Annotated in this window: 62 protein-coding genes, 4 tRNA genes and 2 pseudogenes (2 of these 68 cut by a window edge); 47 read left to right on the top strand and 21 right to left on the bottom strand. The window is 43.1% G+C overall.

What is annotated here, in order from left to right:
* From jag to noc, 5 genes are all read left to right on the top strand, one after another.
* Positions 1-221, top strand: the 3' portion of a protein-coding gene (jag, locus tag bslm_RS20235; RefSeq protein ID WP_003243764.1) for an RNA-binding cell elongation regulator Jag/EloR. The gene continues 406 nt to the left of window position 1, outside the view; the window shows 221 of its 627 coding nt (coding positions 407-627); its start codon lies off the left edge, out of view; its stop codon occupies positions 219-221.
* 310 nt (positions 222-531) lie between these two features.
* Positions 532-1911, top strand: a complete 1380-nt coding sequence (gene mnmE, locus bslm_RS20230) for a tRNA uridine-5-carboxymethylaminomethyl(34) synthesis GTPase MnmE (RefSeq protein WP_046381482.1) — start codon at positions 532-534, stop codon at positions 1909-1911.
* 20 nt (positions 1912-1931) lie between these two features.
* On the top strand, positions 1932-3818 hold the full coding sequence (mnmG, locus tag bslm_RS20225) for a tRNA uridine-5-carboxymethylaminomethyl(34) synthesis enzyme MnmG (RefSeq protein WP_003226825.1): 1887 nt from the start codon (positions 1932-1934) through the stop codon (positions 3816-3818).
* 13 nt (positions 3819-3831) lie between these two features.
* Positions 3832-4551 carry a 16S rRNA (guanine(527)-N(7))-methyltransferase RsmG gene (gene rsmG, locus bslm_RS20220; protein ID WP_015250777.1) on the top strand — a complete coding sequence of 240 codons (720 nt, stop codon included), beginning with the start codon at positions 3832-3834 and terminating at the stop codon, positions 4549-4551.
* 121 nt (positions 4552-4672) lie between these two features.
* A complete protein-coding gene (noc, locus tag bslm_RS20215; protein WP_015250778.1) occupies positions 4673-5524 on the top strand; it encodes a nucleoid occlusion protein in 852 nt (283 codons plus the stop codon).
* Positions 5525-5574: 50 nt separating this feature from the next.
* On the opposite strand, the gene bslm_RS20210 is transcribed toward noc, so the two are convergent.
* Positions 5575-6015, bottom strand: coding sequence for a PH domain-containing protein (locus tag bslm_RS20210; protein ID WP_015250779.1), 441 nt, complete (start codon positions 6013-6015; stop codon positions 5575-5577).
* Positions 6016-6262: 247 nt separating this feature from the next.
* Here bslm_RS20210 and soj point away from each other — a divergent pair, with 247 nt between their 5' ends.
* Together soj and spo0J are read left to right on the top strand one after the other, a co-directional pair.
* Positions 6263-7024, top strand: coding sequence for a sporulation initiation inhibitor protein Soj (gene soj / locus bslm_RS20205; RefSeq protein ID WP_003219244.1), 762 nt, complete (start codon positions 6263-6265; stop codon positions 7022-7024).
* Positions 7017-7865 (top strand): stage 0 sporulation protein Spo0J, encoded by an 849-nt coding sequence (gene spo0J / locus bslm_RS20200; RefSeq protein WP_003226832.1) that lies wholly within the window; start codon positions 7017-7019, stop codon positions 7863-7865. Before soj ends, spo0J begins: the two co-directional genes overlap by 8 nt.
* Positions 7866-7903: 38 nt before the next feature.
* On the opposite strand, the gene yyaC is transcribed toward spo0J, so the two are convergent.
* Entirely contained in the window at positions 7904-8521 is a 618-nt protein-coding gene (yyaC, locus tag bslm_RS20195; RefSeq protein ID WP_003243890.1) for a spore protease YyaC, read from the bottom strand.
* Positions 8522-8981: 460 nt separating this feature from the next.
* Between yyaC and bslm_RS20190 the strand changes: the two genes are divergently transcribed.
* From bslm_RS20190 to bslm_RS20140, 11 genes are all read left to right on the top strand, one after another.
* Positions 8982-9998: a YkvI family membrane protein gene (locus bslm_RS20190; RefSeq protein WP_010886647.1), complete on the top strand. Its 1017-nt coding sequence runs from the start codon at positions 8982-8984 to the stop codon at positions 9996-9998.
* A 93-nt stretch (positions 9999-10091) separates the two neighbouring features.
* Positions 10092-10298: a DUF951 domain-containing protein gene (locus bslm_RS20185; protein ID WP_003226838.1), complete on the top strand. Its 207-nt coding sequence runs from the start codon at positions 10092-10094 to the stop codon at positions 10296-10298.
* Positions 10299-10348: 50 nt separating this feature from the next.
* Entirely contained in the window at positions 10349-12352 is a 2004-nt protein-coding gene (locus bslm_RS20180; protein ID WP_046381481.1) for a molybdopterin-dependent oxidoreductase, read from the top strand.
* A gap of 126 nt (positions 12353-12478) precedes the next feature.
* Positions 12479-13579, top strand: a complete 1101-nt coding sequence (ychF, locus tag bslm_RS20175; RefSeq protein WP_003242727.1) for a redox-regulated ATPase YchF — start codon at positions 12479-12481, stop codon at positions 13577-13579.
* Positions 13580-13689: 110 nt separating this feature from the next.
* Positions 13690-13977, top strand: coding sequence for a 30S ribosomal protein S6 (rpsF, locus tag bslm_RS20170; RefSeq protein ID WP_003244064.1), 288 nt, complete (start codon positions 13690-13692; stop codon positions 13975-13977).
* Positions 13978-14017: 40 nt separating this feature from the next.
* Positions 14018-14536, top strand: coding sequence for a single-stranded DNA-binding protein SsbA (ssbA, locus tag bslm_RS20165; protein WP_003219228.1), 519 nt, complete (start codon positions 14018-14020; stop codon positions 14534-14536).
* Between the two features lie 43 nt (positions 14537-14579).
* Positions 14580-14819: a 30S ribosomal protein S18 gene (rpsR, locus tag bslm_RS20160; RefSeq protein WP_003219224.1), complete on the top strand. Its 240-nt coding sequence runs from the start codon at positions 14580-14582 to the stop codon at positions 14817-14819.
* A 64-nt stretch (positions 14820-14883) separates the two neighbouring features.
* A complete protein-coding gene (gene xth / locus bslm_RS20155; protein ID WP_038429969.1) occupies positions 14884-15642 on the top strand; it encodes an exodeoxyribonuclease III in 759 nt (252 codons plus the stop codon).
* A gap of 58 nt (positions 15643-15700) precedes the next feature.
* Positions 15701-16636 carry a transcriptional regulator CcpB gene (gene ccpB / locus bslm_RS20150; protein ID WP_038429968.1) on the top strand — a complete coding sequence of 312 codons (936 nt, stop codon included), beginning with the start codon at positions 15701-15703 and terminating at the stop codon, positions 16634-16636.
* Between the two features lie 55 nt (positions 16637-16691).
* Positions 16692-17072 (top strand): VOC family protein, encoded by a 381-nt coding sequence (locus bslm_RS20145; protein WP_003244460.1) that lies wholly within the window; start codon positions 16692-16694, stop codon positions 17070-17072.
* Between the two features lie 17 nt (positions 17073-17089).
* Complete coding sequence (locus bslm_RS20140) at positions 17090-17644, top strand: sugar O-acetyltransferase (protein WP_033884396.1); 555 nt, start codon at positions 17090-17092, stop codon at positions 17642-17644.
* A gap of 33 nt (positions 17645-17677) precedes the next feature.
* Here bslm_RS20140 and bslm_RS20135 read toward each other — a convergent pair whose 3' ends face one another.
* Entirely contained in the window at positions 17678-19033 is a 1356-nt protein-coding gene (locus tag bslm_RS20135) for an MFS transporter (RefSeq protein WP_029318525.1), read from the bottom strand.
* A gap of 225 nt (positions 19034-19258) precedes the next feature.
* Between bslm_RS20135 and bslm_RS20130 the strand changes: the two genes are divergently transcribed.
* Positions 19259-20158, top strand: a complete 900-nt coding sequence (locus bslm_RS20130; protein WP_038429965.1) for a CPBP family intramembrane glutamic endopeptidase — start codon at positions 19259-19261, stop codon at positions 20156-20158.
* On the opposite strand, the gene bslm_RS20125 is transcribed toward bslm_RS20130, so the two are convergent.
* The gene (locus tag bslm_RS20125; RefSeq protein WP_038429964.1) at positions 20155-22224 is read right to left on the bottom strand and encodes a thioredoxin domain-containing protein; all 2070 of its coding nucleotides are present in this window, start codon (positions 22222-22224) and stop codon (positions 20155-20157) included. The genes bslm_RS20130 and bslm_RS20125 overlap by 4 nt on opposite strands.
* Positions 22225-22476: 252 nt before the next feature.
* Here bslm_RS20125 and bslm_RS21905 point away from each other — a divergent pair, with 252 nt between their 5' ends.
* Positions 22477-22539: a tetracycline resistance efflux system leader peptide gene (locus tag bslm_RS21905; RefSeq protein WP_010886645.1), complete on the top strand. Its 63-nt coding sequence runs from the start codon at positions 22477-22479 to the stop codon at positions 22537-22539.
* A gap of 33 nt (positions 22540-22572) precedes the next feature.
* Positions 22573-23949, top strand: a complete 1377-nt coding sequence (tet(L), locus tag bslm_RS20120; RefSeq protein WP_032722818.1) for a tetracycline efflux MFS transporter Tet(L) — start codon at positions 22573-22575, stop codon at positions 23947-23949.
* Between the two features lie 105 nt (positions 23950-24054).
* Here the strand turns inward: tet(L) and bslm_RS21195 are convergent.
* The 3 genes and pseudogenes from bslm_RS21195 to bslm_RS20110 all read right to left on the bottom strand — a co-directional run.
* Positions 24055-24215, bottom strand: a pseudogene (locus bslm_RS21195) (DUF255 domain-containing protein); the annotation flags it as partial.
* Between the two features lie 245 nt (positions 24216-24460).
* Entirely contained in the window at positions 24461-25027 is a 567-nt protein-coding gene (locus bslm_RS20115) for a dihydrofolate reductase family protein (protein ID WP_038429963.1), read from the bottom strand.
* 159 nt (positions 25028-25186) lie between these two features.
* Complete coding sequence (locus bslm_RS20110; protein ID WP_038429962.1) at positions 25187-25543, bottom strand: MmcQ/YjbR family DNA-binding protein; 357 nt, start codon at positions 25541-25543, stop codon at positions 25187-25189.
* Positions 25544-25893: 350 nt separating this feature from the next.
* On the opposite strand from bslm_RS20110, the gene satA reads away from it, so the two are divergent.
* On the top strand, positions 25894-26415 hold the full coding sequence (gene satA, locus bslm_RS20105; protein WP_014481497.1) for a streptothricin N-acetyltransferase SatA: 522 nt from the start codon (positions 25894-25896) through the stop codon (positions 26413-26415).
* 67 nt (positions 26416-26482) lie between these two features.
* Here the strand turns inward: satA and bslm_RS20100 are convergent, their stop codons facing one another.
* Positions 26483-27085 carry a YczE/YyaS/YitT family protein gene (locus bslm_RS20100; protein WP_017695807.1) on the bottom strand — a complete coding sequence of 201 codons (603 nt, stop codon included), beginning with the start codon at positions 27083-27085 and terminating at the stop codon, positions 26483-26485.
* A gap of 1 nt (position 27086) precedes the next feature.
* Positions 27087-27527 carry a GNAT family N-acetyltransferase gene (locus tag bslm_RS20095; RefSeq protein ID WP_038429960.1) on the bottom strand — a complete coding sequence of 147 codons (441 nt, stop codon included), beginning with the start codon at positions 27525-27527 and terminating at the stop codon, positions 27087-27089.
* 121 nt (positions 27528-27648) lie between these two features.
* Here bslm_RS20095 and bslm_RS20090 point away from each other — a divergent pair, with 121 nt between their 5' ends.
* The 3 genes and pseudogenes from bslm_RS20090 to bslm_RS21750 all read left to right on the top strand — a co-directional run.
* A complete protein-coding gene (locus bslm_RS20090; RefSeq protein ID WP_003226875.1) occupies positions 27649-28101 on the top strand; it encodes a MarR family transcriptional regulator in 453 nt (150 codons plus the stop codon).
* 118 nt (positions 28102-28219) lie between these two features.
* Positions 28220-28882 carry an MBL fold metallo-hydrolase gene (locus tag bslm_RS20085; RefSeq protein ID WP_038429959.1) on the top strand — a complete coding sequence of 221 codons (663 nt, stop codon included), beginning with the start codon at positions 28220-28222 and terminating at the stop codon, positions 28880-28882.
* Positions 28883-28889: 7 nt separating this feature from the next.
* Positions 28890-29032 (top strand): annotated as a pseudogene (locus bslm_RS21750) (LysR family transcriptional regulator); the annotation flags it as partial.
* Between the two features lie 24 nt (positions 29033-29056).
* On the opposite strand, the gene bslm_RS20080 reads toward bslm_RS21750, so the two are convergent.
* Genes bslm_RS20080 through bslm_RS20070 form a run of 3 tightly spaced genes read right to left on the bottom strand, consistent with a single transcriptional unit; the run spans position 29057 to position 30950 of the window.
* Positions 29057-29536: a DUF2798 domain-containing protein gene (locus tag bslm_RS20080; protein WP_038429958.1), complete on the bottom strand. Its 480-nt coding sequence runs from the start codon at positions 29534-29536 to the stop codon at positions 29057-29059.
* Positions 29537-29566: 30 nt separating this feature from the next.
* A complete protein-coding gene (locus tag bslm_RS20075) occupies positions 29567-30058 on the bottom strand; it encodes a GNAT family N-acetyltransferase (RefSeq protein WP_046381480.1) in 492 nt (163 codons plus the stop codon).
* Positions 30059-30071: 13 nt separating this feature from the next.
* Positions 30072-30950, bottom strand: coding sequence for a LysR family transcriptional regulator (locus bslm_RS20070; RefSeq protein WP_038429957.1), 879 nt, complete (start codon positions 30948-30950; stop codon positions 30072-30074).
* A gap of 187 nt (positions 30951-31137) precedes the next feature.
* Here bslm_RS20070 and bslm_RS20065 point away from each other — a divergent pair, with 187 nt between their 5' ends.
* Positions 31138-32352, top strand: a complete 1215-nt coding sequence (locus bslm_RS20065; protein WP_038429956.1) for an MFS transporter — start codon at positions 31138-31140, stop codon at positions 32350-32352.
* A gap of 32 nt (positions 32353-32384) precedes the next feature.
* On the opposite strand, the gene bslm_RS20060 is transcribed toward bslm_RS20065, so the two are convergent.
* Positions 32385-33224 (bottom strand): pentapeptide repeat-containing protein, encoded by an 840-nt coding sequence (locus bslm_RS20060; protein WP_038429955.1) that lies wholly within the window; start codon positions 33222-33224, stop codon positions 32385-32387.
* 145 nt (positions 33225-33369) lie between these two features.
* Between bslm_RS20060 and bslm_RS20055 the strand changes: the two genes are divergently transcribed.
* Complete coding sequence (locus bslm_RS20055) at positions 33370-33759, top strand: YybH family protein (protein ID WP_038429954.1); 390 nt, start codon at positions 33370-33372, stop codon at positions 33757-33759.
* A 67-nt stretch (positions 33760-33826) separates the two neighbouring features.
* Positions 33827-34615, top strand: a complete 789-nt coding sequence (locus bslm_RS20050; RefSeq protein WP_038429953.1) for a hypothetical protein — start codon at positions 33827-33829, stop codon at positions 34613-34615.
* A 37-nt stretch (positions 34616-34652) separates the two neighbouring features.
* Here the strand turns inward: bslm_RS20050 and bslm_RS20045 are convergent, their stop codons facing one another.
* Both bslm_RS20045 and bslm_RS20040 read right to left on the bottom strand, forming a co-directional pair.
* Positions 34653-35390 (bottom strand): MerR family transcriptional regulator, encoded by a 738-nt coding sequence (locus bslm_RS20045; protein ID WP_038429951.1) that lies wholly within the window; start codon positions 35388-35390, stop codon positions 34653-34655.
* Positions 35391-35549: 159 nt separating this feature from the next.
* Positions 35550-36860, bottom strand: a complete 1311-nt coding sequence (locus bslm_RS20040) for an MFS transporter (RefSeq protein ID WP_014478548.1) — start codon at positions 36858-36860, stop codon at positions 35550-35552.
* Between the two features lie 100 nt (positions 36861-36960).
* Here bslm_RS20040 and bslm_RS21825 point away from each other — a divergent pair, with 100 nt between their 5' ends.
* Complete coding sequence (locus bslm_RS21825) at positions 36961-37281, top strand: hypothetical protein (protein ID WP_033884415.1); 321 nt, start codon at positions 36961-36963, stop codon at positions 37279-37281.
* An 11-nt stretch (positions 37282-37292) separates the two neighbouring features.
* Positions 37293-37739: a DUF6376 family protein gene (locus bslm_RS20030; protein ID WP_014478547.1), complete on the top strand. Its 447-nt coding sequence runs from the start codon at positions 37293-37295 to the stop codon at positions 37737-37739.
* A gap of 32 nt (positions 37740-37771) precedes the next feature.
* On the opposite strand, the gene bslm_RS20025 is transcribed toward bslm_RS20030, so the two are convergent.
* Complete coding sequence (locus tag bslm_RS20025; protein WP_046381479.1) at positions 37772-38701, bottom strand: manganese-dependent inorganic pyrophosphatase; 930 nt, start codon at positions 38699-38701, stop codon at positions 37772-37774.
* A 205-nt stretch (positions 38702-38906) separates the two neighbouring features.
* Between bslm_RS20025 and hypR the strand changes: the two genes are divergently transcribed.
* On the top strand, positions 38907-39284 hold the full coding sequence (gene hypR / locus bslm_RS20020; protein ID WP_014478546.1) for a transcriptional regulator HypR: 378 nt from the start codon (positions 38907-38909) through the stop codon (positions 39282-39284).
* Positions 39285-39315: 31 nt separating this feature from the next.
* Here hypR and cotF read toward each other — a convergent pair whose 3' ends face one another.
* Positions 39316-39798 (bottom strand): spore coat protein CotF, encoded by a 483-nt coding sequence (gene cotF, locus bslm_RS20015; protein WP_038429950.1) that lies wholly within the window; start codon positions 39796-39798, stop codon positions 39316-39318.
* 145 nt (positions 39799-39943) lie between these two features.
* Between cotF and bslm_RS21190 the strand changes: the two genes are divergently transcribed.
* From bslm_RS21190 to rplI, 4 genes are all read left to right on the top strand, one after another.
* Positions 39944-40093 carry a hypothetical protein gene (locus tag bslm_RS21190; protein ID WP_003226909.1) on the top strand — a complete coding sequence of 50 codons (150 nt, stop codon included), beginning with the start codon at positions 39944-39946 and terminating at the stop codon, positions 40091-40093.
* Positions 40094-40317: 224 nt separating this feature from the next.
* A complete protein-coding gene (locus bslm_RS20005) occupies positions 40318-41247 on the top strand; it encodes a YybS family protein (RefSeq protein WP_038429949.1) in 930 nt (309 codons plus the stop codon).
* Positions 41248-41283: 36 nt separating this feature from the next.
* Positions 41284-43263: a cyclic-di-AMP phosphodiesterase GdpP gene (gene gdpP / locus bslm_RS20000; protein ID WP_038429948.1), complete on the top strand. Its 1980-nt coding sequence runs from the start codon at positions 41284-41286 to the stop codon at positions 43261-43263.
* A complete protein-coding gene (gene rplI, locus bslm_RS19995; protein WP_003226915.1) occupies positions 43260-43709 on the top strand; it encodes a 50S ribosomal protein L9 in 450 nt (149 codons plus the stop codon). Before gdpP ends, rplI begins: the two co-directional genes overlap by 4 nt.
* A 36-nt stretch (positions 43710-43745) precedes the next feature.
* On the opposite strand, the gene bslm_RS19990 is transcribed toward rplI, so the two are convergent.
* The 3 genes from bslm_RS19990 to bslm_RS21185 all read right to left on the bottom strand — a co-directional run bounded on the left by bslm_RS19990 (position 43746) and on the right by bslm_RS21185 (position 47314).
* Positions 43746-45788: a glycosyltransferase family 39 protein gene (locus tag bslm_RS19990; RefSeq protein ID WP_046381478.1), complete on the bottom strand. Its 2043-nt coding sequence runs from the start codon at positions 45786-45788 to the stop codon at positions 43746-43748.
* Positions 45789-45892: 104 nt separating this feature from the next.
* A complete protein-coding gene (locus bslm_RS19985) occupies positions 45893-47101 on the bottom strand; it encodes a CynX/NimT family MFS transporter (RefSeq protein WP_003226917.1) in 1209 nt (402 codons plus the stop codon).
* Positions 47102-47173: 72 nt separating this feature from the next.
* Complete coding sequence (locus bslm_RS21185; RefSeq protein WP_003242786.1) at positions 47174-47314, bottom strand: YycC family protein; 141 nt, start codon at positions 47312-47314, stop codon at positions 47174-47176.
* Between the two features lie 120 nt (positions 47315-47434).
* Here bslm_RS21185 and bslm_RS19980 point away from each other — a divergent pair, with 120 nt between their 5' ends.
* Positions 47435-47638: a hypothetical protein gene (locus tag bslm_RS19980; protein WP_015250806.1), complete on the top strand. Its 204-nt coding sequence runs from the start codon at positions 47435-47437 to the stop codon at positions 47636-47638.
* Between the two features lie 47 nt (positions 47639-47685).
* Here bslm_RS19980 and bslm_RS19975 read toward each other — a convergent pair whose 3' ends face one another.
* Positions 47686-47886, bottom strand: a complete 201-nt coding sequence (locus tag bslm_RS19975) for a DUF2188 domain-containing protein (protein WP_003226922.1) — start codon at positions 47884-47886, stop codon at positions 47686-47688.
* Between the two features lie 169 nt (positions 47887-48055).
* On the opposite strand from bslm_RS19975, the gene dnaB reads away from it, so the two are divergent.
* From dnaB to walI, 11 genes are all read left to right on the top strand, one after another.
* Complete coding sequence (gene dnaB / locus bslm_RS19970; protein ID WP_003226923.1) at positions 48056-49420, top strand: replicative DNA helicase; 1365 nt, start codon at positions 48056-48058, stop codon at positions 49418-49420.
* Between the two features lie 119 nt (positions 49421-49539).
* Entirely contained in the window at positions 49540-49959 is a 420-nt protein-coding gene (locus tag bslm_RS19965) for a VOC family protein (RefSeq protein WP_046381477.1), read from the top strand.
* 205 nt (positions 49960-50164) lie between these two features.
* A complete protein-coding gene (gene purA, locus bslm_RS19960; RefSeq protein ID WP_003226929.1) occupies positions 50165-51457 on the top strand; it encodes an adenylosuccinate synthase in 1293 nt (430 codons plus the stop codon).
* 224 nt (positions 51458-51681) lie between these two features.
* Positions 51682-51757 (top strand) — tRNA-Lys (locus tag bslm_RS19955).
* Positions 51758-51766: 9 nt separating this feature from the next.
* A tRNA-Glu gene (locus bslm_RS19950) sits at positions 51767-51838 on the top strand.
* Between the two features lie 81 nt (positions 51839-51919).
* Positions 51920-51996 (top strand) — tRNA-Asp (locus tag bslm_RS19945).
* Between the two features lie 35 nt (positions 51997-52031).
* Positions 52032-52104, top strand: a tRNA-Phe gene (locus bslm_RS19940).
* A gap of 383 nt (positions 52105-52487) precedes the next feature.
* On the top strand, positions 52488-53195 hold the full coding sequence (gene walR, locus bslm_RS19935) for a cell wall metabolism DNA-binding response regulator WalR (protein ID WP_003244363.1): 708 nt from the start codon (positions 52488-52490) through the stop codon (positions 53193-53195).
* Positions 53196-53202: 7 nt separating this feature from the next.
* Positions 53203-55038 (top strand): cell wall metabolism sensor histidine kinase WalK, encoded by a 1836-nt coding sequence (gene walK / locus bslm_RS19930; protein ID WP_024572714.1) that lies wholly within the window; start codon positions 53203-53205, stop codon positions 55036-55038.
* Complete coding sequence (gene walH / locus bslm_RS19925) at positions 55028-56395, top strand: WalRK two-component regulatory system regulator WalH (protein ID WP_042976993.1); 1368 nt, start codon at positions 55028-55030, stop codon at positions 56393-56395. Before walK ends, walH begins: the two co-directional genes overlap by 11 nt.
* Positions 56382-56505, top strand: the beginning of a protein-coding gene (walI, locus tag bslm_RS19920) for a WalRK two-component regulatory system regulator WalI (protein ID WP_003244037.1). Its footprint extends 719 nt past the window's final position; the window shows 124 of its 843 coding nt (coding positions 1-124); it begins with the start codon at positions 56382-56384; the stop codon falls past the right edge of the window. The genes walH and walI overlap by 14 nt, the downstream gene beginning before the upstream one ends.

The following is a 56505-nucleotide window of genomic DNA, read 5'->3' as shown; positions in this document are numbered from 1 at the left end:
AAAACTATCGTTTGAAAAGAAAAGAAACACTGAGCCAGCTGGCCATCAAGCTTGCTGACCAAGTTTTGAAAACGAAAAAATCCATCCAGCTTGAGCCCATGCCGTCCAGCGAAAGAAAAATTATTCACGATACTCTTTCTGGATATGCAAACCACCAGATCAAAACATATTCAATGGGTGAAGGCGAAAATCGTCATCTCGTTATTTCCCATAAAAGATAGCATAAAACCGAAGTCCGATAAAAATTGGATTTCGGTTTTTTTGTATCCGAAAAATCTACTTTTCCTAGTAATATCAAGGTTTTGCCGTTTAAGTTTTTTCTTTTTAGGTGTATCCTGTTGATAAAAAGGAAGTTCAGGAAATAAAATTAATTGTTATTCACATGTGGATAAGTTAAAGTAATAAGGGACGAATTTCTATTTCTGTGGATAACAAATCTTCCACTTCGAACCAAACTATGTTATCTTTTAGTTTTGGCATAATAAAAATTTTTTTATATAGATGAAGTATAAGTAAAGAGAGGTGAACAACATGGATACAATTGCGGCAATTTCCACACCGATGGGAGAAGGCGCGATTGCGATTGTACGGTTGAGCGGACCAGAAGCCATTCAAATCGCAGATAAAATTTATAAGGGACCGAAGGGGAAAACACTCAGCTCGGTCGAATCACATACGATTCATTATGGTCATATCGTAGACAGACCTTCGGATCGTGTCGTTGAGGAAGTAATGGTATCAGTGTTAAAAGCGCCGAGAACTTTTACACGAGAAGATGTCATCGAGATTAACTGTCACGGGGGAATTGTGACTGTGAACCAAGTGCTGCAGCTTGCATTGAGAGAGGGAGCGAGACTGGCAGAGCCTGGTGAATTTACGAAACGTGCGTTTTTAAACGGCCGAATCGATCTTTCACAGGCGGAAGCGGTTATGGACTTAATCAGAGCGAAAACGGACCGGGCAATGAACGTTGCTATGAATCAAATGGAAGGGCGTCTTTCTGCTTTGGTGCGCCGTTTGCGCAGTGAGATTTTAGAAACACTGGCCCATGTTGAGGTGAATATTGATTATCCGGAGTATGATGATGTAGAGGAAATGACGCATCAGATTTTAGTCGAAAAGGCAACCGCCGTGAAAAAGGAAATTGAGACGCTGCTGAGGACTTCTGAGCAAGGAAAAATCTTGCGTGAAGGTCTTTCTACCGTCATTATCGGCCGGCCAAACGTAGGAAAATCATCTCTTCTGAACAGCCTCGTTCATGAGGCAAAAGCCATTGTAACCGATATTCCCGGAACGACACGGGATGTGATTGAGGAATACGTGAATGTAAGGGGCGTTCCGCTTCGTCTGGTTGATACAGCAGGTATTCGTGAAACAGAGGATATTGTTGAGCGAATCGGTGTTGAACGTTCTCGCCAGGTCCTAAAGGAAGCGGACCTGATTTTACTTGTGCTTAATTATAGTGAAGAGCTTTCTGAAGAAGACGTGAAGCTTTTTGAAGCCGTTGAGGGCATGGATGTTATCGTGATTTTGAATAAGACTGACCTTGAGCCAAAGATTGACACTGAACGTGTCCGTGAGCTTGCCAATGGACGTCCAGTTGTTACGACATCTCTTTTAAAAGAGGAAGGCATCAATGATCTGGAAGAAGCGATTCAATCACTGTTCTACACGGGTGCCATTGAAAGCGGTGATCTGACTTATGTCAGCAACACACGTCACATCTCTATTTTACAGCAAGCAAAACGCGCCATTGAAGATGCGCTTAGCGGCATCGAACAGGATGTCCCGATCGACATGGTGCAAATTGACCTTACAAGATGCTGGGAGCTTTTAGGGGAAATCATTGGAGATTCTGTCCACGAAAGCTTAATTGATCAGCTCTTTTCTCAATTCTGTTTAGGAAAATAATTAAAGGAGGAACTAGAATCATGGGGTATGAAGCAGGCCAATACGATGTGATTGTGATTGGCGCCGGGCATGCCGGTGTTGAGGCTGCCCTCGCATCTGCACGCCAAGGCGCCAAAACGCTTGTCTTGACCATCAACCTAGATATGGTTGCATTTATGCCATGTAATCCGTCTGTCGGCGGCCCCGCAAAAGGGATTGTCGTCCGCGAAATTGACGCGCTCGGCGGAGAAATGGGAAGAAACATCGATAAAACACATATTCAAATGAGAATGCTGAATACAGGAAAAGGTCCTGCGGTTCGTGCATTGCGTGCGCAAGCAGACAAATTCCAATATCAGCACGAAATGAAAAATACGCTTGAAAAAGAACCAAACTTAACATTGCTGCAAGGAATTGTGGAGCGGCTGATCGTTGAAGACGGCGAATGCCGAGGCGTTATTACACAAACAGGCGCACATTATCGTGCGAAAGCAGTTGTCATGACGACAGGGACATATTTAAGAGGACGTATCATTCTTGGCGATCTGTCTTACTCAAGCGGCCCGAATAACCAGCAGCCTTCTATTAAGCTTTCTGAGCATTTGGAGGAACTCGGTTTTGACCTTGTTCGTTTTAAAACAGGTACGCCGCCTCGCGTTAAAAGCGACACGATTGATTACAGCAAAACGGAAATTCAGCCTGGTGACGATGTGCCTCGCGCTTTCTCATATGAAACAGTGGAATATATCACAGATCAGCTCCCTTGCTGGCTGACATATACAAGCCCTGAGACACATGAGATTATTGACAGCAACCTGCACCGTTCACCGATGTATTCCGGTATGATCAAAGGTACGGGCCCAAGATACTGCCCATCCATTGAAGACAAAGTTGTCCGTTTTAATGATAAACCGCGTCACCAAATCTTCCTTGAGCCGGAAGGCAGAAATACACAGGAAGTCTATGTCCAAGGTTTATCTACAAGTCTTCCAGAAGACGTACAGCAAAGAATGCTTGCAACGATTCCTGGACTTGAAAACGTGCAAATGATGAGAGCCGGCTATGCGATCGAGTATGATGCAATCGTACCGACACAGCTATGGCCGACACTTGAAACCAAAAAAATCACAAACCTTTATACTGCAGGCCAAATTAACGGAACATCCGGTTATGAAGAAGCTGCGGGACAAGGGATTATGGCGGGAATCAATGCAGGACGAAAAGCGCTTGGAAAAGAAGAAGTAATTCTAAGCCGTTCTGACGCCTATATTGGTGTTCTGATTGATGACCTTGTGACAAAAGGTACCAATGAGCCATATCGTCTTTTGACATCACGTGCGGAATACAGATTGCTGCTTCGCCATGACAATGCTGATTTGCGTCTGACAGAAATCGGACATCGCATTGGATTGATTTCTGATGAGCGCTATGCGGCTTTTGAGAAGAAAAAAGCGGCGATCGAGGCGGAGAAAAAACGTCTTCATTCTGTAATTATCAAGCCGTCTCCGGAAAATCAAGAATATATCCGTTCTCTTGGCGGAAGCGAATTGAAAGATGGAGTTCGCGGCACAGACTTGATGAAACGTCCTGAAATGAACTATGAAACAGTCACAAAACTGGCGCCGCCAGAAGTGCCGGTTCCTCAAGACGTGGCAGAACAAGTAGAAATCCAAGTGAAATATGAAGGATATATTGAAAAATCTCTTCAGCAAGTGGAAAAACTGAAGAAGATGGAAAATAAAAAAATTCCAGACCGAATTGATTATGACGCAATTAAGGGGATTGCGACCGAGGCGCGTCAAAAACTGAAAAATGTACGGCCTTTGTCTGTTGCCCAGGCTTCCCGCATTTCCGGTGTAAACCCGGCGGACATTTCAATTCTATTGGTGTATTTAGAGCAGGGACGCATTGCGAAGATAGCCGAATAGAAAGGATGACGGCATGAATATTGAAGAATTCACTTCTGGTTTGGCGGAAAAAGGGATCTCCCTTTCTCCCCGTCAGCTGGAGCAATTTGAGCTGTATTACGACATGCTGGTTGAATGGAACGAAAAAATCAATCTCACTTCAATAACAGAGAAAAAAGAAGTGTATTTAAAGCATTTTTATGATTCCATTACAGCTGCTTTTTATGTCGACTTCAATCAGGTGAACACGATTTGTGATGTTGGAGCGGGAGCGGGTTTTCCAAGTCTGCCGATAAAAATATGCTTTCCGCACCTCAATGTCACAATCGTGGATTCACTGAACAAACGGATCACGTTTTTAGAAAAGTTATCTGAGGCTTTGCAATTGGAGAATACAACATTCTGCCATGACAGAGCTGAAACGTTCGGGCAACGGAAAGACGTGCGTGAAAGCTATGATATTGTGACAGCGCGAGCAGTTGCGAGATTATCTGTTTTGAGTGAGCTTTGCTTGCCTCTGGTGAAGAAAAACGGTTTATTTGTTGCTTTAAAAGCCGCATCAGCGGAAGAAGAACTGAATGCAGGCAAAAAAGCAATCACGACGCTTGGAGGAGAACTTGAGAATATCCATTCTTTTAAGCTGCCTATTGAAGAAAGCGATCGTAATATTATGGTGATACGCAAAATAAAAAATACACCTAAGAAGTATCCAAGAAAACCGGGAACTCCTAATAAATCGCCAATTGAAGGGTAATTTAGACAGCCTGATATGACAATACCATCATATTTTCATCAAAATTGATGGATGTACAGCAGGAAAAACCATGAGAAAATAGAATTATAAAAATGGCAGTTTTTAAAGGTGGTGTAGGTACATGAAGCATTCATTCTCTCGTTTCTTCGGGCTTGGTGAGAAGGAACAGGAGCCGGAGATTGCTGAACATGATACAAATAAAGAAGAGATTCTGGAAATACCGGTAAATGCTATCGTTCCCAACCGTTTTCAGCCACGCACCATTTTCTCAGATGAAAAAATCAAAGAGTTAGCAATGACCATTCATACACACGGCATTATTCAGCCGATTGTTGTTAGGCATACAGAAGAAGAAGGCCAATACGAACTCATTGCAGGTGAAAGACGCTGGAGAGCGGTGCAATCGCTTGAGTGGGAAAAGATTCCGGCAATTATTAAGGATTTTTCCGACACGGAAACCGCTTCTGTGGCGTTAATCGAAAACTTGCAGCGGGAAGAACTGTCTTCTATTGAGGAAGCGCATGCTTATGCTAGGCTGCTTGAGCTGCATGATTTAACACAGGAGGCACTCGCACAGCGCTTAGGAAAAGGGCAGTCTACAATCGCGAATAAGCTTCGGTTATTAAAGCTGCCTCAGCCGGTCCAAGAGGCGATTATGGAGAAGAAAATCACCGAGCGCCATGCCAGAGCGCTGATTCCGCTGAAACAGCCTGAGCTCCAAGTCACACTGCTCACAGAGATTATTGAGAAAAGTTTAAATGTAAAGCAGACGGAAGACCGCGTGGTGAAAATGCTGGAGCAAGGCAAGAGAAAGCCAAAGCCGAGACGCAAAGCATTCAGCAGAGATACAAGAATTGCGATGAACACGATTCGCCAGTCACTATCAATGGTGGAAGACAGCGGTGTAAAATTGAATACAGAAGAAGAAGAATTTGAAGAATATATTCAATTAACGATTCGCATACCAAAATAGAAGCTCTCCTGAAAAGCAGGAGAGCTTTTTATATTTTCAATAAAAGGTAATCACTTACTTTTAGTGAAAATTATTATATTAGAATTCTTTTCTTTGAGTTTGTGGATAAACTCTTCAGATTTTTGCGGTGAAATTACTGCATGTCCCCATCCCCCCTGATAATATATTGTGATGGCATGGCGAGAGCCGATCAGACGAAAACCGGACCATAGTTTCTTTTTTTGAACGACTTTATCGATTTTTTCATAAGGAATTTGATGTTTGATCAATCCGGCTTTAATGATCAGATGGTGTTCCTTCAATACATATTTTAGGTCAATAAAGCTCCAAATGATGAGTCCATTTAAAAGAGTCAGCAGAATAAAAATGATCCAGCCGGAAACTCTCATATTTCCCAGCACAAAAGGAACAATGGCATCTGCTTGTATCAGTAATATGAGAAACACAATCATCAGCGTAACGGGTACATCTCTCTTCGTTTGATAAACCATTTTCTCACCATCCTGTTTCCACGTTCTGTACTGTGACTTCTTCTTTTTTTCTTTAAGAAATTCCTTTTTTAAGTCAAAAAAACATAGAAATTGCAGAATTTATAAGAGAAAGCATAAAGCGTGCTTGAATTTTCAATTATTTCCCTTCTGATTCGGAACAAAATGATGAAAAAAATGAAACGCTTTAATCTTTTTTTGATAGAATAGAAGCAAGATAGTACATGTTCATGTGAAAGTAGGTGACATCGTGGGAAAAATCATAGCAATTACGAACCAAAAAGGCGGGGTCGGCAAAACAACGACGTCTGTCAACCTTGGGGCATGTTTGGCTTACATAGGGAAAAGGGTTCTGCTGGTAGATATTGATCCGCAGGGAAATGCGACAAGCGGATTAGGGATTGAAAAAGCCGATGTAGAGCAGTGTGTGTACGATATTTTAGTAGATGATGCAGATGTAATAGATATTATTAAAGCAACGACAGTAGAGAACTTGGATGTGATTCCTGCGACGATTCAGCTTGCAGGGGCTGAAATCGAGCTGGTTCCTACAATATCAAGAGAAGTGAGATTGAAGAGAGCGCTTGAAGCAGTAAAGCAAAATTATGATTATATTATCATTGATTGTCCGCCGTCATTGGGCTTGCTGACGATTAATGCCCTTACTGCCTCGGATTCCGTTGTGATTCCTGTACAGTGCGAATATTATGCCTTGGAGGGTCTCAGCCAGTTATTAAATACAGTACGTCTTGTGCAAAAGCATTTGAATACTGATTTAATGATTGAAGGTGTATTGCTGACAATGCTTGATGCCCGGACAAACCTTGGCATTCAAGTGATTGAAGAGGTTAAAAAGTATTTTAGGGATAAAGTATATAAGACAGTTATTCCGCGTAATGTCCGTCTGAGTGAGGCACCGAGTCACGGAAAACCCATCATTTTATACGATCCGCGGTCAAGAGGTGCGGAAGTATATTTAGATTTAGCAAAGGAAGTGGCTGCGAATGGCTAAAGGCCTTGGAAAAGGGATTAATGCGTTATTTAATCAGGTAGATTTGTCTGAAGAGACAGTTGAAGAAATTAAAATTGCCGATTTACGCCCTAATCCTTATCAGCCAAGAAAACACTTTGATGACGAGGCATTAGCTGAACTAAAAGAATCTGTGTTGCAGCATGGCATTCTTCAGCCGCTTATCGTCAGAAAATCTTTAAAAGGCTATGATATTGTTGCGGGTGAACGGCGTTTTCGAGCGGCAAAGCTGGCAGGTTTAGATACAGTTCCGGCCATTGTCCGTGAATTATCAGAGGCGTTAATGAGGGAAATTGCTTTATTAGAAAACCTTCAGCGTGAAGATTTATCTCCGCTTGAAGAGGCTCAGGCATATGACTCCTTGTTGAAACACTTAGATCTCACACAAGAGCAGCTTGCCAAACGTCTTGGGAAAAGCAGACCGCATATTGCGAATCATTTAAGACTGCTGACACTGCCAGAAAATATTCAACAGCTTATTGCCGAAGGCACGCTTTCTATGGGACATGGACGCACGCTTCTTGGCTTAAAAAACAAAAATAAGCTTGAACCGCTGGTACAAAAAGTGATTGCGGAGCAGCTCAATGTTCGCCAGCTTGAGCAGCTGATTCAGCAGTTGAATCAGAATGTTCCACGTGAAACAAAGAAAAAAGAACCTGTGAAAGATGCGGTTCTAAAAGAACGAGAATCCTATCTCCAAAATTATTTTGGAACAACAGTTAATATTAAAAGACAGAAGAAAAAAGGCAAAATCGAAATTGAATTTTTCTCTAATGAAGACCTTGACCGGATTTTAGAGCTTTTGTCTGAACGAGAATCATAAATGAAAAAACCATCTTTCAAACGAAGATGGTTTTTATTTTATATGCGCCCAGTGAGCCTTTGCAACGGGTTAAGGCGTTCTTGCCTCCACTCTGTCCGATCTGTTAAACTCAAACCTTCCGCTAAAACATTTGCCATATTCATGACCAAGTTGAGTCTAGTATTTTGCAATACAAAATATTCCATAAAACCGCTCACATTCACGATTCCGTTAATATGAAGATCTCCCACTTCAGGAAGGTCTTTTTGTACACCGGCGCCGGGCTTTAATGGCCCGTCCCCGATTTGAAATGAACCCACACTCTTAACGCGGCCTAAGCATGCATCGACTGCTATAACAAATGGGTTTTTATGTAATTTATGAATGTCATTGATTTTATCCTTCATGTTCACAGCATGGACGGGGTCAGATAAGGTTCCGTAGACATGGAATCTGGTGAGCTGCATCTGTTTGAGTTTCATTCCTACGAGCGGGCCTAATGAGTCACCGGTTGAACGGTCTGTTCCGATACAAACCACAACAATTGGTTTGCCGGCAGCTTTACGTAAGGATGAAGAAAGAATGGTTTGGATTTGTTTTGCCGCTGCAGCATCTGTATGTGAAACATATTGCTTTACTCGTTCCTGAGAGGAAAAAAGCCCGCCTTTTCGATTCATGGGTTTCACTTCCTTGTTATAGTAGGTAACAGAATTGCTATGGTGTGTGTAGTTATGTAAGGTTGTTTACAGTATATCCAGCAGTACGGTTTTTTATGCTTTGTGTATGACACCGGAGATTTTAAAAAAGTAGAGGTTATTATGAATGGTTAGTGGGTGAATTATAAATATTGTCCTCCATTGCCTCGATCATGATCAAGCTATGGTCTGCTTATGAAACACTTGAATAGGTAGGAAGGTTAGAAAAAAGTGAAGAGTGAAGTTCACTTCTTCATTCCGCGCGGACAAACAAATAAATATCTCTTTTTAGACTGCCGTATTAGCAGTCTTTTTTTATGTGTATTTCGTATGATAATTTCACCTTGTGTTTAAATGTCTATGAAAATATGGCATGTTTGCTTTCCTTTATTTATATAGTAACAATAACGGGAACAAGCTGAACTTTGTCTATGAGGTGATAGTGTTGTGGAGAGCCGGAATGAAGTGGATGCTGCTCATATTAGGGAGCCTGATCGGGGCCGGATATGCGAGCGGTCAGGAGATATGGCAGTTTTTTGGGGCGGAAAGCGGACTTGCTATTGTGCTGTTTACAATCATGTTCATTTTCTCGTCTTATATTGTGATGAAAATCAGTTTTAAGGTTCAATCCACTCATTTTCTGCCGGTTCTGGAGCATTTAATGGGGCCATGGCTGGCGAAAATTTATGATGTCCTCATCATTTTTTATTTGTTTTCGACGACTATGGTGATGATTGCCGGAGGCGGTGTGACCCTGCAAATGTACAAGCTTCCTTTCTGGTGGGGAATCACGCTGATTTGTATTGTGACAGTGTGTTTGTTTTTGTGGGATGTGAAAGGAATATTATCTATAAATAGTATTTTGATTCCTGTGTTAGTAGCGGGGCTTTTATATGCGCTGATCTCCTTTCAGAGCACACATCACCATACGTGGACGATTGATTTGTCCCAGCAGTATAACTGGCCTGCGAGCATTACGTTTACCTCTTTAAACATCCTTTCAGTTGTTGCGATTTTATCCTCTGTTGGGAAAGAGATGAAAGGGCTCGGAGAAGCAAAAATCGCAAGTGTGGCAAGCGGTCTTATTTTTGGCGTGATCTCATTTGTTTATAATGAAACGTTGGTGGAGCTGGCGGGCTCCCTTTCTCAGTTTGAAATACCGCTGTTTGCCGTTCTGGAGGGTGCGCCTTATTTCCTTTTTTTATGTATGACGGCGGTGCTGTGCCTGGCGATTTACACGACGACGGTAGCAGGTTTGCTGGGGCTGTCCAGCCGGCTGATGGCGTTTATTCATATGCCTAGATGGATGATTGTGTTGATTTTGTTAGTGTTAATGGTACCTTTTACTTCTTTCGGATTTTCTGATTTGATCGCGTTCTTGTATCCGATATATGGGATGCTCAATTTGTATTTGTTAGTTTGTCTGCTCTTATATCCTATTTTGAGTAAATGGAAATAAGAGGATGTATTTCTTTTCAGGTATCTTGATTGCTCTTATGATCAGTTTTTTTGTACAATAGATACAGCAGTTTAGGAAAAGAGGTGAAGGGTCTTGGCGGATAAAGACTTTGGCCTGAATGATATCGTAGAAATGAAAAAACCGCATCCATGCGGAGCGAACAGCTGGAAAATTATACGCATGGGAATGGATATTCGAATTAAGTGTGAGGGATGCTCTCACAGTGTTATGATTCCGAGAAGAGAATTTGAAAGAAAACTAAAAAAAGTACTAGTCAAGCATGAGGAGCCTACTTCATAAATAGGCCGACACTCATGCTTTTTCATATAGAAGGTAAGGAGAAGACGGCGATGAGCAAAGTGCATCAGTCGGCATGTCCGCTGAATTGTTGGGACAGCTGCGGCTTTTTGGTGACTGTTGATGATGGAAAGGTAACAAAAGTGGACGGAGATCCAAACCATCCGATTACGGAAGGTAAAATCTGCGGCCGCGGCAGAATGCTTGAGACAAAAACAAATTCTCCTGATCGGCTTCGCTATCCAATGAAAAAACAAAATGGCGAGTTTGTGCGGATTTCTTGGGAGCAGGCACTTGATGAAATTGCCGATAAACTTCGGGAAATCAAGGAAATGTCGGAGACGACTGCTGTTTTGCACAGCCATGATTATGCGAATAACGGTCTGTTAAAAGCGCTTGATCAGCGTTTTTTTAATGGATATGGAGGCGTGACTGAAATCGTCGGAAGCATATGCTGGGGCTCCGGCATCGAGGCGCAAAGCTGGGATTTTGGCCGTTCGTACGGTCACGGCCCGCTTGATATTTACAACAGCAAGCATGTTGTTGTGTGGGGAAGAAATGTATCAAGAACAAATATGCACTTATACCATCACTTGCAGCAGGTGAAAAAGAAGGGCGCCACGATTACGGTGATTGATCCGATCTTCAACCCGACTGCTAAGCTTGCCGACCGCTATATCTCTGTAAAGCCTGGAATGGACGGCTGGCTTGCGGCAGCCGTTTTGAAGGTTCTGATTGAGATGGGAAGAACGGATGAAACGTTTATTTCTGAGCATTCTGTCGGTTTTGATGATGTGAAAGAGCTTTTGAAGACCGTTTCTCTGGAAGAGTTTATTGTGAAAACAGAAACTTCTATGGAGGAGCTGGAGTATTTGGCAGGTTTGTATGCTGATGGTCCGGTGTCTACTTTTATGGGGCTTGGCATGCAGCGATATAAAAACGGCGGGGGAACGATTCGTTGGATTGATGCACTTGTTGCGGCAAGCGGAAATGTCGGAATTAAGGGCGGCGGCGCGAATTTCGGAAATGTCCAGATTGGTGAGAGCTTTGCAAAAACAAAGCTGACGCTGCCGGAATTAAAAACAACATCCCGTTCATTTTCAATGATGACGCAGGCTGAAGAAGTGTTGACCGCTGCTGATCCTGCGATTGAGATGATTATTGTGACGTGCGGAAATCCGCTGACTCAGGTGCCGAATACAAATAAGGTGAGACAAGCTTTTGAAAAGGTTCCAATGACGGTCACGATTGATTCCATTATGACGGATACCGCAAAGCTGTGTGATTATGTTTTGCCGACTGCCACTGTTTTTGAAGAAGAAGATATCTACTATTCCAGTATGTATCATCATTATGTTCAGTACGGGAAGAAGCTTGTGGAGCCGCAGGGTGAAGCGAAGTCGGACAGCTGGATCTGGTCAGAGCTTGCAAAACGCCTTGGATTTGGCGAGCTGTTTGAATACAGCACTCAAGAATTTTTAGAGATGGGGCTTTCTTCATTGGAAGCAGAGGGTGTGACACTTGAGCGTTTAAAAGAAAAAGGCCACCTCCCTCTTCCAGTAAAACAGGTGCCGTGGGATGATTATCAGTTTTTGACGCCGAGTGGAAAATTTGAATTTACTTCGTCGCTTGCTGAGCAAAAAGGATTTAGCGGCTCGCTTCAATTAAATGTGCCCGAAGAATCTGTTTTCCATAATGAGGAGTTAGCTGAAAAGTACCCTTATACGCTGTTATCCATTCATCCGCAGCGTTCCAACCATTCACAGCATGTGCCGTTTATTGAAAAGCTTCAGCACGTTCAGGTCGATATTTCTCCAGATATAGCTGCTGAGCAGAATCTTCAGGATGGAGACGAGGTTGTCATCTTTAATGACCGCGGACGCTTGAAGGGCAAGGTGAAAGTGATGAAGCAGGCTCATGCGAAGACGATTAATATAGATGAAGGCATGTGGGCGGCTTTTGGAGGGTCAGTCAATGCACTGACAAATGATACAAATTCTGATAATGGAATGGGAAGTACGCTTTTTGACTGTTTAGTAGGCTTGAAAAAAGCATAATCAAAGGGATTGGCAGGCTGAAAATGCTTTTTTGTCAGCTTGTCTTTTCCAGTGAACCTCCTTATAATTGCTCTAGGTTCAAAATACGTTCATACAATGACGGTTTTATATAGAGGAGATGAAAGAATGGCTTTAACAGCTGGAATTGTTGGTTTGCCGAACGTCGGAAAATCAACACTATTTAACGCAATTACACAGGCCGGTGCCGAATCAGCCAACTACCCGTTCTGTACAATTGATCCGAACGTGGGAATTGTAGAGGTACCGGATGATCGTCTGCAAAAGCTGACTGAGCTGGTCAACCCGAAGAAGACTGTGCCGACTGCTTTTGAATTCACTGATATTGCAGGGATTGTAAAGGGCGCATCTAAAGGAGAAGGACTCGGCAACAAGTTCCTATCTCATATTCGCCAAGTTGACGCGATTTGCCACGTTGTCCGTGCTTTTTCCGATGACAACATTACACACGTTTCCGGAAAGGTTGATCCGATTGATGACATTGAAACGATCAACCTTGAGCTGATCCTCGCTGATATGGAAACGGTTGAAAAGCGGATTACACGCGTCAGCAAGCTTGCGAAGCAAAAAGATAAAGACGCTGTATTTGAGTTTGAGATTTTATCTAAACTGAAAGAAGCGTTTGAGAGTGAAAAGCCTGCTCGATCTGTAGAATTCACTGAAGAGCAGCAAAAGCTTGTGAAGCAGCTCCATTTACTGACTTCGAAGCCTATTTTGTACGTGGCCAACGTAAGTGAAGATGAAGTTGCTGATCCATCTGGCAATGAAAATGTAGCGAAGATTCGCGAGTACGCTGCCGGCGAAAATGCAGAAGTTATCGTTGTATGTGCAAAAATCGAATCTGAAATCGCTGAGCTTGAAGGCGAAGAAAAGCAAATGTTCTTGGAAGAGCTGGGCATTCAAGAATCAGGTCTTGATCAGCTGATCAAAGCGTCTTACTCTCTTCTCGGCCTCGCAACATATTTCACAGCCGGAGAACAGGAAGTCAGAGCTTGGACATTCAAAAAAGGCATGAAAGCCCCTGAGTGTGCAGGAATTATTCATAGTGACTTTGAGCGGGGCTTCATTCGTGCTGAGACAGTTGCTTATGAGGATCTTCTTGCGGGCGGCGGTATGGCAGGAGCTAAAGAGGCAGGAAAAGTCCGCCTTGAAGGGAAAGAATATGTGGTTCAAGACGGAGATGTTATTCATTTCCGATTTAATGTATAGGATGCAGTTGTAAAGGGACAAGAGCTTTGGTATAATATAAAATTGTGAGTAATAGAATTATTGCTCCTTGCCCATTATGGGCCGCTTAGTCCAAAAGGAGGTGCAAACAGATGAGAAAGTACGAAGTTATGTACATTATCCGCCCAAACATTGACGAAGAGTCTAAAAAAGCAGTTATCGAGCGTTTCAACAACGTTCTGACTTCTAACGGTGCGGAGATCACTGGAACAAAGGATTGGGGTAAACGTCGTCTTGCTTACGAAATCAACGATTTCCGCGACGGTTTCTACCAAATCGTAAACGTTCAATCTGACGCTGCGGCAGTTCAAGAATTTGACCGTCTAGCTAAGATCAGTGACGATATCATTCGCCACATTGTTGTTAAAGAAGAAGAATAAGCAATTTTGAAATATATAATGGTAAAAGGTGGTCTTTCTTATGCTTAACCGAGTTGTATTAGTCGGAAGACTGACAAAAGACCCAGAGCTTCGTTATACGCCAAACGGTGCGGCTGTTGCTACGTTTACTCTTGCTGTGAATCGTACATTTACGAACCAGTCCGGAGAACGTGAGGCCGATTTCATTAATTGTGTCACTTGGAGAAGACAAGCCGAAAACGTTGCAAACTTCTTGAAAAAAGGAAGCCTTGCAGGCGTAGATGGCCGTTTACAAACAAGAAACTATGAAAACCAGCAAGGACAGCGTGTCTTCGTGACAGAGGTCCAAGCTGAAAGTGTTCAATTTCTTGAGCCGAAAAACGGCGGCGGTTCTGGTTCAGGTGGATACAACGAAGGAAACAGCGGCGGAGGCCAGTACTTTGGCGGAGGCCAAAATGATAATCCATTTGGGGGAAATCAAAACAACCAGAGACGCAATCAGGGGAACAGCTTTAATGATGACCCATTTGCCAACGACGGCAAACCGATTGACATCTCGGATGATGATCTTCCATTCTAATGTGATTATCACCTAAAATGAAAAAGAAAGGAGGGAAATGACAATGGCAGGAGGACGCAGAGGCGGTCGTGCGAAACGCCGTAAAGTGTGTTATTTCACTTCTAACGGTATCACGCACATCGACTACAAAGATGTAGATCTTCTTAAAAAGTTTGTTTCTGAGCGCGGTAAAATTTTACCACGTCGTGTAACTGGAACAAACGCTAAATACCAACGTAAATTGACTGCAGCGATCAAACGCGCACGTCAAATGGCTTTACTTCCATACGTAAGTGGTGAGTAAGCTGATGCGTAAAGAGCAAGAACCTTCGGGTTCTTGCTCTTTTTTATAGGGGGGAGGATGAAACATGAAGTTGATTTCATGGAATGTAAACGGCCTGCGGGCTGTGATGAGAAAAATGGATTTCCTCTCTTATTTGAAAGAAGAGGATGCAGATATTATATGTCTTCAGGAAACGAAGATACAGGACGGCCAGGTTGATCTCCAGCCTGAAGGCTATCATGTGTACTGGAATTATGCAGTGAAAAAAGGATATTCCGGCACAGCTGTTTTTTCTAAGCAAGAACCGCTGCAGGTCATCTACGGTATCGGAGTAGAAGAGCATGACCAAGAAGGCAGAGTGATTACGCTGGAATTTGAAAACGTGTATGTGATGACTGTTTACACGCCCAATTCCAGAAGGGGATTAGAGCGGATTGATTACCGCATGCAATGGGAAGAGGCTTTATTGTCTTATATTCTTGAATTGGATCAGAAAAAACCAGTGATTTTATGCGGTGATTTGAATGTAGCCCATCAGGAGATTGATTTGAAAAATCCAAAGGTGAACCGGAATAACGCTGGATTTTCAGATCAAGAAAGAGGGGCATTCACTCGTTTCTTAGAAGCTGGCTTTGTTGATTCTTTCCGTCATGTTTATCCTGATCTTGAAGGCGCTTATTCCTGGTGGTCGTATCGTGCCGGCGCCCGGGACAGAAATATCGGATGGCGGATTGATTATTTTGTTGTTTCTGAAAGACTTAAGGAACAGATTGAAGATGCCAGCATATCAGCGGACGTCATGGGTTCCGACCATTGTCCTGTTGAACTTATCATCAATATATGATGAGATAGCAGTAAGGATTTTACACTTACTGCTTTTTTTATATGAAAAGGAGAAAGAGATGGCAAATATAAAAGAGATCGCAAGACTGGCAAATGTATCTGTTTCGACTGTCTCGCGTGTATTGAATCATCATCCTTATGTGTCTGAAGAAAAGAGAAAGCTTGTTCATCAAGTCATGAAGGAATTGGATTATACGCCAAATCGAACCGCAATCGATCTCATTCGCGGGAAAACCCATACGGTCGGTGTGATTCTGCCTTATAGCGATCATCCCTGCTTTGATAAAATCGTTAACGGAATCACCAAGGCGGCTTTTCAGCATGAGTATGCAACGACCCTCCTCCCCACCAATTATAACCCCGCTATTGAAATCAAATATTTAGAGCTGTTAAGAACGAAGAAAATAGACGGTCTCATCATTACTTCCCGCGCCAATCATTGGGACAGCATTTTAGCTTATCAGGAATATGGGCCGATCATCGCTTGTGAGGATACCGGATACATTGATGTCCCTTGTGCTTTTAATGACAGAAAAGCTGCTTATGCAGAGAGCTTTCGCTATTTAAAGAGCCGCGGACATGAGAATATTGCTTTTACGTGTGTCAGAGAAGCTGATAGGAGCCCGAGCACGGCTGATAAAGCTGCGGCCTATAAAGCTGTCTGCGGAAGGTTGGAAGACCACCATATGCTGTCCGGATGCAACGATATGAATGATGGTGAGCTGGCAGCTGAACATTTTTATATGAGCGGGCGGGTTCCGACTGCTATTTATGCAAATAGTGATGAAGTGGCAGCTGGAATTCATCTATTTGCCAAAAAGAATAATTGGGATGTTGAAATCATAGGCGAGGGAAATACTTCTATCAGCCGTGTTCTTGGTTTTCCGTCGCTTGATTTGAATCTTGAGCAGCTCGGCATCGCAGCATTTTCTCTATTTTTGCAGGATGAACCCGCTGATATCAAAATTCAGCATAAATTTAAGAAAAAAGCTTGAACTGAAATGCATTTCATACCTTATAACTTCATTGAAGGCGAAGGAGGAGGAAGAAATGCAGATTGAACATACAGCGGTCTGGGTCAATGATTTAGAGCGAATGAAGTCTTTTTATGAATCGTATTTTAATGGCGAAGCGAATGATTTGTATCATAATGAGAAAAAAGATTTTAAGTCTTATTTTATTACGTTTGATTCCGGAGCAAGGCTGGAGATTATGAAAAAAGGGAATGTGACCGATCCGCCCTCACAAACAATGACAGGCTGGGCACATATTGCCTTTTCCGTTGGGAGCCGGGAGAAAGTTGACGAACTGACTGATCGATTGAAGGCGGATGGTTTCGCAGTAGTAAACGGCCCGAGGACAACAGGAGACGGCTACTATGAAAGCGTGATTGAGGATGATGAAGGAAATTTGATCGAGATTACAATCTGACATCTGGAGTGACTTACATGCTGAGGACAGAAAAAGAAAAAATGGCAGCCGGAGAATTATACAATTCGGAAGATCAACAACTATTACTAGAACGCAAACATGCGAGACAGCTGATTAGACAATACAACGAAACACCGGAAGATGATGCAGTGCGGACGAAGCTTTTGAAGGAGCTGCTCGGTTCGGTTGGGGATCAAGTCACGATTTTGCCGACATTCCGCTGTGATTATGGCTATCACATTCATATCGGAGATCATACATTTGTTAATTTTGACTGTGTCATTTTAGATGTGTGTGAGGTGCGTATCGGCCGTCATTGTTTGATTGCGCCAGGTGTACATATCTACACGGCCGGTCATCCTCTTGATCCGATCGAAAGGAAATCCGGGAAGGAGTTCGGTAAGCCTGTGACAATTGGAGATCAAGTTTGGATTGGAGGCCGGGCGGTGATTAACCCGGGAGTGACAATCGGTGATAACGCAGTGATTGCTTCTGGATCTGTTGTCACTAAGGATGTACCCGCTAATACTGTTGTAGGCGGAAACCCCGCGAGGATTTTGAAGCAATTGTAATGAGATCAGTGCGGCAGATCCGCACTGACTTTTTTAAATCTGTTTCGCATTCGTATTAGGACCGAAGAAGATTAACAGCAAGGAGCATGCGAGCCAGCAGCCCCCAATAAATAAGAAGACGCTGATATAGCCGAGCTGAACGGCAATAAATCCGACAAGCAATGAGCCAAAAATGTTTGAAAAACGGCCAAGACCATAGGCTAAACCGCTGCCAGACGAGCGGTATTCAGTCGGATAAGGTTCAGATGTATAGGCGTATAAGTTCGAGGTAAAGACCCGTTCTGTGATATTCACGATAAAACCAAATACAATGATCATGATGGGAATAAAAGTCATACCATATAAGAGCCCGGCGATGGCCGTCAGAAACGCACTCGCAGCTAAAATCCATTTTCTTTGAAATCTTTCGGAAATCATGGAGCCGAGCAGTGCACCAAGCGGAGCGCCGACGGAATGCAATACGTTATACCACAATGTATTTTCCATGGTGACGCCATTGCTTTTTAGCAGGCTTGGAACCCATGAGGCAAATCCGTAAAACCCAAACGTTTCAAAAATCCATACAGCAGATAATACGATGGTGATTTTGAGGTTTCTGCCTTTCAATAAGCCGGCATAACCTGCATTCTGCTTAACAGTTTCGCTTACTTTAGGCTGGGATGCTGCCGGAAGCGGGCCTTTCTCCTTTTCAACCTGTGCCTCAATTCGGTTGAGGATCGCATCGGCTTTCGCATATTCCCCGCGATTTTCGTGCCAGCGAGGCGACTCTTCCAGCCGTCGAATAAAGAAAAAATAAATAAGGCCGACGGCACCCCATACAAATACTAGCCTCCATCCCCATGAACCAAGAGGAATGACAAAGGCAGACACAATGTTGGTGATCGGAACCCCGATCAATCCAATCATGGCACAAAAAGAAATATATTTTCCACGTACACTTGAAGGGAAAAATTCCGCCAAATAGCTATTCGTAATGACCATGGCGGCTGCAACGCCAAATCCGGTGAGAAAACGGAATGTCATTAAAGATGGAATGTCCCATGCCGCAGCATTGCATAGCGATGCGATTGAGAAAACAAAGACAAATAGATTTAAGGCTTTTTTGCGGCCAATTCGATCGGACAGCCGTCCGCCCAGTGAAGCGCCTAAAAACATGCCTAAAAACGAAGCAGCCGTTACGTTAGCAATAGTTGAAAGCGGGATGCCCCAATGCTCGATCAGTGCCGGCGCTACGTTGCTGAGGGTAAATAAATCTGCGAGATCAAAGAAATAAACAATGCCGAGAGCGGTTAACACTTGGAAATGAACGCGTGAAATCGGAAGGCGGTCTAAACGATTCGCTGCGTTTGAGAAAGGATGTGTATTCTTTTGTTTGAAGATCGTATTCATAAAAAACCCCCTTTTAGTAGTAAGAAAAGACTGAAAATTCCCCTCTTGGGACTATTATAAGTATCTTGGTTCATTGGCAACAGAGTTCAAATCACTAGATGGAAGAACTAAATTCACACTTTATATTTTAATTTTGCTTAAAAGATTTCCAAAACAGTAGATTCATAGACCAATTTATGCAAATATATAGTGATATTCTCATTGAAAGGAAGAGACATAGAAGGAATGAATTCATTTATCCGTCCTATAGAAGGAAACAATACGTTGACGAGATATTTTTTGGCTTTTTTGGTGATGGTAGGGTTATATGTATTCGGGAATATAGCTTACCTTTTCGCTATACTGTTCACCGTTATTGTGAATCCCAATATCACGTTTGATTTGGATGAAGCTGTACTGAGTGATCCCCTCGTAGATCTTTATTTGTCCCATGTGATTTATTTATTCGCCATTCCGGGAGTTTGGCTGGCTGTGCGCTTTATTTTGAAGCGGCCTTTCCGAACGATGATTACACCAAATTCAAAGATGAATTGGCGGAGAATTTCCTTTGGTTTTATTGCTTATTTCTTGCTGATGATCGCCGTACAATTGATTGATTTTGCGATGCATCCTGATAGCTATTCAATGCAAGAGTTTAATGCCTCACGCTTTATCTGGCTGCTAGCGGCTGCCCTCATTTTGGTTCCGATTCAGACATCAGCTGAGGAACTGTTTTTCAGGGGATTTTTGCTTCAAGCTTTCGGGAGATTGACGAAAAATCCTCTATTTTTGACACTGATTGTCGGAGGATTGTTTGGCGTATTGCATTTTGCAAATCCAGAAATGAACAATGGCGCTGTCTGGGCAGGAATTGAGTATTTAACATTTGGTTTTGTGTGGACCTATTACACGATTAAAACTGGAAGCATCGAAATATCACTTGGCGCCCATGCCGCGAATAATATGTTTTTGTGTATGTTTATTACAGAAAAAAACAGTGTGTATGGAGGAATTCCTTCTCTCTTTACGGTTACGCGGGGGAACCCGATGTGGGAGGCTTTCTTTACGATAGCGGTCAATCTTGTGTTTGCGGGGATCGCTTTATGGTACCATAAGAAATCAAAAAGTAAGCAGCAAGGGTCTTAATCCCTGCTGCTTATTAACGTGTGGATCGCTTCTTCGATATTTGTTGTCGGCTGCTGGCAGGCGAAGTTTTCACAAATATACACAGTTGTTTTGCCGTCTATGATGCGGTAGTCTGCCGCGAATGGCGCAATGTCTTTGCATTGCTCGGGCTGCTCTGCCACCAGAATGGAGTCGTTAGGCTTAAAGGCTTTTTGAAGCTCCGTTATGATTTGTTTTCTGGCTGGATCGTCTGCACTTCCAAAAATCACGATTTCTTTCTTAGGCATCAGATGCCTTAACACACTTTGCATAAAGAAAGCATGGCCGCTCGGATACGCGTCGATGTCTGGCTTGAACACGGAAAACATCGTTTCCGCTTTTTCGATCAGTGATAAGTCGCCTGTGACTTGTCCGAGACGCAGCAGCTGAACAGCTGCCACACTGTTTCCGGAAGGCACGGCGCCGTCGTACACTTCTTTTTCCCGTACGATTAAGGCTTCTGCATCGTGTCCGGTGAAGTAGAATCCGCCATGCTCCTCATCCCAAAATAAGCTGATCATATCGTCTGTCAGTTTCTTCGCTTTTTGTAAATAAGAAAGATCAAATGAAGCTTCATAGAGATCGAGATAGGCCCATAGGAGAAAAGCGTAATCGTCGATAAAGCCTTTGTTTTTCACTTCGCCATCACGATATCGGACCATCACACGGCCGTCGATGATTAATTTGTTTTCAATAAATGTGATGGCGTCTTTCGCTAGGCTGAGATATTTCGGCTCCTGGTATACCTTTGCCGCTTTCGCAAGACCCGCGATCATCAGCGCGTTCCATGAGGTCAGCACTTTATCATCGACATGCGGATAGGTTCTTTCCTCGCGTGCCTTCAAGAGCTGCTGTCTTGCGTCTTCGAGTTTGAGACTGAGCTCTTTTTCGGTTAACCCGGCATCCGCTTGGATTTGTTCTCGCTTTGTGTGAATGAGGTTAGGAATATTTTTGCCTTCAAAGTTTCCTTCTTCAGTGATGTCATACACTTGGCAATACAGCGTTCCGAGATCGTCCCCGAGCGTTTTCAGAATTTCTTCCTTTGACCACACGTAGTACTTTCCTTCTTCTCCTTCTGTATCCGCGTCTAAAGCAGAGAAAAAGCTTCCGTCTTCATGAGTCATTTCCCTCTGAATGAACGTAATGATCTGCTCACAAATCTCTTTATAGCGGCTGTTTTGCGTGACCTGATAGGCTTCTGTATAAGCGGTCAGCAGCAGCGCATTGTCGTACAGCATTTTTTCAAAGTGGGGAACGAGCCACTCGTCATCGGTCGAATAGCGGGCGAACCCATAGCCGATATGATCGTAAATGCCGCCATTCGCCATGCTGTCCAGCGTTTTCGTCACGTTGTATAAAGCGTTCTCCTGCCCCGTATTGTGATGATAACGAAGCAAATACATCAGCATATGGGGCATCGGAAATTTCGGTGCCTGCCCGAAACCGCCGTAGATCGTATCAAACCCGCTGGCAAGCTGCTGGAATGTCCGGTGAATCGCTGACTCGCTAAGGCCTTCGCCTGATTTGGCGGCTGTTTTGGTCTGCAAATGTTTAGCGGCGTTCTCCGCAATATCCTCGACATGCTCACGGTCGTTCGCAAACGTCTCAGACAGATGCTCAAGCACATCAACAAAACCGGGACGATTGAATTTGCTCGTCTTTGGCAAATATGTACCCGCGTAAAACGGCTTTTGATCAGGCGTAATAAATACATTCAGCGGCCAGCCGCCCTGCCCGGTCATCAGCTGGCAGATTCTCATATAAACAGAATCCACATCAGGCCGCTCTTCCCGGTCGACTTTAATCGCCACAAACCGTTCATTGAGAAGACGCGCGATTTCTTCGTCTTCAAAGCTTTCGTGAGCCATCACGTGGCACCAATGACAAGTCGAATAACCGATGCTGACCAGAACCGGCTTGTTTTCGCGTTTCGCTTTTTCAAATGCTTCATCTCCCCAAGGGAACCAGTCCACAGGGTTGTGGGCGTGTTGGAGTAAGTATGGTGATTTCTCATTGATTAATCTATTGGGTTTATTTTTGTTTGGCATGGGATCACCTTCTTCCTAAGTTGGTTATATTCAGGTTACCACAGTTATCCTAAACAAATACAATAACTGACTGCTTATCGATAATTGTGATGTGAAAATATAAACTAATGTTTCATTTTGCCACTTGAGATAAATGCGAATAACGTTTTTCCTTGTTTCGCAATCTGGTCAAATTTTTATAAAAAAAGTAAAAGTTTAAACCTTAGTCTATATATAATAAGATCATATCAATTAAATGTAGGGGGAGTTATTATGAAGTGCAATAAAATGAACAGGGTACAATTAAAAGAGGGAAGCGTATCAATGACCCTATAAACTGCGTCTGCCCTCATTAATGGAGGGGAAATTGTGAATACGTCTTATTCACAATCAACTTTACGGCACAATCAAGTTTTGATTTGGCTTTGTGTTCTATCATTTTTCAGCGTATTAAATGAAATGGTTCTGAACGTCTCATTACCTGATATTGCCAACGAGTTTAATAAACTGCCAGCAAGTGCAAACTGGGTGAATACTGCCTTTATGTTAACCTTCTCCATTGGAACAGCTCTATATGGAAAGCTATCAGACCAGATGGGCATCAAAAATCTGCTTCTATTTGGGATTATGGTAAATGGCTTAGGGTCGATCATTGGATTTGTTGGACACTCTTTCTTTCCTATTCTCATTCTAGCCCGATTTATTCAAGGGATTGGTGCAGCCGCATTCCCAGCTCTTGTGATGGTTGTCGTTGCGCGCTATATTCCAAAAGAGAACAGGGGGAAAGCATTTGGCCTGATCGGGTCCCTGGTAGCAATGGGAGAAGGTGTTGGGCCAGCTATTGGCGGAATGGTTGCTCATTATATCCATTGGTCGTATTTGCTGCTTATTCCAACTGCAACAATTATCACCGTTCCATTCCTTATAAAATTGTTGAAAAAGGAAGAGAGAATAAGAGGACACATTGATATGGCAGGGATTATATTGATGTCTGCAGGTATCTTATTTTTTATGCTGTTTACAACATCTTATAGATTTTCTTTTCTGATCATCAGTATTCTTGCTTTCTTCATATTTGTAAAACACATTAGGAAAGCTCAGGACCCTTTTGTTGACCCTGAATTAGGGAAAAACGTCTTTTTTGTGATTGGAACCCTTTACGGAGGACTAATATTTGGTACAGCAGCAGGATTTGTCTCTATGGTTCCTTACATGATGAAAGATGTTCACCATTTAAGTACTGCAGCAATTGGAAGCGGCATTATTTTCCCCGGAACAATGAGTGTCATCATCTTCGGTTACATTGGGGGATTGCTTGTTGATCGGAAAGGTTCCTTGTATGTACTAACTATTGGAAGTGCCTTGCTTTCTTCCGGCTTTTTAATCGCTGCCTTTTTTATAGATGCAGCACCATGGATCATGACAATTATAGTAATTTTTGTTTTTGGGGGGCTATCTTTCACAAAAACAGTTATATCTACAGTTGTGTCTAGCAGTTTGAAAGAAAAGGAAGCGGGCGCTGGAATGAGTTTGCTTAATTTCACGAGCTTTTTATCAGAGGGAACGGGTATTGCGATTGTAGGCGGTTTATTATCTATCGGCTTCTTAGACCATAGGCTGCTGCCTATTGACGTTGATCACTCTACCTATTTGTATAGCAATATGCTCATACTTTTTGCAGGGACCATTGTTATTTGTTGGCTAGTAATCTTGAATGTATATAAACGTTCGCGGAGGCATCGCTAAATGAGTGAAAGGGTCAATCTTGTGAAAGTAATCCAAGGTTGATCCTTTTTTGTAAAATGAATAAACATGGCATCAATAGCATGTTCTTTAGATTAGCCATCGTTAGCTATACCCCATAGATACGAGAACAGGCTTGTTTTCGCGTTTCGCTTTTTCATATGCTTCTTCTCCCCAAGGGAACCAGTCCACAGGGTTATGAGCATGTTGAAGTAAAATAAGTAGACTTCTCAGCGATTAATTCTATTGGGTTTATGGTTAGTGGGCATAGGATCACCTCTTAGCCGATTTACTTAAAAGAGGGAGAATGAAATATACTATAATGTTTAATTATGTTAATGCGTCCTTTCCAGTCTTCTTTTCTTTTAATACAAGAGAATGGATATTTTTAGCTCTGTTAAAGTTGATAATTCAATAGTATTAAGGGGAACCCATTGGAGTCCCCTTTAGTTCAATAAGAAAAATAACTGTCGAGTGTTACCTTACAATGTATATTTTGGAGGGAAAGATTTTTTTAGCCATTCCAATGATAAACGATTTGCACAACGCCAGAGGAAAATGTTCTTGTATTCACCATTTTTAAATTTATCCTCTGTTTTACATCAATAAACAACGGTTTTCCTTCTCCCAAAACAACAGGGTGAATAGATAATCTAAATTCATCAACAAGCCCCAAATTTATAAAAGTTGTAATGAGACTCGCTCCACCATATAGCCAGATGTCTTTGCCAGACTTTTTCTTCAATTTATTTACTTCTTCAAGAATATTATCATTTATAAATATGGCTTGATTATCAATCTCATTTTGTGTTCTGGAAAAAACATATTTCTTTTTACTATGAACCAATTTCCAAATTTCCTTTTCTGTATCAGGGTCTTCATCTTTTGGAATATATTGTCCCCATAAATCGTAGCTTTTTCTGCCATATAAAATAGTATCAATTTGATTTAAGAAATCAGTAAACCCCATATCAGGGTCCATAATGCACCAATCAACTTCTCCATTTTTCCCTTCAATAAAACCATCTAAAGTAACTGCTAAATCTAAAATGATTCTTCTCTGTTTTAAGTTATTTGTCATAACTATTCATCCTTTTCCATAAGAAGTTGGTAGAAATTCTTCTCCCACTCTCGCACCAGATAGACTAAGTTGCGTTTATGGACTGAGTGAAGAACAGTATCCTAAAATGAAAGTGCCCACTACTCTTCGCAGCTTGATTAGCCGGAACACTCTTTATCTTCACTTGGTTAAATGAAAGCTCTGCTCGATTAAGTTATAGATTTCGCCTTCTGGATCTGTCCGTTCTAAAACAATTGAAATCCAATGTTCCTTATCCATATGATATCCGGGTAAGACATTTTCCCCATTTCTTAAGCTATCACTTATTTCAGGGGGACATTTTAGATTTAGAATATCTATTTCGCCATGACCATCCAAGCCTAATTTTTCTGGGAGAACATTCATGATAAGACCGTACCATTTTTTGTTTGATGTATGTCTCAAAGAAGCATAGTTTGGGTATTTCTCCCACGGGTAATCAGGCGATGTACCGTATTTTTCTTTGAAGTGTTTAAAGATATCTTCTCTTGTTAACATACTCAATCACTCCTTTATTCACTCTCATTCTTTCATAGAAAAAACAAAGGTCAACGGATTTTTGGTAGTCTTTTGGACATGTCACCAATGGCAGAGTTATATCTAATGCTTCTAATCCCCACGGGTACCATTCAATGGCGGGTTGAAGGAAGTATGCTTTTTCATATTGATGAATCTATTATTGTTAGTAGGCACGGGATCATCTATTCCTTTTTACTGTACCACAAGCCTCTGTTGAAATACCCCATTAAGACAGTGAAATAGAAAAATCGCTATATATAAAAGGTGATGGATGCTGTTCTTGATCGAAACGAGTATGCTAATATAATCTCGTTTAGGAGGGGATTGATATGATCAAGAAAATGACTCAAATGAATTTGAAAGATTTCAATAAACCAAACGAACCTTTCGTTGTTTTTGGGAGAATGATACCTACTTTTGAAAACGGTGTTTGGACATATACTGAGGAACGATTTTCTAAACCTTATTTTAAACAATATGAAGATGATGAAATGGATGTTAGTTATATTGAAGATGAAGGGAAGGTTGTCTTTTTATATTATGTTGAAAACAACTGCATCGGCCGGATTAAGATTCGTTCTAACTGGAATGGGTATGCACTAATAGAGGACATTGCCGTTGCAAAAGACTATAGACAAAAAGGCGTTGGAACAGCATTATTACATAAAGCGATTGAGTGGGCAAAGGAGAATCGCTTTTGTGGTCTTATGCTTGAAACACAAGATATTAATGTTTCAGCTTGTCGTTTTTATGCCAAACATCACTTTATAATAGGTGCAGTTGATACGATGCTTTATTCCAACCTTCCAACAGCAAATGAAATTGCGATTTTTTGGTACTATAAATTTTAATTTATCATAAAATTATTGAACGAAACGTAGCTTGTTTTGCGTTTCGTTTTTTCAAAGAAGAGGTTTTTTAACCCCTTCTTTTTTTTGATAAGAATTGTTTTTCCACAATAGGCATAAAAACGTGAAGGATCATTCCTCCTAAACAGACGGTTAATAGGGTTCCGATGCCGATAGGGCCTTTAAAGATGATGGCTAATACTAAGAAAAGAGCGTATACCAATGTTCTTGAAAACAAGATTGTTCTTTTGGAGAGATCTCGGATAATAAGTGTTAAATGATCGATGGGTGTTGATGCGAATTTCGTCTGAAGATAGATGGCTGTTCCAAGACCGATGAGCACCAAACCAATTCCGAAACAAATCAGTTTGCTTAACAACGCATTTAGATAGATGGTGTTTTTTACAACAAACAACCATAGGTCAATGCCTATTCCAGTAATGAATGCTGTAATTAAGCCTAGCAAAATAGGTTTTTTTCTCGTTAATATAGCGTTGCAGATTAAGAGGATCACAGAAATAAGGACCTCCCAGCTCCCTACGGTAAGACCGATTTCTTTTGACAGACCAACCAAAAGGGCATCGAAGGGTGATGTGCCCAGTCCTGATTGTATGGTTAAGGAAATGCCCAAACTTAATATGAGTATGCCTAATCCGTAAAAAATATATTTCATGTTAAATCCGCGATATGTCTTTTGTCATCAAGACATGAGGGATGCCGTCTTCCATAAATGCCTGTGAAGAAATCTGGTAGCCCAGTTTTTGATAAAAGCCTGCTGCTTGTGTTTGACCATGCAGCTTACATGCAGTCAGTCCTTTTTCTTTTATGATTTCTTCTAACCCGCTTACGATGACTTTCCCCAATCCATACTTACGGTAAGGTTTTAGGATGCAGATTCTTTCCAGCTTTGCTGTATGGTCAACGATGCGCACACGGCCCGTGCCGACAGGCTGATTCTCATGATATACCAAGACATGCTGGCATTGTTCCTGGAGCGTATCAAATTCATCAAACTCTTCGGATTCCGATACATGTTGCTCCTCAATGAAAACCGTCTTTCTAATATTCAAAGCTGCATGTAAATCAGCTTCAGTTGTTATTCTTTTTATATTCATTATGAATCAATCCTTTTCTGATATTAGTCTGGACTGTACAGTATGCATGTGGTCTTATAATAGTAAGGTTAAAACATTTTTGTTGTAATTGCAACAAAAAAATACGTGAGGGGTTTTAGGAATGAATGATATTTTGCGTGAGATCGGCATGATAGCAAGAGCGTTGGATTCCATAAGCAACATCGAATTTAAAGATTTGGACTTAACAAGAGGGCAGTATCTCTATCTCGTACGTATATACGAAAATCCGGGAATTATTCAAGAAAAATTGGCGGAAATGATAAAAGTGGACCGGACAACGGCCGCGCGGGCCATTAAGAAGCTGGAAATGCAGGGATTTATTCAAAAACTGCCGGATGAGCAAAATAAAAAAATAAAAAAACTGTTCCCGACTGAGAAAGGGAAAAAGGTATATCCATTGTTAAGAAGAGAAGGAGAACATTCCACGGAAGTGGCCTTGTCCGGTTTTACTTCAGAGGAAAAGGAAACCATTTCTGCACTCCTTCATAGAGTGAGGAAGAATATAGAACGTGATTGGGAATATGTGAAGAAGGGGAACAAAAGGGATTATTAATGGACAATGTTAACAAGTCGAGCTGATGCTGGCGAAAATCGACGCCTCCTTCTCAAGAATCTAGTTCACTTCTGTTTTCTTTAAAACTATCAAAAAATTTCCACAGGAGATGGTTTGCGTGAACTTGAGACAATTATCAGAGCATGTCTATCAATGTGAATTTGAGCTTGATGTGCCTCTTCGGATTCCGGTTCATACCTGGTTTATCAAAGATGGTGATGATGTATATATTGTTGATACGGGAATAGAACGTTTTGCTGATGCTCAAATTAGGGCAGCGTTAGCGATCGGCAATCCAAAAGCCATTTTGCTTACCCATGGCCACAGTGATCATATCGGAGGTGCATCAAAATGGTTAGAGAGATTTGATATTCCGATTTTTGCGCACCAGAAAGAACTAAAGTACATCAATGGGGAAGAGCCATATCCGAACAAAAATGAAGTGGAGAACACAGGGGTAGCCCATATTATCCCGCCGCTGACGGAGCAAACGCTTGCTCACCTGCCTCTGAAATACTATTTAACACCTGGCCATTCGCCGGGGCATGTCGTGTATGATCATAAAATCGATCGTACGCTATTAACGGGCGACCTTTTTATCACAAGTAAGGAGGATTTACACCCACCTATAAGAAGATTCAGTGTTGATATAAATGAGAACATCGATAGCGGCTCAATCATAGATCAAATCAAACCAACGCTCATTTGCTCTTCACATGGCGAAGAAATACTTTATAACGAAGAATTGTATAAAAACAATGTGGTAAGGTATAGGGATTAATGGAAGTGAAAAACATAAGCTGAAAATTCTTCAGCATGGTGCAGCTCTCGATCCGATTTACTCACACCCAAAAAGAAAAAATGGCAGCTGCCTGCCGCAGAGGCTTTTGCGGAGCTTGTTTTACATTCGATTCATGAGCAAAAGGAGTGAGTGTCAGGCTCACTCCTATTCTATTTAAATTGCGGCTGTGAGCTTTGGTTTTACAAATTTCATGAAAATCCCTCTGACTAATGGGCCCATAATCAGTAATTGCAATGGATAGGCCAGGATGAAATTTTTCAACACAATCATAAGATAAGCACTGAAGAGGCTGTCCCCGTTCAGCCCATTTGCTAGAACCGCTGTCACTAAACCGAACACAGACATACAAAGTACCATGCCAATCACCATACAAGTTGACATGGCAAGGATGACATAAATTTTTTTAGTCTTGTCGAACGGCATGCGGAATGCAATCTTCTTGGCGAGGGGGCCCACTAACAGTAAATCTAACAGGAGGGCGACCATAAAACCGATGACCATTTCAAAAACTGTCATCAGTGAAAAATCCTGAATGGCTCCGTTGATGATGGCATTGTAAATCGACATGACGCAGACCATTCCAAAACACATCATCACGCCAAATATAAGACCCTCTTTTTTATTTGCTGGCATACAATCATTCCTTCTCTCCATAATCGGTGATTAGTATACCAATGAACCGTTCATGCTCATAAGTGACAAATTTGTGAACAATCTAGCAGAATCGTCTTGTTTTGTCATCAGCACATGCGGAATGCCGTCCAGCATAAATTCATCTGATGCAGTCTGATAGCCGAGCTTTTCATAAAAGCCTGCCGCCTGTGTCTGGCCGTGCAGTTTGAAGGCAGAAATGCCTTGTTCTTTCACAATACGTTCTAATGCATCGACGATCACTTTTCCCAAACCGAATTTGCGGTAAGACTTCAGAATGCAGATTCGTTCCAGTTTCCCCGTGTGGCCAACGATACGGACACGTGCAGTGCCAACAGGTACATTCTGATGATAAGCCAGGATGTGCTGGCAATCACCGTGGAGTGTATCGAACTCATCGAATTCATCCGAAATGGGACAGCCTTGTTCCTCTACAAATACTGCCTTTCTGATTTCAAACGCTGTATGTAAATCCTGTTCTGACGTGATTTTTTTGACATTCATGCTTGAATCCTCCCTACTCAGAAAAATGGCTGATCACATATTGTTTAAAGGTCTCAGCAACCGGTGATAAAAACCTGCCTTTTATCCAGGCAATTCCTATGACACGCTGACATTCCGGCCAGCTGACGCGGATTTTGGTGATTTTGCTTTGGTCTAAGCCTTTCAGGTCTGGGAGAATAGATATGCCCAGTCCGGCTGCCACAAAACCTGCGGCAGTAGCTGCTTCTTCTCCTTCAAACATAATGTTCGGCTGTATATCGGCCTTCTCAAACAGCTCATCGACCGTCATCCGAAGCGCATAGCCCTTTTTCAATAAAATAAAACGCTCCCCGGCAATCTCATTCAGGGTAATGCTTTCGCGACTGGCTAATGGGTGATCATTTGGCACAAATACAAAGAGTTCTTCACTCCACAGCTTGATCCATTGGATCGGATTTTCAGGCTTAATCGAAGCGAGGAGACAGAGGTCCAGATCCCCGGATTTTAATCGTTCAAGCAGCCAATAAGAGTGGTTTTGCTTCAGCTGGAAGGAAATGTTGGAGTATTCCTGCTGAAAGGAGCCGATGAGATCGGGCACGAGCGTGGTGCCTAATGTATGTAAAAAACCGAGAGAGACTACGCCTTGGTCTGGCTTTAATAAGGCTTGGATTTCTTCTTTTCCTTCGGTGTACTCCTTCATCATCGCCTGAACCCGCCGCAAAAAAATGTGTCCGTATTGATTTAAGCTAATGGATCGTCCTTGCCTGTCAAATAGCGGCACGCCCAAATGATTTTCCAGCCTGGCGATAGAGCGTGAAAGCGCAGGCTGTGTGATGGAGAGGCTTTTTGCGGCTTTCGTGACGTGCTGCATTCGGGCCAGTGTTTGAAAATATTCAAGTTGTTCCCATTCCAATTATCATCCCTCCTTTATTACATATAAGCATGAAAATAATATTTTATATGCATTATACAACATATATCAACGGTGCTAAGATAGTAATATAAACAGACTCGAGGATGTTTGAATTCGGAAGAAATAAAGGATGATTGTTTATGAATGGCAGTGCTCCACAACATGATGAGGGACCAATAAAGTCCCGATGACATACATTCAAAAAGGCACACCGGTTTTTCGAAAAATTACGTTTGCTTTCTTCGCTGCGGGTTTCAATACATTTGCGATTCTATATTGCGTACAGCCGCTCATGGAGGAATTCACGCGGGAATTTCATGTAACGCCTACTGCGGCGAGTCTTTCTTTATCTGTTACCACAATGCTGTTAGCTGTGAGCATGCTTGTCTTTGGTTCATTATCCGAGGTGTGGGGGCGCAAGCCGATTATGGGTATTTCCATGCTGGCCGCATCGGTTCTCTGTCTGGCATCGGCCTTCAGTCCGAGCTTTCATACACTGCTCGTATTGAGAACTGTTCAAGGCGTTGCGCTCGCAGGCCTTCCGTCGATTGCGATGGCTTATCTTGGGGAAGAAATTGAACCCGGAAGTCTTGGATCAGCGATGGGGCTATATATCAGCGGAAATGCAATCGGCGCCGTTTTCGGAAGGATCGTTTCCGGGCTCCTGAGCGAGTACTTGAATTGGCATATGGCGATGGGGGCAATTGGTGTCATTAGTTTGATTGCTAGTATTATATTTTTTATAAATTTGCCGCCATCCAGGCATTTTACGCCAAGAAAATTGAAGCTCGGGAAATTGGGAATGTCTCTGATCGGCCACTTGAGGGACCGTAAACTATTCAGCTTGTTTCTCATTGGTTTTTTGCTGCTCGGAAGCAATGTTGCATTGTTTAATTACATTGTGTATGTGCTGTTGGGCCCGCCGTATTCGCTTAATAAAGCATTTGCCAGCTGGATATTTATTGTGATGATTGTAGGCATTTTCAGCTCGTCTTTCATTGGAAGAATGGTTGATCGATATGGCTATCCAAAAATACTGGTGATGAATATTTTCATCGTCATTGCAGGTGCTTTATTCACGATAAACAGTATGCTGGCAGTGAAAATTCTGGGGATTGCCCTCTTTACATTCGGTTTTTTCGGCGGACATTCAGTTGCCAGCAGCTGGGTGGGCAGGAGAGCCCTTCATAACAAAGCACAGGCTTCATCGCTGTATTTGTTCTTTTATTACGCCGGTTCAAGTGTTTGCGGAACAGTCGGAGGGCTATTCTGGTCTGCTTTTCACTGGCTGGGCGTCGTCGGTATGATCACCTTCATGCTGCTGGTTGCGTTATGGCTGTCGGGATACTTGGCAAGAAGTGCGAAAGTGCCGGATAAAAGGAACGAAAAAGGATTGAATTGATCAGTAAAAAAGGACCGTTAGCGGGTCCTTTTTTATTTCCAATGGGCAGGGATTCGTAAAGACAGCGGCAGCTTTGTGTTCGAATCGCCGTTGGCGGCGTTCACCTGTGCCTGTGTCAGAAAGATGCTCCCGGTCAGGTCGGCGCCGCTGAGATCAGCGTCTCTCATATCTGCACCGATAAAGTCTGTCATTCTCAAATCGGCATTTCTCAGATCGGCGGCTATGAGCAGCGCCCCTCTTAGATTTGCTCCTCGCAGATCAAGCCCTTTCAGTTTCGCGCCGATCAGGACACTTCCCCGGCTGACTTTTTTCGGGAGTTTTGGATGGCGGGCTTGGGCACGCACCAGCTCACTCGTTTTTAACAGCCATTCATTGACCTCAGCTCGATGCTCGTCCACCTGCAGTGTCAGCAAGCGTTCTTTGCTGAGCCTGGTGAGCCTTTCTATTTTTTCGAAACTGGTTCTCAGTTCAGGATGAATCGGCTTGGCTATATCTATAGAAAGAGCTTCATGTAAATACCAGAGCATTTCGTGCAGCTGCTGCATGATAGGAAAAACGTCAAACATCTGGTTGGCCGTTTCGGGGCTGTTTCGCCAATCCTTTCCCTCATAAGTGATTTGGGATACTTTTTGGCCGGCGCCAAAGCATTCATATGCAGAGCAGCCTCGAAATCCTTTTTCTCTGAGATCTTTATGTATAGAACATTGATAGTTTGATTGTAAGTTGCGGCAAGGTGTGCCCCCGTCTTTATCAAAAGCAAAATCTGCCGACTTCGCATAAGGCAAGGCGACACAGCACAGGCCAAAACAGTGCTGGCAATCCGCACTTAAATCATGATGTATATTGTCATGTAACGTTACTTCCGCAGACAATAATGTCCACCCCTTCACTTGGGTACTTTGTTAAATATATCTATTTGATTATATAGGAAAATAGGATACTTTTCATTTTGTTTTCACGGTTTCAGTGAACTAACGATGTATAATATATCCAATCATGATGATTGGGGGAATTCATTTGGAACAGCAATTGAAAGACATCATCTCTGCGTGTGATTTGGCAATCCAAAATGAAGATTTTGATACACTGATGAATTATTATTCGGAAGATGCCATTTTAGTTGTGAAGCCGGGCATGATCGCGCGAGGCAAAGAAGAAATCAAAAAAGCGTTTATCACGATTGCAAACTATTTCAATCATCATATTGTCCCGACACAAGGGGAAATGATCCTGTTGGAAGCAGGTGACACGGTACTCATCCTTTCTCAGACACTGCTTGATTCGGATAAAAAGGACTCCGAGTATGCGATGGAAAGAAGGGCGACCTATGTATTTAAGAAGAATGCGCAAGGCGAGTGGCTTTGTGTAATCGATAACTCTTATGGTACGGATTTAATTGGTGTGTAAGATATGTCTTTGATGTGCCATTCCTGCATATAATGATTCATTCAGCTGATTAGGGAAGGTGACACAATTGAATGTGTATGACATCAGAATGGCTCCTTATTGGTTTTATGAAAGCAGAGGATTTGTTCAACATCCATACGTATTTCGGCAGCCCGTCTCCTCACGTGCAATCATTGCATCTACCCGCGGCGATGTAACGGGAGACGGCGTTATTGACGAGGTCTTTCTAACTGGAAATCAAATGCCCGGCAGCCCGTTATGGAGAGATATCACATTGGTGATCCGTGATGGCAGAACCCATCAGGAGCAGCAGATTCAGCTTCAAAACAATATGGGATACAATCCGTCACTTTTTCTGGGGGATATGACAGGCGACAAGATTGAGGATGTGGCAGTGGTAATGGATACAGGGGGAAGTGGCGGTGCTATTTATGCATATGTGTTTGCCTATCTAAACAGGCAGTTCCGGCGAATTTTCAATTCAGATGTATTGAATGATGAATTAAAGTACAGTGTGAGGTATCAAAATCAATATAAAGCGAGCGTCATCAGTCATCAGCAAAACGAAACGTATATCCTCGACCTTACTTACAAAGGCAGGGAATATTTGAATGAGATTTATAACAGCCAAGGTGTGTTAAAAATGCCGATAGAAGGATGGGTGAATCCTTTATCGGGCTTGTATCCGGTTGATTTTGACAGAGACGGCGTATACGAATTATTGGCGTACCAGCGGATAGCGGGAAGGTATAACGCCGACTCATTGGGATATGTTCAAACCGTATTGAAATGGAACGGACGGCGTTTTGCCGTGGACCGGCAGAATGTTTCGATTGTTGGCGGGGCTGTCTCGTAATCCTGATGGCTGTCACCCTATAAAGGGTGACAAAACACTACAGGTGTTCTGCAACGACAACCAAATAATAAGATAAACCGGTTTGCTGCTCTTCTAACATTCCTCTATGGAAATCATCTTGCATAAAAAAACGTGTTTGTTTTACGTAATCTTCTTTACTTGTCGGATGCCCGTTCTGATTTAGGAACTTAAGATGATTCATGACATGCTCTTGCACGGAAGGGTCATGATACGTTACACCATTTCTTAAAAAATCAGCCATCCTATCAAGAAAATGTTTAGCCTCTATTGCCATTTTGTTCATTTCATCGACATTGATTGTATGTGTATCCAATTCAAAATCGTAACGCTCTTTTAAATACCCATTTTGTTCTGCTAAAGATTGTTTCCATTCTTCAGCGCTTTCAAATCCTTTAAACATTACCTTATGATCCATGTTTTCACCTTTTCTCGTGTATTCTAAAGATGTGTTGACTGTTTGAATGAGACGCTGATACTTTTCAATTTTCTTTTCAAACAGCTTTTTTTGTTTTTCTAATGTACTTGTTCTTTTAGCATCCTCATTTAGTAATGTTTTGATTTCTGACAAAGGAATATCTAATTCTTTGTAAAAAAGGATTTCCTGCAGTCTTTTTAGTTCGTCAGCACCATAGTACCGATATCCGGCTTCGCTTATTTCCTTTGGGGCTAGCAAGCCGATTTTGTGGTAATGATAAAGCGTTTTGATTGTGACATTCGCAATATTGGATAGTTCTTTTACTGTTAATTTCTCCATCCGACTCCTCCTTTCTTCTTTCACTATGAGGCCTTACCTTTGGTTGGAGTCAAGGATAAAATGGTGGTGTTTTCGTCCGAAGACAGACTAGTGAATGTGGGAGAAAGAAAATAACACCTGGCGGATTCAAAGAAAAGAGTGCTTTTCAGCAAGCACTCTTCATTCCAGTTTAATTCGTTTTACATCCCCTAAAACAAACACATAAAAAACCAATCCCAGCAACAGCACAAAACCAGCTACCAGAAAGCTGAGTGTAAAGGAGCCTGTCACATCAAACAAATACCCTGTCAGTGACGCAGCAATAATGCCTCCGAACAGGTTGTTTGCGAGATTCACCATGGAGCTCAGCATGGATACGGAACCGATCGGCGCGAGTTCTGCGGAGATGGACCAGCCGACCGGAGCGGTTGCTGAAATTCCGGCGAGTCCGATGGAAATGCAAATAATGGCTACGGTAATATTGTTCGTCAGAATGGAGCCTAAAAAGAAAAAGCCAAAGCTCATTCCGACTATGATTACGGTTCGGTACACCTTGGTGTTAGGATAGCCTTTCTTAATAAAATAATCGACGAGCCAGCCGCCGACGGCAATTCCGGAAATGGTTGAGATCAGCCACGGCACTGCCGTAAATAAACCGGACGACATGAGATCCATACCGTATGTATGTTTAAAGAAAGTCGGAAGCCAGGTGAGCAGCAGGTTGAATGTATACCCGTACCCTGTAAATCCGATCATTAAGCCCCATACTTTCCGATTGGTGAAAAGCTTTTTTAAAAGCGGGCCCGTTTTGTAAGGGATTTGCTCTGTTGTAATGGCATTGTGTTTTTGAATATAGTTTAGTTCACTTTTAGAAATACGTTTGTGCCGTTCAGGCTGTTCATAATACTGCCAGAAAAAGATCGTAAACAGCACATTGATGCATCCAATCGTCAAAAAAGCGACACGCCAGTCAAATGTTGTGACAAGAAAGGCGACCAATGGCGCGCCGATTACATTTGAAAACTTGGCGGCCGAATCGAACAGTGAGTTTGCCAATCCCCGCTCACTTGGAGGAAACCAGAGAGCGGTTGCTTTAGAGGCAGCAGGGAACGCAGAGGCGCTCGTCAGCCCAATGAGAAACCGGAACAGATACAACAGCAATTTTCCTTGCAAAAAAGCAAGAAGGATCGTTAAAAAGCTCCATATTGTCATTCCAACCCTCGTGACCCATGCGACCCCAAAACGGTCCAGCAAACTTCCGACAGGCAGCTGCATCAGTGTATAGGAATAGGTGTAAATGGAAAACACGATGCCGAGTTCAGTTGCAGTAAGGTGAAACGAATCTTGTATCGCAGGGGCCGCTACCGAGATGGCCACTCGGTCAAAATAATTAAGAATAATAATGCCGCTAAGTAACGAAGATATGTACCATCTGGTATGCCCAGGCCGTTTCACGCGCTCTTGACTCATGATGAAAACCTCCTCTGTCATAGCATGATCTCCTGATGGAAAAACCATTCAAATTTTAAATACCACAGCGCGCTTTTATATAAACGGCAGGAATTTGACTGGAACAGATCGGTGCTTTAGAATGAAAGTAATAAAAATGAACACTCCAAAGGGGAGTAGCTTTCACAGTAAAGTCGTCATTACGGGACAAGGTGTCCTCGGCTTTGCTGGCAATCTCATTGTTAGCGAGACCTTTGCCAAATCTGATTTGGTGAAGGTCTTTTTGTTTCAGGAACTTCACCAAATTGGTGGAGTTTTTTCATTTTTACCAAAAAGGGAGAGGAGCATCAGAATGTCTAAGCTGAAAAAGTGGCTGAAGCGTGAATTGGTGAGGAAAGGGCTGCCGTTAGCGAAAGAGAAATTGATTCCGATCTTAAAAGAAAAAATGAAAAAGAAACAATAAGGGGGCTGAAGATGAAGATCATTTTGACAGTACTTGCCGGAGTGGGACTTTTGAGTGCAGGCGGATGTGGCATGCTTGATCAGGTGAACGACGGATTGAACTATACGAGTGAAGCAGCTGGTTATGTGGAGAAGGTGAAGACATTTGCAGAGGAAGCGCCTGAATTGGCTGAGAAAGCTGTAAATGACACCGAGGCGAAAGAAAAACTTGAAGCGCAGCTTGAGTCGATTCAGAAGGCTGCCGCTGATTTTAATGAATTAACGCCGCCTGATGCCGCAGCGGAGATTCATCAAACCATTCAGGAACATAACGAAACCTTGCAGAAAAGCGCTGAAGATGTGTTGAAACAAGCCGAGGAAGGCAAGGTATCGCTTAAAGAATTGGAGCAGTCAGACCTGGTCCAAAACGCAAAGCAAATTACTGATGTGATGGGACAAATTGAGAAGCTGGGTGAATAAGAAAAAGCATCCCGATGCGGGATGCTTTTTGCTTATTCAGCCATTGCGTCTGTTAAGACAGGAACGACTTGTTTTTTACGGGAAACAACGCCTTTTAAGAGGGCTGTGTTGTTTTCTAATGTAACGTTGAACGCTTTTTCCACTTTCGCTGCTTCGTTACCGATTGCAAGAGCAAGTGAATCATTTTCTAAGATATCTGTGATAACGAGAAGGAACAGATCAAGATTCTTCTCAGCCACAACTTTTGAGATCACAGCTTCTAATTCAGCTTGGCGTTTTTTCACATCTTCAATGTCCACTGTGTTTACTTGTGCGATTTCGACTTTCTTGCTGCCGAGCGTAAATTCTTTCGCATCAAGAGAAATGAGCTCTTCCACTGTTTTTTTGCTTAGATCAGCGCCTGCTTTCAACATGTTCAAGCCGTATACTTCAGCATCTACGCCAGCGATCTCCGCAAGCTCTTTTGCTGCTGCTACGTCTTGGTCCGTGCAAGTTGGAGATTTAAATAACAGGGAATCAGAAATGATCGCAGACAGCATAAGGCCGGCAATTTCTTTCTCGATTTTCACGTTATTCTCTTTGTACATTTTGTTTAAGATGGTAGCCGTACAGCCTACAGGCTCAGCACGATAGTAAAGCGGCTCAGCTGTTTCGAAGTTAGCGATGCGGTGATGGTCGATAACCTCTAAAACCTGAACCTCTTCAATGTCTTTGATGCTTTGCTGGCGTTCGTTATGGTCAACCAGGATAACGCCGTTTACTTCGTTTGCAGCTGTTTCAACAAGACGCGGGCTTTCTTGTTTGAAATAGTCAAGCGCGTATTGTGTTTCGCCGTTGACTTGTCCGAGACGGACAGGCTCAGCATTGAAGCCGAGTTTGTTTTTCAAATCAGCATAAGCAATCGCAGAACAAATCGTATCTGTGTCTGGGTTTTGGTGTCCGAAAATAAGTATCTTTTCCATGATAGCTCCTATCCTTTTTTTAAGTAGTGTAATCTTTATATAGTTTAACACGTCTTGCTGCAGGTGTAATCATGCAAACCCTTAAAAATTGATGTGAATAAGAAGCATTTTCTTTGAGCTAAGGAGAAAAGGTGTGTAAAATACTGGGTAGCTTAGTTGCAAAATGTAATGTAGTATCAAAAAAGGTACTATTGGAGGGTCAAGAATGAGTGGAAAAAAGAATATATACCCGAACAAAGAAGGCTGTCCAGTTGAATTTACTCTAGATGTCATTGGCGGAAAGTGGAAAGGAATTCTTTTTTATCACATGATAGATGGCAAGAAACGATTTAATGAGTTTCGGCGAATCTGCCCGAGTATTACTCAAAGAATGCTTACTCTTCAGCTGAGGGAGCTGGAAGCGGACGGCATCGTGCATCGTGAGGTTTATCAACAGGTGCCGCCCAAGGTTGAGTACTCTCTGACGGAATTCGGGCGAACGCTTGAACCGATTGTTTTGCAAATGAAAGAATGGGGAGAATCCAACAGAGACGTGCTGGAATCTTATCGTTCGAACGGCTTACTGAAGGATCAGCAGAAATAGCAGCAAAGGGAAAACTCCTTTGCTGCTTGTTTTATTTCATTGAAATGGCTCTGTTGGCGTTTCTGACATCGTTTTTCAACAGTTCAGAAAGGTTGTAAGAGAGATAATATCCATGCTGATACATGTATCGATAAACTTGGGCGTGCAGCTGGATGGCAGCATTCAGCTGTTTGACCAGTACGTTTCTTAATTGAGGTGTTGCTGTTTCTGTAATTGCGATGGCATAGCTGCGGACAGATGTTTTGGCAAAACCGAGCAGGTCACCGCTGTAAAATGGGTTATCTGCGCGTTCTTCTTCCTCATCTTCTCTGTGCGGAGCCTGTGGAAAGAACGGAAGAAGCTCTCTCAAATTTTGCTCAACACCCTGAATAGACACGTTATAAAGCTGTCTGAGCTGAGGGTCTTTTACTTCTCTTATCATTTTCTTCAGTTTAATGAGTCCGTTTGATTGAAAAGCAACCAGCTCGTGCATTTCTAATGTTTCATGCCAAGCCAATGTTCTGCGTTCATCCATGTGAAAATTCTCCTTTATCGATCAGATTCCATATCAGCATATGCCCAATGCTCAATGTTGTTCATGATGTTTTGAAGTTTTTAAAAAGGGAAATTCACCTTATATAGGATACGGGTTGAGAACATGCACAAAGAGGTGAAACACAATGTGGGACATGATAAAGAACTTTTTCTTGTTTAGCAGCGGCGTTCTGCAAGCAACAACCCTTTTACTGGTGATCTTAATTTTTATGTATGTCAGAAAAACGAAAAAGAAAAACAAGGAATCTTCTGGCTTTATGGATGATAAACATTAATTGTGATGGGCATTCTTTTCAAAGAATGTCTTTTCATTTTTCATGTTTCACATGAAACATTAGCGTTATTTTACTTGCGATTTGGACTTATGTTAAAATATAAAAGTAAAATTTAGAGATGATATAAAAACATTCGGTGCAACGTATGTTGCAGCGATGAAAAAGAGCAGTCGTTTATGCTGCTCTTTTCTATTCGTATGTTCAGGATGATACGAGGTGACTAAGTGAAACAAACGAGAGCTTTAATGGAAGGTGCTATTTTAATCAGTCTGTTTGCGATCATTACGCTTCTGGTTGTTTATGTTCCTGTGATTGGAACAATTCTGTTATTTGCACTGCCGCTGCCAATGATCTTGTACACGATCAGACATGGATTGAAGCTAGGGATATGGATGGGCGCTGTCAGTCTTCCGGTTGTTTTTATTGTCGGGTCCTTTAACGGGCTTATTGTAGCTTTTATGTCAGCTTGCGCCGGCATTGCCATGGGACATTTTTTCAAAAGGAAAGAGCCCGGGCACGCCATTATTTCGGGCGCTCTTATTTATATGCTTAGTATTGTCTTCTATTTTGTGATAAGCATTCAGTTTTTGGGTATCAATATCATTGATGAGGCGATGACACAATACCGGCAATCTCTTGATATTGTAGAAACTGTAGCGAAGCAGTCGGGCAATGCTGGACAGTTTGAGAAGCAATTAAAACTGATGGAAGAACAATTGGGTATCGTTCAATATCTTTTTCCAACAGCTATTGTGATGGTAGGAGTTATTTTTTCTTTCCTCAGTTACCTTATCGCTAAGCCGCTCTTAAGGCGATTCTCCCCCGATATTCCTAATCTAAAGCCTTTTAGAGAGTTGAAGTTTCCGCAAAGTGTTGTAGTACTGTATTTGATTATTGTCATGCTTTCATTTTTGCCTTTAGAAAAAGGCCAAATGCTGTACTCTATCGCTTTAAATGGGGAGTTTATACTCGGGTTTCTGATTTTCATCCAAGGTTTATCATTTATCTTTTTCTATTGCCATAAGAAACAATATCCAAAGGCTGCGGCTGTGATTGCTGTCATACTTGGGTTTGTTCATCCGGTCTTCATGGCGGCCATTCGCATTTTAGGCGTTTTAGATTTGGGCTTTCATATAAGGAATAAGGTGAAGTGAACATGAGTTTTACTCACATGGTGGGGAGTGATAGAAATGCCAAGCTTTTATGAAAAACCGCTGTTTCGGTATCCCATCTATGCATTGATTGCTCTGTCAATTATTACAATCCTCATCAGCTTTTATTTTAACTGGATATTAGGAACCGTCGAAGTGCTGCTGCTGGCAGTTATTTTGTTTTTTATTAAGCGTGCTGATTCTCTTATTCGAAAAGAGATTGATGCTTATATTTCTACGTTGTCCTACAGGTTGAAAAAAGTCGGTGAAGAGGCATTGATGGAAATGCCGATTGGAATCATGCTTTTTAATGACCAATATTATATAGAATGGGCAAATCCGTTTCTTTCCTCTTGCTTTAATGAAAGCACTTTAGTGGGGAGATCACTTTACGATACTTGTGAATCGGTAGTGCCGCTTATCAAACAAGAGGTGGAATCGGAAACGGTTACATTGAATGACCGCAAGTTTAGGGTTGTCATCAAACGGGATGAGCGTCTCTTATATTTCTTTGATGTAACAGAACAAATTCAGATTGAAAAGCTATATGAAAACGAAAGAACCGTCCTGGCATATATTTTCCTTGATAACTATGATGATGTGACACAAGGATTGGATGACCAGACGAGAAGCACGATGAACAGCCAGGTGACATCTTTGCTGAACGCTTGGGCGCAGGAGTACGGGATCTTCTTGAAAAGGACGTCTTCAGAACGCTTTATCGCTGTACTTAATGAACACATCTTAACTGAACTCGAAAATTCGAAGTTTTCGATTCTTGATGAAGTGCGGGAAAAAACCTCATTTGACGGTGTAGCGCTGACGTTAAGTGTCGGTGTCGGGGCTTCAGTCTCTTCCCTGAAAGAACTTGGCGATTTGGCGCAATCCAGCTTGGACTTAGCACTGGGACGCGGTGGGGACCAGGTAGCCATTAAGCTGCCAAACGGCAAGGTGAAGTTTTACGGCGGTAAAACAAACCCAATGGAGAAACGAACAAGGGTGCGGGCCCGCGTGATTTCTCACGCCTTAAAGGAAATCGTCACCGAAAGCAGCAATGTGATTATCATGGGGCATAAATTCCCCGACATGGATTCTATCGGCGCAGCGATCGGGATTTTAAAGGTGGCTCAGGCAAATAACAAAGATGGTTTTATCGTGATTGACCCAAATCAAATCGGATCAAGTGTGCAGCGTTTGATTGGGGAAATCAAAAAATATGAAGAACTGTGGTCAAGATTTATTACGCCTGAAGAAGCAATTGAAATTTCCAATGATGACACACTGCTTGTGATCGTTGATACACATAAGCCGTCACTCGTCATGGAGGAACGGCTGGTCAATAAAATTGAACATATCGTGGTCATCGACCATCACCGCAGAGGTGAGGAGTTTATCAGAGATCCGCTGCTTGTTTATATGGAACCATACGCTTCTTCCACAGCGGAATTGGTGACAGAGCTGCTTGAATATCAGCCGAAGCGCTTAAAAATCAATATGATTGAAGCAACAGCCCTATTAGCTGGTATAATAGTGGATACAAAGAGCTTTTCTCTCCGCACGGGCTCGCGGACTTTCGATGCGGCTTCTTATTTAAGGGCAAAAGGCGCCGACACGGTGCTGGTGCAGAAGTTCCTGAAAGAAACCGTTGATTCCTATATTAAACGGGCGAAGCTGATCCAGCATACGGTCCTCTATAAAGATAACATTGCGATTGCTTCTCTTCCTGAAAATGAAGAGGAATACTTCGATCAAGTGCTGATTGCGCAGGCTGCCGATTCGCTGCTGTCGATGAGTGAGGTTGAGGCTTCATTTGCGGTGGCGAGACGGGATGAACAAACGGTTTGTATCAGTGCACGGTCGCTTGGCGAGGTAAATGTTCAGATCATCATGGAGGCCCTAGAAGGCGGAGGGCATTTAACAAATGCGGCGACTCAGTTGTCCGGCATTTCAGTTTCTGAAGCGCTGGAACGGCTGAAGCACGCCATAGATGAGTATTTTGAGGGAGGCGTACAGAGATGAAGGTTATTTTCTTACAAGATGTAAAAGGAAAAGGAAAAAAAGGCGAAGTCAAAAACGTAGCAGACGGTTATGCGCATAACTTTCTAATTAAAAAAGGCCTCGCGGTTGAAGCGAACGCGTCAAACATCAGCGCGCTAAACGGACAAAAGCAGAAAGAGAAAAAAGAAGCCATTGCTGAGCTTGAGCAGGCTAAGAGCTTGAAAGAGACATTAGAAAAACTGACTGTTGAGCTTAGCGCAAAATCAGGTGAGGGCGGCCGTTTATTTGGTTCAGTGACAAGCAAGCAAATTACTGAACAGCTCCAAAAAGATCATAACATTAAAGTAGATAAGCGGAAGCTTGAACTGCCGGACGGCATTCGTGCATTAGGATATACAAACGTGCCTGTGAAACTGCATCCTGAAGTGCAGGCTGTGTTAAAGGTACATGTAAAAGAAGAAGCTTAATAGAAAAGAGGCTTGGATGAATCCAAGCCTCTTTTTTTATTCCACGAGATAAAGAGTTTGCTGGCTTTCTCCACCAGGTCCTCTTCGCATTCCCTGCACGCTGTTTGTGCTGCTGGAGGAACCGCTGTACTCGCCAGATGTTATTTCTTTTCCGTTTTTCTTAATCCAGGAAACAAGTTCGCTGTTGCCTGAGTTGTTTTCTGACAGAAGGAAGTATTTCACTTTGCCTTCTTTGATTAGTTTTTTCAGTTCCGACACAGTCAGAATGGGATCCGTGCCGTTAAATCCGCCCATTGCCATAACAGATTCATTTTCGTAAATGATGTATGGCGCAGCTGTTACGGTTGTCAAAGTAGCAAATAAATACTCTTCGCCGGTATTGTGTTTTCTCAGATAGGACAGGAGCCCGCTGTCGACCTCTGAAGAGAACATGTTCCCGCCGTTTGCTGAGCCTTTGAGCTGCGGGCCAGATTCAGGAAGGACGCTGTTACCACCGTATAGAAGCGGCGTTGCTGACCAGTAAACTGGTGTGAGAAGCAGAACGCACAAGCTGATGATGGTCAGCAGCTTACTGAACGGATGGCTGCGTTTAAGCATCAGAAGTGCAAGGGTGATGCCCAGTCCTAAGAGCCCCAGGACATACATCCATACACTGCCGATTTGGCTTGTATAAGCGCTCAGAATATACATCTGAAACACGGCTGTGATCAAGACGGCTGCCGGCAGAAGATAGCTGGACCAGTCTTTATTATTTTTGTATAAGCGGTGCATCGTATACCATCCGATACCAGAAAGGGCGGCAATTGGCGGTGCCAGCATAATCAAATAATACTGGTGGAAGAATCCTGCGATGCTGAAGAAACCAGCCACGGGAACAAGCCAAGCCGCCCAGAATAGCGTTTCTTTCATTTTAGCAGCATGTCCGCGGCGATCACGGTACCAGCTGACGATTGCGCCCAGTAATCCGATCAATGAGAATGGAAGCATCCAGCTGATTTGGCCGGAAAGTGCTGATTGGAAAAGACGAAGCGGGCCAGGATCACCGGTGCCGAACATATTCATGCTTTTTCCGCCGCCAGGCCCTCCATTTCCAGGTCCGTTGCCACCTGTGGGAGGTGTGCCTCCGCCTCCATTGAGAGCGCCGGTTTGTCCGTTAGGCGGCTGAGGCGCCTGTGAATGGTTTCCGAATGATTGATTTCCGTTCTGAGAAAAAGATGATTTTGGCGCTTGCATGTTGTCTTGATTCTGCATGTTCCCTCCGCCAGCAGCATTCATATCACCCTTTGCAAGGCCCGTAGTTTGCCCAAGCAGACGCTCTGTGCCGTTGTAGCCAAAGGCCAGTTCTAGCACTGAGTTAGTCTGGCTGCTTCCTACATAAGGCCGGCTTGAGGTAGAGGCTGAATCCACTGCAATCGCCCATGAGAGTGAAAGGCCTGTCAGAAGGACAAGAGACAGAAGCAGGGAACCGATTTTTTTCTTCAGAGAAACCCGAGATGCAATCAGGTAGAATAACACAAATGCAGGCAATACCATAAACGCTTGCATCATCTTCATATTAAAGGCGAGCCCAATCAGGGCAAATGCCGTCAGCAGCCAAACCAGCTTGCCTTGTTTTACTGCCCTAAGCAGACAAGTTGAACCGAGCAATAAGGTAAAAACAAGCATGCTGTCGATATTGTTTGTCCGGCTGACAGCTACTGCGATAGGGGTCAGTGCCATGACAAGTGCGGCAATGCGGGCCGCCCCAATTCCAAAAGTCGGCTTAATCATTCTGTAGAGAAGGAATACAGACCCAACTCCGGCAAGAGCCTGGGGAATGATGACACTCCACGTGTGAACACCGAAAATCAGTGCGAAAATCGTTTGAATCCATAACACGACAGGAGGCTTATCTACTGTCACAAATCCAGAAGGGTCAAATGACGCATAAAAGAAGTTATGGAAGCTTTGCGTCATGCTTTTTACAGCCGCCAAATAGTACTGGTTTGCTGTATCATCCTGCCAAATGTGATACGTATTCAAAAAAGCTGCTGCCAGCAAAATAAGAATAAGGGCTGCGTCGAATCGTTTGGTTTTCATCGTTTTTCACCTCTTTATGGTGTCTCATTGTAAAAAACAAATATGAAAAACTTATGAATAAACCATAAATATTCAAAGAAAAAAGCGGAGATATCTTCCCCGCTTTATGCTGAATTTCTTTGTTTTTCTGACTGGAAAATGTATCGATCTCGTCCGGCTCCCTGTCCGGCTGCTCCCATTACGATCAGGGCAGCAATGAGAAGCACAATAGGCATCGTCCAAGAATGCGTCTGGTCAAAGAGATAGCCGACAAAGATTGGCCCGACTGCTGCCAGCAGGTAGCCGAATGACTGAGACATGCCTGACAGCGCAGCGGCCTGTTGGGCATTTTCACTGCGGAGACCAATCAAAGTGAGCGCCAGACTAATGCTGGAGCCTTGTCCGATACCGATAATGATCATCCAGATGGCAAGCAATGTATGGCTTCCGCCCGCTAATAATCCGCAAAGGCCGATCAGATAAACTGAGGCCAGCGCCGCAACGATACCGCGCTGCTGTTTCACACGGTCAGCTAAAACTGGTGTCAGAAAAGTGGAAGGCAGACTCGCAAATTGCATGAGTGATACCATCCATCCGGCTGTTGCCGTATCAATTCCGTGTGAACGGAGAATTTCAGGAAACCAAGCGATGCTGCTGTAAAATAAAAACGATTGCAGGCCCATAAAGATGGTGACATACCATGCCATTTTGGAAGCCCAAATGGAACTGGATTGCAGCTTCATTGTCTGGTTTGCCGTATCTCGATGGCGCAGCTGAGGTATCCAGATTAGCAATGCAAGTAAAGCCAGCCCGCCCCATAAGAGAAAAGCCTGTTTCCATCCGCCATTCATCTGGGTCGCTAAAGGAACGCTGACACCTGATGCTAAAGCTGCGAATATATTCATTGATGTCGTATACAGGCTGATCATGATCCCTGGCTTTTCAGGATATTTATGTTTGATTAAGCTTGGCAAAAGTACGTTACCAATCGCAATCCCGACGCCGATAAGTGCCGTTCCGAAAAACAAAGCGGCAGTATAGCCGGTAGAACGAGTCAAAACGCCGATAAGCAGTATCACGAGACCTAGCCATAAAGTTCGCTCATTTCCGAGGCGCTGTCCAAGCTTAGGTGCAAGTGGAGAAAGAACTGCAAACGAAAGCAGCGGCAGTGCGGTCAAAAAACCGGCTGCCCCATTGGACATGTGCAGCTCTGCCCGGATAGAGCTGATGACCGGACCCACTGAAGTGATCGCGGGCCGTAAGTTAAAGGCGATAAAGATAATGCCGGTGATCAGCCAAAATGATTGGATTTTTTTATTATGTGGATGTGGCAAAGCAGTTACTCCTCTTTTCTAACATATACATGATATTATCCCGAAACAGGTAAGCAAGTATGTGAATGAAGGCTATGATTTGTCCTCTTTTTGCAGTTCAGCCATTTTGGCAAGCAGAATATGCTGAGGCATATGCATGATCTGTTCAAGCGGCAGATTCAAGGACTCTGCAAGCTTTTGTGCAGTTTCAGCAGAAATTTGCAAAGGTCTCACAAAAGATCCCTCCTCTCTTCTGTCCATTGTACAAGAATCAGCTGTGAAATGTAAGAAGATGTCACAAAGGAATAGAGCAATCGGAAAATGACCGTTATAAAAGAGGTAAGGAGGGTTCTTATGCACGCACCGTTATCCTTATTAAAACAAATGCTGAAGGAACACCAAATAGACACTGAAAAAGCTGTCACTTTCGAAGAATATATAGCAGTGAGGCTAAAGCTTCAGGAGCTGATGGGGAAATTTGCTTCGATCGGGGAGTGGGATCTGTATCAAAAAGCGGCAGATTTGATGATGCACATAGGCATCCAATGGATGAAATAAACCGATAACCGCTAAAAAACCCTCGCTGCAGCGAAGGCTTTCATTCATTAAAATGAGTGTTCTTCTTCCACATTTTTAAACTGGTCATAAATTACAAGCTTAGACGGACTGTTTTCCTTAGCCACCTGTTTGGCCTTTTCAATAGCGGCGTCTTTAGACGTATACAAAGCTGTCGGCGCTACATTCTCCACCTCAATAAACCAGCCGTCCGCATCAACATTAGGCGTAATCGCATATTTCTTTATCATCTTTCATTCCTCCCTCATGTTTTATTGCATTTTTCCCGCCTTGTTACTGTCCGAAACGATCCAATCTGCTAACTGAAAAAAACAGGAAACAGACAATTTTTCTATTTTTTTTCTGTAGAAATGGTAGAATGGAGGTTGGAGATTTTTTAATGAGAGGACGGTGCTTAGCATGACAGACCTTCTGAATGACCGGCTTCCTCCGCAAAATATAGAAGCCGAACAAGCCGTGTTAGGCGCTATTTTTTTACAGCCGTCTGCTTTAACACTGGCTTCAGAAGTATTGATTCCAGATGATTTCTATAGAATGTCCCACCAAAAAATCTATAATGCGATGCTGGTGCTCGGAGACCGAGGTGAACCGGTTGATCTGGTGACAGTCACATCAGAGCTTGCGAACACAGACCTGCTGGAAGAAGTAGGCGGCATTTCATATTTGACAGATATCGCAAACTCGGTGCCGACAGCGGCTAACATAGAATATTACGCGAAAATCGTTGAGGAAAAATCGATTCTTCGCCGATTAATCAGAACTGCGACAACGATTGCTCAAGACGGGTATACCCGTGAGGATGAGGTAGAGGATTTACTCAGTGAAGCGGAAAAAACGATTATGGAAGTGGCACAGCGCAAAAACACGAGTGCCTTCCAAAATATTAAGGACGTCCTTGTCCAGACCTATGATAATATCGAACAGCTTCACAATCGAAAAGGTGATATCACGGGAATTCCAACAGGGTTTACGGAGCTTGACCGGATGACTGCGGGTTTCCAGCGCAACGACTTGATCATTGTGGCTGCCCGTCCTTCAGTAGGGAAAACAGCCTTTGCCCTGAACATCGCACAAAACGTGGCGACGAAGACCGATGAGAGCGTAGCGATTTTCAGTCTTGAGATGGGTGCAGAGCAGCTCGTTATGCGTATGCTTTGTGCCGAGGGAAATATCAATGCCCAGAATCTCCGTACAGGTAACCTGACCGAAGAGGATTGGGGCAAGCTGACGATGGCAATGGGAAGCCTGTCGAACAGCGGGATTTACATCGACGATACACCGGGTATTCGAGTGAGTGAAATCCGTGCCAAGTGCCGCCGCTTGAAGCAGGAAAGCGGGCTGGGCATGATTTTGATCGATTACCTGCAATTGATTCAGGGAAGCGGTCGTTCAAAGGACAACCGTCAGCAGGAAGTATCTGAAATTTCCCGTGAACTGAAGTCGATTGCCAGGGAGCTGCAAGTCCCTGTTATCGCGCTTTCTCAGCTTTCCAGGGGTGTTGAGCAGCGTCAGGATAAACGTCCGATGATGTCTGATATCCGGGAATCAGGAAGTATCGAGCAGGACGCGGATATTGTCGCGTTCCTTTATCGTGATGACTACTATGACAAAGAAACCGAGAATAAAAATATTATCGAAATTATTATCGCCAAACAGCGTAACGGCCCGGTGGGAACCGTGTCTCTTGCGTTCGTAAAAGAATACAACAAATTCGTCAACCTGGAACGGCGTTTTGATGACGCAGGCGTTCCGCCCGGCGCATAAGCCCCAAGAGCTGCTCTTGGGGTTTTTTCATTCGAAAGATGGAAGAAATACCGTTCGCTCAGCGGATGATAATTTGAAAGCGTTTTAATAAAATGGTGCAAAAAGGAGATGGTAACAATATGGGAAAACGTTTTTCGTCTTTTCACGCAGCACAAGTCCGAATTGCACGTCCTACGGGTCAGCTTGATGAGATTATTCGTTTTTACGAAGAGGGACTGTGTTTGAAACGAATAGGAGAATTTTCAAAGCATAACGGGTATGACGGTGTCATGTTCGGCCTTCCTCATGCCGATTATCATTTGGAATTCACCCAGTATGAAGGGGGAAGCACTGCTCCCGTTCCCCATCCCGACAGCCTTCTTGTTTTTTATGTGCCGAATGCAGATGAACTGGCAGCGATCACTTCAAAGCTAAAGCATATGGGCTATCAAGAGGTCGAATCAGAGAACCCGTACTGGAGCAATGGGGGCGTGACGATAGAGGACCCGGACGGCTGGCGGGTCGTTTTTATGAATTCAAAAGGGATATCAGGCAAGTGATTCTTTCTTATGCTAAAGGATGAAAGTTTCGCAAGCTTTTTATGACAAAACAGTGAGAAAACGCTTATAAAACGAATGGAAGCGAACGAATATAGATTTTGAATAATTTAATGTTCGGATTTACAATTGACTTTCTGTTTCTTCACTGATAAACTTGATTTGTTTGAATAGAATCGTTTTGAAAGGTTAACGGAGGTGCACGGACATGTCTTCAGTAGTTGTAGTAGGTACGCAATGGGGCGATGAAGGAAAAGGTAAAATTACAGATTTCCTATCAGAAAATGCAGAAGTGATCGCCCGTTATCAAGGCGGAAATAACGCAGGGCATACAATCAAGTTTGACGGAATCACATATAAGCTTCACTTAATCCCGTCTGGAATTTTCTATAAGGATAAAACGTGTGTAATCGGAAACGGAATGGTTGTAGATCCGAAAGCATTAGTCACAGAGCTTGCGTATCTTCATGAGCGCAACGTGAGTACAGATAATCTGAGAATCAGCAACAGAGCTCACGTCATTCTGCCGTATCATTTGAAATTGGATGAAGTGGAAGAAGAGCGTAAAGGGGCTAACAAGATCGGCACAACGAAAAAAGGAATCGGCCCTGCTTACATGGATAAAGCAGCCCGCATCGGAATTCGCATCGCGGATCTGTTAGACCGTGACGCGTTTGCGGAAAAGCTTGAGCGCAATCTTGAAGAAAAAAACCGTCTTCTCGAGAAAATGTACGAGACAGAAGGGTTTAAACTTGAGGATATCTTAGACGAATATTATGAATACGGCCAGCAGATTAAAAAATATGTTTGCGATACATCTGTTGTCTTAAACGATGCTCTTGATGAAGGGCGCCGTGTATTATTTGAAGGCGCACAAGGGGTTATGCTCGATATCGACCAAGGAACATACCCGTTTGTTACGTCATCTAACCCGGTTGCCGGCGGTGTCACGATCGGTTCTGGTGTCGGCCCGACCAAAATCAAGCACGTTGTCGGTGTATCAAAAGCATATACGACTCGTGTCGGCGACGGTCCTTTCCCGACTGAGCTGAAAGATGAAATCGGCGATCAAATCCGTGAAGTCGGACGCGAATATGGAACAACAACAGGCCGCCCGCGCCGTGTCGGCTGGTTTGACAGCGTTGTTGTCCGCCACGCCCGCCGTGTGAGCGGAATTACAGATCTTTCTCTGAACTCAATTGACGTCCTAACAGGAATTGAAACGTTGAAAATCTGTGTGGCGTACCGCTACAAAGGGGAAATCATTGAAGAATTCCCAGCAAGTCTTAAGGCACTTGCTGAATGTGAGCCGGTTTATGAAGAAATGCCAGGCTGGACTGAGGATATTACAGGTGCGAAGAGCTTGAGCGAGCTTCCGGAAAATGCGCGCCATTATCTTGAGCGCGTGTCTCAGCTGACAGGCATTCCGCTTTCTATTTTCTCTGTCGGTCCAGACCGCTCACAAACAAATGTCCTTCGCAGTGTGTACCGTGCGAACTAAATAGAATATGTCTGCAAGCCCCTATATCAGGGGCTTGTTTTTTGTTTGAAAGCCGCATATAAGTTGGTCTGAGAAAAAAATATGAAAAAAAACCAAAAAAGTTATTGCCACTTCTATTTGTTCGTGATATTATAAATCTCGTTGTTACGGAAACTGCTTCAATAGAGTACAAGATAAGAACTAGATCTAAGTCGTTTGCTCTATAGAAATTCCGACATCTTTAAGAGCCATTAGCTCAGTTGGTAGAGCATCTGACTTTTAATCAGAGGGTCGAAGGTTCGAGTCCTTCATGGCTCACCATTTCGTGAAGGCCCGTTGGTCAAGCGGTTAAGACACCGCCCTTTCACGGCGGTAACACGGGTTCGAATCCCGTACGGGTCATTGATTTACTTTAGCGTTATTGCTAAATTCCTTATTTGTCTGTGAGAGCTGACACGACAGCTCTCCGGGCAATTACTGTAAGGTCCGGTAGTTCAGTTGGTTAGAATGCCTGCCTGTCACGCAGGAGGTCGCGGGTTCGAGTCCCGTCCGGACCGCCATTTTACTTTACTTAGTAGAGAAAAATAAAACATTTGGCTCGGTAGCTCAGTTGGTAGAGCAACGGACTGAAAATCCGTGTGTCGGCGGTTCGATTCCGTCCCGAGCCACTTACCAAACGCATCTGCAATCGTAGGTGCGTTTTTTCTTTTAGGAAAAAGGCAAACATGAGGAGTGTTATAATAGAAGAAAAAGGGAGAACCGGCCCTTCGGCCGGTTCAAAGAAGAAGACGTCATTGATAAAGACGCACTCCGGTGAGAGGAGGTTTCAATAAAGTTATCTTTTTTAAAAAAAGTTGACCAGCATGACAATAGATAAACAACTGGCGATAAAGGTGAAACATGTGTTTTTTTTCTAAACCTTTATTTTTTTTATCTTTTGACCTTAAACCGTTATAATAGACAAGGACCCATTCTTTACATGGGCCATAAGTGATGAAACGAATGTTATATAGATGAAATGAAGTCATTCGGCAGGAGGAAAATCAAAATGATGGATAAAAAGATCCTTGTAGTAGATGATGAAAAACCGATTGCAGATATATTGGAATTTAACTTAAGAAAAGAAGGCTATGAAGTGCACTGTGCCCACGACGGAAACGAAGCCGTTGAAATGGTAGAAGAGCTTCAGCCTGATTTAATTCTTTTAGATATTATGCTCCCGAATAAAGACGGCGTTGAAGTATGCCGCGAAGTCAGAAAGAAATACGATATGCCAATCATTATGCTGACGGCTAAGGATTCAGAAATTGACAAGGTTATCGGGCTTGAAATCGGTGCTGATGACTATGTCACAAAACCATTCAGCACACGTGAGCTCTTGGCACGTGTAAAAGCGAACCTGCGCCGCCAGCTGACAACAGCGCCTGCGGAGGAAGAGCCTTCCTCTAACGAGATTCATATCGGCTCTCTCGTCATCTTCCCTGACGCGTACGTTGTATCAAAACGAGATGAAACAATCGAATTGACTCATCGTGAGTTCGAATTGCTTCATTATTTAGCAAAACATATCGGACAAGTGATGACCCGTGAACATTTGCTTCAAACCGTTTGGGGCTATGATTACTTCGGCGATGTCAGAACGGTTGACGTAACAGTCCGCCGGCTTCGTGAAAAAATCGAGGACAACCCGAGCCATCCAAATTGGATCGTCACACGCCGCGGTGTAGGTTATTACTTGAGAAACCCAGAACAGGACTAATGCCCATATGAATAAGGTTGGTTTTTTTCGGTCGATCCAATTTAAGATTACCTTGATTTATGTGCTTTTGATTATCATTGCCATGCAAATCATTGGTGTGTATTTTGTCAATCAGGTAGAGAAGTCGCTGATCAGCTCTTATGAACAATCGTTGAATCAGCGAATCGACAACCTTTCTTATTATATCGAACAAGAATATAAGAGCGATAACGACAGTACCGTCATAAAGGATGACGTCAGCCGTATTTTGAATGACTTCACGAAAAGTGATGAGGTTCGGGAAATTAGCTTTGTAGATAAAAGCTATGAAGTGGTCGGTTCTTCAAAGCCGTACGGTGAGGAAGTAGCTGGGAAACAAACGACCGATCTGATTTTTAAAAGAATTTTTTCTACCAAACAGTCGTATTTAAGAAAATATTATGACCCGAAAAGCAAAATCAGAGTTCTTATTTCCGCGAAGCCCGTCATGACTGAAAACCAAGAGGTTGTGGGCGCGATCTATGTTGTCGCGAGTATGGAAGATGTCTTTAATCAAATGAAGACGATCAACACGATACTGGCGTCCGGCACAGGTTTGGCACTTGTTTTGACGGCTCTTCTCGGTATTTTTCTGGCAAGAACCATTACCCACCCGCTTTCAGATATGCGAAAGCAGGCGATGGAGCTTGCGAAAGGGAATTTCTCGAGGAAGGTTAAAAAGTACGGGCATGATGAAATTGGGCAGCTAGCCACAACGTTTAACCACTTAACGAGAGAGCTTGAAGATGCCCAGGCGATGACTGAAGGAGAACGCAGAAAGCTAGCCTCTGTCATTGCTTATATGACAGACGGCGTTATCGCCACAAACCGAAACGGAGCGATTATTCTCTTAAACAGCCCGGCGCTGGAACTGTTGAACGTTTCACGTGAAACAGCCTTAGAAATGCCGATTACGAGTTTGCTGGGGCTTCAAGAGAATTATACTTTTGAAGATTTAGTGGAGCAGCAGGATTCTATGCTGCTTGAAATTGAGCGCGATGATGAATTAACGGTGCTTCGCGTGAATTTCTCTGTGATTCAAAGGGAACACGGCAAAATTGATGGTTTAATCGCTGTCATTTACGATGTAACCGAACAAGAGAAAATGGATCAGGAACGCAGAGAATTCGTTGCGAATGTATCACATGAGCTGCGGACGCCGCTTACGACAATGCGCAGCTATTTAGAAGCGTTAGCTGAAGGCGCGTGGGAAAATAAAGACATTGCTCCCCGCTTCTTAATGGTGACGCAAAATGAAACAGAGCGTATGATCCGGCTTGTCAATGATCTGCTTCAGCTGTCGAAATTTGACAGCAAGGATTATCAATTTAACCGGGAATGGATTCAGATTGTCCGGTTTATGTCGCTTATTATTGACCGTTTTGAAATGACAAAAGAGCAGCATGTGGAGTTTATCCGCAATCTGCCGGACAGAGATCTGTACGTCGAGATTGACCAGGATAAAATAACGCAGGTGCTCGATAATATTATTTCTAACGCTTTAAAATATTCACCGGAAGGCGGACATGTCACGTTCTCGATTGATGTCAATGAAGGGGAAGAACTTCTCTATATCAGCGTGAAGGATGAAGGGATTGGTATTCCGAAAAAAGATGTCGAAAAAGTCTTTGACCGCTTCTACAGGGTGGATAAAGCGAGAACGAGAAAGCTTGGCGGCACCGGTCTGGGATTGGCGATTGCCAAGGAAATGGTACAGGCGCACGGCGGAGATATTTGGGCGGACAGCATAGAAGGAAAAGGCACGACGATTACATTTACTCTTCCATATAAAGAGGAACAAGAGGATGATTGGGATGAAGCGTGAAAATATAAAAACGATATTACTTACGGTACTCGTCGTCATCAGTCTTGTTTTTACATGGGGGATATGGACGTTCCAGCCAAACTTTTCTGAAGGCTCATCCTCAACAGAGTCTACTGTGCGTGAGAAACACAAAATCGAAAAAACGACCCAAAAGCTGTCTGAAACGGTAAGGCCGAGGGACATGTTTATCCATGATGACGGCGCTCATTACAAAGTGGATGACAATGCCCTCTATGAAGAAATCTGGTCTGACTTGCCGCATTGGGATGTAAAAGGAATTAAAGATATTTCGGATCAGTATGACAAGTCTGGATTCAAGAGCTGGTTTTATGGAATAGGCGGTTCTGAAGCCAAGCTTGACTTGCAATTCAGCGATACGATTCCGATTGATATTTTCCAAACGCTGTTTAAATGGTCTAATCAGTCGTTTGAATACAGTTCGTTTGACCATATTCTGATCCCGTTCAATGAAACAAAAGCGAACAAGAAGATCTATTTGGTGTCTTACAGCAAACAGCTCATTCTTGAAGTGACGGTTGAATCGGCAAACTACCGGAACATTATGAACGACTTGAAAAACAGGCAATCAAATATGCCGGCGTTCAGTTTGTTCTCCATTGGCTCAAAGAAAGAGTTTTTGCTGCCAAACAAACCGCTTACGATGGACAAAAAAGAATTTGTCACTGAATCGATTAAAACAAATACCTTTAAGCAGGCTTTGTTTAGCGATCCGAGCATCGTAAGGGAAGATTCGAATTACAACAACAGAAATGTGCTGACAGATGGGATCAGCCGTTTAGATGTGAATCTAAGCCAGCGACAGGTGCAATTCCAGCAGCGCAATTTGGTGCAGAGCACATCCTATCAAACAGGTGAGTTAATCAAAAAGAGCCAAAAATACCTTGAGGATACCGGAAGCTGGACGGATCACTATCAATTTTTCAGTATCAATGACAGCCAGCAGCTGAGTTTCTATATCTTTATGGATCAGATCCCGGTCATTAACAGCACCGCCAAACCTTTCGGAGCGACATCGGCGATTACGGTGCAATGGGCGAATGATGATATTCTCAGCTATAAGCGGCCGAATTACAGTCTCGGAACGAATCCGATTAAAACAAGTGAAACAGAGCTCATGAGCGGCAGCGAAGTGAGGATGCTGCTTTCGAAACAAACCGCTTATGATACGGACAAAATTGATCAGATCTTCCTTGCTTATCAATTGGTATCAACATCAACCAACGATGATCCTCTCGTTGAACTGGAACCGGTTTGGGCGATGAAAGTAAATGGAAAAATTGTGCCGATTACAAAGGATTTATTGAGGAAGGAGGGGGCTAACAGTGGAGTGGAATAAGACAAAATCAATCTTCATCGTTGCCTTCCTCATTTTAGATATTTTCTTAGGCTATCAGTTTTTTCAAAAATGGCAGGCTACCGGCAAAGAATATGAAGTCATTAAAAATG

It is taken from the genome of Bacillus sp. LM 4-2 (assembly GCF_000978495.1).
Taxonomy (GTDB): Bacteria; Bacillota; Bacilli; order Bacillales; family Bacillaceae; genus Bacillus; species Bacillus subtilis.
Note: the sequence above shows the minus strand (reverse complement) of the source record. Positions and strands in the feature narration are given on the sequence as shown.

Coding starts and splice junctions, on each gene's coding strand:
- rsmG (WP_015250777.1), top strand. CDS start 3,832: ATGAATATTGAAGAATTCACTTCTGGTTTGGCGGAAAAAGGGATCTCC.
- bslm_RS19965 (WP_046381477.1), top strand. CDS start 49,540: ATGGGAAAACGTTTTTCGTCTTTTCACGCAGCACAAGTCCGAATTGCA.
- yyaC (WP_003243890.1), bottom strand. CDS start 8,521: ATGAATCGAAAAGGCGGGCTTTTTTCCTCTCAGGAACGAGTAAAGCAA.
- bslm_RS20040 (WP_014478548.1), bottom strand. CDS start 36,860: ATGACAGAGGAGGTTTTCATCATGAGTCAAGAGCGCGTGAAACGGCCT.
- ychF (WP_003242727.1), top strand. CDS start 12,479: ATGGCTTTAACAGCTGGAATTGTTGGTTTGCCGAACGTCGGAAAATCA.
- rplI (WP_003226915.1), top strand. CDS start 43,260: ATGAAGGTTATTTTCTTACAAGATGTAAAAGGAAAAGGAAAAAAAGGC.
- bslm_RS20030 (WP_014478547.1), top strand. CDS start 37,293: ATGAAGATCATTTTGACAGTACTTGCCGGAGTGGGACTTTTGAGTGCA.
- bslm_RS20130 (WP_038429965.1), top strand. CDS start 19,259: ATGAATTCATTTATCCGTCCTATAGAAGGAAACAATACGTTGACGAGA.
- rpsF (WP_003244064.1), top strand. CDS start 13,690: ATGAGAAAGTACGAAGTTATGTACATTATCCGCCCAAACATTGACGAA.
- bslm_RS20210 (WP_015250779.1), bottom strand. CDS start 6,015: ATGGTTTATCAAACGAAGAGAGATGTACCCGTTACGCTGATGATTGTG.
- bslm_RS19980 (WP_015250806.1), top strand. CDS start 47,435: ATGCACGCACCGTTATCCTTATTAAAACAAATGCTGAAGGAACACCAA.
- satA (WP_014481497.1), top strand. CDS start 25,894: ATGATCAAGAAAATGACTCAAATGAATTTGAAAGATTTCAATAAACCA.
- bslm_RS20075 (WP_046381480.1), bottom strand. CDS start 30,058: ATGAATGTCAAAAAAATCACGTCAGAACAGGATTTACATACAGCGTTT.
- bslm_RS20125 (WP_038429964.1), bottom strand. CDS start 22,224: ATGCCAAACAAAAATAAACCCAATAGATTAATCAATGAGAAATCACCA.
- mnmG (WP_003226825.1), top strand. CDS start 1,932: ATGGGGTATGAAGCAGGCCAATACGATGTGATTGTGATTGGCGCCGGG.
- bslm_RS20065 (WP_038429956.1), top strand. CDS start 31,138: ATGACATACATTCAAAAAGGCACACCGGTTTTTCGAAAAATTACGTTT.
- bslm_RS20045 (WP_038429951.1), bottom strand. CDS start 35,390: ATGGAGAAATTAACAGTAAAAGAACTATCCAATATTGCGAATGTCACA.
- cotF (WP_038429950.1), bottom strand. CDS start 39,798: ATGGATGAACGCAGAACATTGGCTTGGCATGAAACATTAGAAATGCAC.
- bslm_RS20135 (WP_029318525.1), bottom strand. CDS start 19,033: ATGAATACGATCTTCAAACAAAAGAATACACATCCTTTCTCAAACGCA.
- ccpB (WP_038429968.1), top strand. CDS start 15,701: ATGGCAAATATAAAAGAGATCGCAAGACTGGCAAATGTATCTGTTTCG.
- xth (WP_038429969.1), top strand. CDS start 14,884: ATGAAGTTGATTTCATGGAATGTAAACGGCCTGCGGGCTGTGATGAGA.
- purA (WP_003226929.1), top strand. CDS start 50,165: ATGTCTTCAGTAGTTGTAGTAGGTACGCAATGGGGCGATGAAGGAAAA.
- bslm_RS20115 (WP_038429963.1), bottom strand. CDS start 25,027: ATGACAAATAACTTAAAACAGAGAAGAATCATTTTAGATTTAGCAGTT.
- walH (WP_042976993.1), top strand. CDS start 55,028: ATGAAGCGTGAAAATATAAAAACGATATTACTTACGGTACTCGTCGTC.
- bslm_RS20025 (WP_046381479.1), bottom strand. CDS start 38,701: ATGGAAAAGATACTTATTTTCGGACACCAAAACCCAGACACAGATACG.
- bslm_RS20145 (WP_003244460.1), top strand. CDS start 16,692: ATGCAGATTGAACATACAGCGGTCTGGGTCAATGATTTAGAGCGAATG.
- spo0J (WP_003226832.1), top strand. CDS start 7,017: ATGGCTAAAGGCCTTGGAAAAGGGATTAATGCGTTATTTAATCAGGTA.
- bslm_RS19990 (WP_046381478.1), bottom strand. CDS start 45,788: ATGAAAACCAAACGATTCGACGCAGCCCTTATTCTTATTTTGCTGGCA.
- bslm_RS21825 (WP_033884415.1), top strand. CDS start 36,961: ATGAAAGTAATAAAAATGAACACTCCAAAGGGGAGTAGCTTTCACAGT.
- rpsR (WP_003219224.1), top strand. CDS start 14,580: ATGGCAGGAGGACGCAGAGGCGGTCGTGCGAAACGCCGTAAAGTGTGT.
- noc (WP_015250778.1), top strand. CDS start 4,673: ATGAAGCATTCATTCTCTCGTTTCTTCGGGCTTGGTGAGAAGGAACAG.
- ssbA (WP_003219228.1), top strand. CDS start 14,018: ATGCTTAACCGAGTTGTATTAGTCGGAAGACTGACAAAAGACCCAGAG.
- bslm_RS20180 (WP_046381481.1), top strand. CDS start 10,349: ATGAGCAAAGTGCATCAGTCGGCATGTCCGCTGAATTGTTGGGACAGC.
- bslm_RS20100 (WP_017695807.1), bottom strand. CDS start 27,085: ATGAAATATATTTTTTACGGATTAGGCATACTCATATTAAGTTTGGGC.
- gdpP (WP_038429948.1), top strand. CDS start 41,284: ATGCCAAGCTTTTATGAAAAACCGCTGTTTCGGTATCCCATCTATGCA.
- bslm_RS21190 (WP_003226909.1), top strand. CDS start 39,944: ATGTGGGACATGATAAAGAACTTTTTCTTGTTTAGCAGCGGCGTTCTG.
- walK (WP_024572714.1), top strand. CDS start 53,203: ATGAATAAGGTTGGTTTTTTTCGGTCGATCCAATTTAAGATTACCTTG.
- bslm_RS20140 (WP_033884396.1), top strand. CDS start 17,090: ATGCTGAGGACAGAAAAAGAAAAAATGGCAGCCGGAGAATTATACAAT.
- bslm_RS20090 (WP_003226875.1), top strand. CDS start 27,649: ATGAATGATATTTTGCGTGAGATCGGCATGATAGCAAGAGCGTTGGAT.
- walR (WP_003244363.1), top strand. CDS start 52,488: ATGGATAAAAAGATCCTTGTAGTAGATGATGAAAAACCGATTGCAGAT.
- dnaB (WP_003226923.1), top strand. CDS start 48,056: ATGACAGACCTTCTGAATGACCGGCTTCCTCCGCAAAATATAGAAGCC.
- hypR (WP_014478546.1), top strand. CDS start 38,907: ATGAGTGGAAAAAAGAATATATACCCGAACAAAGAAGGCTGTCCAGTT.
- bslm_RS20080 (WP_038429958.1), bottom strand. CDS start 29,536: ATGCCAGCAAATAAAAAAGAGGGTCTTATATTTGGCGTGATGATGTGT.
- bslm_RS19975 (WP_003226922.1), bottom strand. CDS start 47,886: ATGATAAAGAAATATGCGATTACGCCTAATGTTGATGCGGACGGCTGG.
- bslm_RS20095 (WP_038429960.1), bottom strand. CDS start 27,527: ATGAATATAAAAAGAATAACAACTGAAGCTGATTTACATGCAGCTTTG.
- mnmE (WP_046381482.1), top strand. CDS start 532: ATGGATACAATTGCGGCAATTTCCACACCGATGGGAGAAGGCGCGATT.
- bslm_RS20110 (WP_038429962.1), bottom strand. CDS start 25,543: ATGTTAACAAGAGAAGATATCTTTAAACACTTCAAAGAAAAATACGGT.